Raw genomic sequence first — 41,727 nt, 5'->3', positions numbered from 1 at the left:
CTGCCGCCGGCAGGCGGGGCTGGCGGGCGCAGGGCGTGAAAAAGGGGGGCATGGCCCCCGGGGTGGCGCGGGCGGGACTATATCCGCGCTCGTGAATGCTGCTGGTCCTGCCAGCCGGCCTCCCAGGCTCGCACCTTCGTCAGCCATTGGGTCAGCGGTTCGCGGGTCCAGGTCGGCATCAGCTCAAGCCTGAAATAGGGGCAGTCCAGTTTCACGGCGCCCTGTTCCGCGGCGCTAGAACCTTGCCTCCTGATGTCGTCATACATTGAGTCTCCCCAACGTTAGAGTGAGCCATCAGCTTGCGCGCAGTTCGCGGCGGCGTCGATGTTTATTACGTAACGACACATTGTTGCGCAAGCCGATGGCCGACCCGCCTCAGTACTGATAGCGCAGCGTCAGCATCACGCTACGCGGCTGGCCGTAATAGTTCTGCCGCGCGGCGCCGCCGAGTTTCTCGTAGTACTTGCGATCGAACAGGTTGTCGACCGTGAGCGTGCCCTCGAGGTGGCGGTTGTAGCGATAGCCGATCTGGGCCGAGACGAGGGCATAGCTGCCCTGGTCCCAACGCACCTTGCCGCTCTGCAGGTAGTTGCCGCTGTTCCAGCGCACGCCCGTGCCGACGCTGAACCCTTCCAGCGCCGGCTGGGTGAAGCGGTAGCGCGTCCAGAGGTTGATGGCGTGGCGCGGCGTGATGGTGCTGTACGAGAGCCCTTCGGTGCCCGGGGCCGCCTCCAGGTACTTGGTCTGCGTGTAGGCGTAGCCCGCCACGATGTCCCAGTTCGACAGCAGCGAACCGCTGACCTCGGTCTCGAAGCCCTGGCTGCGCACCTTGCCCGCCGCCACCGAATACATCGGATTGTTCAGGTCGCTCATCGCCCGGTTGCGGTCCAGGATCTGGAACAGCGCGGCATGCGCGTTGAGCCTGCCGTCCATGAACGCGCCCTTCAGGCCGGTCTCGATCTGGCGTCCGACGCGCGGCGCCAGCGTGTTGCCCTGCGCGTCGATATCGGTCTGCGGCTGGAAGATGCTGGTGTAGCTCGCATAGGCCGACAGCTGCGGGGTGAGGTCATACACCACGCCGGCATACGGCGTGGTGCGCGCGGCGATGCGCGTCTCGGCCTGGCTGAAGTCGCCGAAGTACTGGTTGGCGTTGCGCGCGTCGTTCTTCCACCAGGCCAGGCGGGCGCCCGCGATGATCTTCAGATGGTCGGTCGCCTGGAAATTGGCGCGGGTATACAGGCCGAACTCGCTGGTGCGCCCGTCGTTGCCGTTGACCTGCTCCATGTCGGGCCGCGCCATGTCGGTGACCGGCTCGTACACGTTGGTCGGGAACACCGTGCCGCCGCCATAGGTGAAGCGCTTGCGCGTGTAGCTGTAGTCGGCGCCCAGCAGCAGGCTGTGCTCGCGGCCGAAGGCCTCGATCGGCAGGTTCAGGTTGGCGTCCGCGCCCGTGGTCTTCCAGTGGTTGCGGTACGACCAGGCGATGAGGTTGGAATCGCCGTTGAGCGGATTGACGGCCCGGTTGGGCCAGGTGGTCAGGCGCGTGGGCGTATCGGTATCGCGGTGGAACACGCTCGCCTTGACGACGCCGCCGCCCGCGAGCCGGTGCTCCAGGTCCGCGAAGATCTCGGTGGTGTCCTCTTCGATCTGGTTCCAGGCCGCGCTGAGGTTGGTGCCGCGGCGCACGTCGAGCAGCGAGCCGTCGGCATAGGCCGGCAGGCCGAACGCGGGGGTGGTGCGGGCGCGTTGATACGCCACGCCGGCCGCCAGCGTGGTGTGCGGCGTGAGATCGGCCTCGACGATGCCGTAGAGCGTCGGCCGCGTCGAATTCACCCGGTCCACGAACGAGCCGCGATCTTCGTAGGCGGCGATGAAGCGCCCGCGCACCTTGCCCTGGCTGTCGAAAGGCGTGCTCAGGTCGGCCACTGCCCGGTAGTAGTCCCACGATCCCGCGCTGGCCTGCGCGCCAAAGGCGAATTCCTGCAGGGGGCGCTTGCGCACGAGGTTCACGCTGCCGCCCGGCTCGCCGGTGCCTTGATACAGGCCGGACGGGCCGCGCAGCACTTCGATGCGATCGTAGATGGCGAGGTCGAAGCCCGCCGACAGGTTGCCCGCGCCCGCGGGCGAGCGCATGCCATCGACCTGGATCGAGTCGAGCGTATAGCCGCGGGAGATGAATCCCGAGATATTGCCGCCGCTCGCCAGCGTCTCGACGGTGATGCCGGTCACGTTGCGCATCGCGTCCGACAGGCTGTTGAGGTTCTGGTCATCGAGCTGCTGGCGGGTCACGACCGACACCGACTGCGGGATCTCCCTGAGCGTCTGCGCGCCCTTGCCGAGCGTGACCGCGTGGCTGGCGTACGAACCCGTTCCCTCGCTGGTGGCGCGCTCGGCCGCGCCCATGACGGTCACGGCCTCCAGCTGCGTGACCCCGCCTGGCGACGCGGCCTGCAAGGCATAGGTGCCCGCCCCGCTGGGCGCGGCGCGATAGCCGGTGCCCGCCAGCAGGCGGTCAAAGCCCTGCTGCACGCTCATCTCGCCCGAGAGGCCCGGACTCTGGCGGCCCGCCAGCCACGCGGGGTCATAGACGATCTGTACGCCCGCCGCGGCGGCGTAGCGCGCCAGCACCGTATCGAGCGGGCCCGCGCCGATCGCCACGGCTCGCATCTGCGAGGCCGGCGCCGCGCCGGCCTGCGCCGCGGACTGCGCACCCGCCGTCGCGCTCGCCATGGCCGTGCACCACAGCGCCGACCAGATCATTGCCTTGCGGGATCGCTTGCCCCGCGCTGCGCGTACACGTGCCATCACTCTTTCATCCTTTCATTGTCAAGCTGGAAGCGCCCGCATCCCCTCGATGCGGTCTCACTTCCTACTCCGCACGACAACGAAAAAGTGATCACCTCGATACGAATTTTTTCTGCGCGGCCTGCCTTGGCGGCCGATCAGGCGTCCGCCGGCCCGACCGACACCCAGTAGCGCGTCAGGCGCCGCACCGCGATCGGCAGGCGGTCGGCCAGGGCGCGCAGGGCCGCATCGGTATCGCGCAGCGACAGCGCGCCCGACACGCGCAGCCCGGCGACCTCGGCCGAGCAGCGCAGCACGCCCGGACGATGCCGCGCGAGCTCGGCCACGACATCGGCCAGGCGCTGGTCGCGCACGACCAGCATGCCTTGCTCCCAGAGCGCCGCGCTGTCGTCCACGGGCGCGAGCGCGCCGGCCTGGCCGCGCGTGAAGCTGCCACGCTGGCCGGCGTCGATGCGCACCGGCGCGCCATGCGCCGGCCGCGCCAGCACCGCGTGCTCGAATACCATGACCTCGGTGCGATCGTCGATCAACCGCACCGAGAAGCGCGTGCCCAAGGCCTGCGCCTCGCCCTGCGGCGTCTGCACCACGAATGGCCGGTAGGCGCGCTGCGTCTCCTGGCCGGTGGTCACCAGCACCTCGCCCGCCACCAGCACCAGGCGGCGCTCGGCGGCGCCGTAGCGCAGGTCGACGGCGCTGCCGCTGTTCAAGACCAATCGCGTGCCATCGTCGAGGCTGCGGGTCAGCTGTTCCCCCGCGGCGGTGCGCAGGTCCGCGCGCCAGGCGGGCGCCTCACGCCATGCCAGCCAGCCGGACGGCGCCGCCACGCCCAGCCCCAGCATCGCGCGCAGCACGGCGCGGCGGCCCCGCCGCTTGCCGGTGGCGCGCAGCACGTCATGCCCGATCCGCGCCGGCAGCCCGTCGAACGCGCCCAGCACCTGTTCGGCGCGGCCCCAGGCCTGCGCATGGGCCTCGCCCTGCGCCAGCCAGCGCTCGAACGCCCGGCGCGTGTTCGCATCGGCGGGCTCGTAGCGCAGCCGGATCACCCAGCTGGCCGCTTCCTCGAGCAGCGCCTCGTTCATGCGGCGGCGCTCATGCAGGCCATCAGGGCCTTGTGCAGATGGCGCCGTACCGTGATGACGGGCTTGCCGGTCCGCTCGGCAATCTCCCGCAGCGTGAGCCCGTCGAGCTGGGCCAGCAGGAACATGTCGCGCGTCGCGGCCGGCAGGCGTTGCAGCATGGCGTCGATCGCCACCAGCGTCTGCACGATCATGAGACCGGCTTCCGGCGACGGCACCTGCGGCTCGGGCAGGTGCGCGATCGTTTCCAGATAGGCCTGTTGCACCGCGCGGCGGCGCCAATGGTCGATCAGCAGCCCCTTGGCGATATGCGTGATCAGCGCGCGCGGCTCCTCGCGCAAGACCGGCGGCCGGCGCGCGGCCATCAGCCGCACGAACGTGTCGTGCGCCAGATCGGCCGCGTCGCCGCTGTCACCCAGCTTGCGATGGAGCCAGCCTTGCAGCCAGCCATGGTGATGGCGATAAAGCTGCTCGACCGCGGGGAGGGAAAGGGGGTCGGGAGATTGCAAGATGGCCGCTAGTGTAGCGAATGCGAATAAGAAATACTATTAATTGGAACCGACGAACCGTGGCGGGAATAAAGTTCGTCTTTATTGACGGATGGCGTTACAAGGGTCCCGTGGATACCCGATTCAGATAGCCGATCCGAGAAAACCGACATGACATCGCTGCAACAACGCTTCCTGGATCATCTTGCCGCTCGCGGCTGGACGGTGCGGCGGACGACGCCCGACCCGACCGCCGCGGCCGCGCCGGGCGACGCGCACGGCTATGGCGCATTCCTGGCGACCTTCACCGAATTGCACAACGCGACCCAGACACGCTGGTTCCTGAGCGCGGCCGACCATGACGGCACGGGGGACAGCGCTTTTCCTTGGCACGCCCTGCGCGATATCAGCCTGGAGGCGGCGCTGGACGATGGCGGCCGGCAGGCGGTCCTGGACTTCTGGAGCCAGCACACGCCGATCTACATGAGCGTTGCCGGCGACTACGAATTCCTGGCGATAGAACGCGACTCGGGCCGCATCGTGCACGGCATCGAGCCGGAATTCGAGGACACGCGCGACGTCGCCCCGAGCATCACGGCCCTGTTCGAAGACATGATCGCGGGCCGCGCCATGGTCATCGGTTTTTCGTGACGTCGGGATCTGCGGGATCCATGTCCGAAACTTCACTTTCGTGCACCGTTGCACAGAGGCTATAAAGCTTGCGGCGCGAAGGAAAACTCCGTGGTCCAGATAATTCCTCGCGTCGCATTCGACCGTATCGCCGTGGCCATTCATAGATCCGACAGGCCCACGCGTTAGCCCACGAGCGGCGCGATCACGGTTATTCCTGTCATCAAGCCTGTTCGGCTGCTTCCTGTTCGCGCCCACATCGGTGCGGCGCAATTTCATGTATCGAACCTATCTCGAATTGGTCAAGCCAGGCATTGTGGCCGGTAATCTGATATCTCTCGCCGGAGGCTACTTGCTCGCATCGCAGGGCGTCGTGGATGCAAGTCACCTTGCACTGGTGATATCCGGCGCAGCGCTCGTGATCGGCTCCGGCTGCGCCGCCAACAACGTGATTGACCGTGATATCGATCGGCTCATGGAACGCACCTATGCGCGTCCGATGGCTACCGGGAGCATTTCGATCAGGTCGGCGCTCGTCTTCACCTGTATTCTGGCTCTCATCGGGCTCTCGCTGTTGTATGCCGCGACGCATCGAATTGCGCCGCTGTTCCTGATGCTCATCGGATACGTTGTCTATGTCGGCCTGTACTCGCTTATCCTGAAGCGCAGATCGGTCCACGCCACGCTGGTCGGCAGCATATCGGGGGCGATCCCTCCCGTGGTGGGCTATTGCTCGGTGCGTGGAACCCTCGACACCGCGGCTGTCGCGCTCTTCGTGATCTTCGGGATATGGCAGATGCCTCATTCGTATGCCATCGCCATGTTCAGGTGGAAGGACTACGAAGCGGCGTCCATCCCCGTCCTGCCCCTGGTGAAGGGGCGACATCATGCGAAGCGGCGTATCGTCCTGTACATCACCGCCTTTCTCGTGGCCGCGCTTGCGCTTCCTGCGTTGGGATACGTGGGAAATCTCTACCTCTCAACGGTTCTCCTGAGCGGCGTCTACTGGCTGAAAACCGCGCTCGCGGGGTTCTCGGCCAGCGATGATGCGCGCTGGGCGCGGCGGGTGTTCGCGGCTTCCATCGCGGCGGTGGTACTGATCAGCGTTGCCATGTCCATCGATGCGGCTCGAGGAATTCAGCATTCCTGAAGATTGGGACGAATGAAATCCAGAAACGCCCTGACTCTCGCCGGCGCCTGGCGCGTGGGGAGCAGGGCGACCAGGGGAACCTGGGGCAGTGACCATCGCTCCAGGACATGGACAATCCTGTCGCCGCTGGCTTCTCCGGCCTCGAACTTCAAGAGGGGCCCGACTCCGACTCCCGCGCGGACCAGGGATCGGATCATGCCGGAATCGCTGGCCGCCACCTTGCCCGATACCTGGACCCTCTCTTCCCGCGTGTCTGAGCGCAATACCCATTGGAACTCGCCTGTCGGCGCGCCGACCAGGCATTGATGCCGGGCCAGGTCGGCCGGCGTCCGCGGCGCGCCGTGTCTGTCGAGATAGGCGGCGGATGCATACAGGCGCGGCGTCATTGCGCTGATGACGTGGGCGATCAGGCTGGAACTCGGCTGCGGGCCGAAGCGCAGCGCGATGTCGCAAGTGCTGCTGATCGGGTCGACGCGCTGATTGCCCAGTTCGAAATGGCAATGGATGTCCGGATACCGGCGGTGGAAGGCGTCGATCACCGTCGGCATGAATACCTGGGCCAGCGAGGCCGGCAGCGACACGCTCAGTTGCCCGCCGGGACAGGCGATGCCGGCCTGCAACTGCTCATGCGCGACGCGCGCTTCATCGATGAGGTCCCGGCAACGCTCGAAGTAGAGCGCGCCGGCCTCGGTCAAGCCGATTTTCCGGGTGCTGCGCTTGAGCAGCGGCATCCCCAGATCGCGCTCCAGTCCGCTCACTCGCCGCGACAGCGTCGAGGGAGGCACGCCGAGCGCGGCGGCGGACAGGCTGAAGCTGCCTCGCCGCGCGACCTCGACGAACAGGGCGATGTCGTTCAGCTGTATGGTCGCCCGGGGCGCATCGGCCGATGCGCGGGCCACGGCGGGTTTCGCGGCCCGGCGTTCTGTTTTCATGCCTTACGCCCTCCGTCCAGAAACAAGCCGCCTCGAACCCATCCGGAAGACCGCGGGCTACCTGGCAACCACACGGTCGGCGCTGACAGACTCCCAGCCCCCGCCGAGCGCCTTGAACAGGTCCACCTGAGCATTTACGACCCGCGCTTCACCCTCGGCAAGCTGCGCCTGCGCGTCGGCGTAGGTGCGCTCCGCGTCCAGCAAGGCCAGGCTGTCGGCGCGCCCCTCCCGCGCCTGCGCCCGGACGATGCGCGCCACCTTCTCCGCCTGGTCCCGGGCCGCGGCCAGGGACACGCGCCGGTCCAGGCTCCGGGCGTAGTTCGAGAGCGCGGTTTCCGTCTCGCTCAAGGCCTGTATCACCGTCCCGTCGAACGCCGCCAGCGCGGCTTGGGCGTCGGCGGTGGCGCCATCGATACGGGCGCGGATCGCTTCCTGGTTCGGGAACGACCAGGACAGGAGCGGACCGGCCAGCCAGCGTAGCGGGCCGCTGCCGAAGAAGTCGTTCAGGCCCAGCCCGGCGGAGCCGACCGACGCGCCGATGGAGACGCGCGGGTAAAGCGCTGCCGTCGCCACGCCGATCCGGGCCGTTTCCGCCGCCAGTCGTCGCTCCGCGGCGCGCACGTCGGGACGCCGGGCGAGCAGAGCCATGCCGTTGCCGACAGGGATGGGCTGCAGGACCGTGGGCGGCGCCGCGAGCGCGGCGGCTTCGGGCGGGAGGTCCCTGGGCGATCGGCCGGTCAGCAGCGAGAGCCGGAACAGCTCGGCCTGGCGCTCGGCGACGATCCTGGGGATGTCAGCTCGTCGCTGGTCCCGAAGCGCCGCGATACGCGCGGTGTCCAGGGAAGTCGTCAGGCCCGCGTCCTCCCTGCTGGTCGTCGCGCTGACCGAGCGGTCCAGCAGTTCCACGATCTGTCTTGCCACGGCCAGGCGATGCGCGGCGCTGGCGGCGCCCAGGTAGGCGCGGGTCGTCGCCGCCACGGTCGATACCCGCACGGCGTCCAGCTCGGCCTGCGCCGCCTGGTAATCGCCCCGTGACGCTTCGATGTTCCGTCTCACGCGGCCGAACAGGTCGACCTCATACGCCACGGATAGACCCGCATCGACAACGGTATTCTCGCGATCGACGCCGGGCGCGGCCTGGATGGCGGATTGCCGCTGCCGGTTCGCGCTTGCGCCAAGTTCGGTGCCCGGCAGCCGATCGGCGGAGGTTTGGCGAAGTTGGGCGCGCGCGCGGGCCAGCCGCGCGATCGCCACGCGCACGTCGGTGTTCGAGGCCAGGGCATCCTGCACCAGCCTGTCCAGCACCGGGTCCTCGTATAGCCTCCACCAGTCCGGGGAAACGGGAACGGCGTCGGGCGCGGTCGCATCGCTTCGGGACAGGAACGGCCCCGCCGCCGAAACCGGGATCGGCGGCTTTTCGTAGTCCGGGCCGACCGCGCACGCGCTCAGGAGCAGCGGTGCAACCAACATGGATAGGATGTGCAATCGAGTCACGTGAGGGCTCCTGGTTGGTCGTGTCGCGGTTCCAGCGAGCGGGCGCCCGCCCGTCGGGACAGCCGATCTCCGAGCGTGCGGCAAACGACGTAGAACGTGGGGGTATAGAGCAGGCCGAAGACGGTGACGCCGACCATGCCAAAGAAAACGGAGGTGCCCAACGCCTGCCTCAGCTCGGCGCCCGCGCCCGAGGCCACGAGCATGGGCACGGCGCCCAGAATGAAGGCAAAGCTCGTCATCAGGATCGGGCGCAAGCGGGTCTGCGCGGCGCGCACCGCCGCGGCGGCCGGGCTCAGGCCGTCTTCCTCTTCCGCCTGTTTCGCGAACTCGACCACCAGGATCGCGTTCTTGGCGGCAAGGGCGATCAGCACCACGAGACCGATCTGCGTCAGGACGTTGTTGTCCATCCCGCGCAGATTGACGCCGACCATGGCCGCAAGCAGGCACATGGGGACGATGAGGATGATGGCCAGGGGCAGGGTGAGGCTTTCATATTGGGCGGCCAACACCAGGAACACGAACACCACCGCCAGCGCGAAGACGAGGCCGGCGGTGTTGCCCGCGATCTTCTGCTGGAACGCGATGCCCGTCCATTCGTAGCCGTATCCCGAGGGCAGCGTCTCACCGGCGAGCCTTTCCATCGTGGCGAGCGACCTGCCCGTGGAGGTGCCCGGCGCGGTGTCTCCGTCCACCTCGACCGCGGGGAACAGGTTGTAGCGCACCACCCGGAACGGCCCGGTTTCGCTCTTGAACGTGGCCACCGAGCCGATGGGCACCATTGCCCCGCTGTCGGAGCGCGTCTTCAGATTGGCGATGTCGGATTCGCTGTTGCGCTGGCCTTGTTCGGCCTGCGCGATCACCCGGAACGTGCGTCCCAGCAGGTTGAAGTCATTCACATAGGCCGATCCCAGATAGACTTGCAGCGCTTCGAAGACGCGATCCGGCGGGACGCCCAGCGCCTCGGCCTTGCGCCGGTCGATGTCGGCGAAGATGCGGGGCGTGGCTGTGTTGAAGAACGAGTAGACCTGCGATAGCCCCTCGGTGCCGTTCGCCTTGGCCATGAGCTGATCGGCAGCCGAACCGAGCGGCTTGTAGCCGTGGCCGCCACGATCCTGCACCATCATCCGGTAGCCGCCCGCCGAGCCGATGCCGTCGATCAGCGGAGGGGGAATGATGAGCACCCGCGCCTGATCAATGTCCGCGACGGCCTTGCGGGCTTCATCCAGGATGGCGCTGGCGGGGCGGGACCGTTCTTCGAATGGCTTGAGCGGGATGAAGGCGGTGGCGGTGTTCGGCGAATTCGTATTCGACGCGGCGTCGTAGCCGGGCAGCATGATCGTGCCGCGAATCCCGTCGATCTTCAGCAGCCGCTTGGATACCTCCTGCACGACGGCATCGGTGCGCGCCAGCGAGGCGCCCGGCGGCAGTTGCGTGATCGATATCAGATAGCTCTGGTCCTGCGCGGGAATGAAACCGGTGGGCGTGACCCAGAATATGCCTATGGTTGCCAGCACGAGTCCGCCATAGCTGACCAGGGCGCGCTTCGGACGCGCCACCAGCCACTGCGTCAATCGGCCATAGCGGGCGCTGAACCGGTCGAATCGCTCATTGAACCCGTCGCCGGCAAGCTGCAGGCGACGGACGAGAGGATGCCGGCTTTTCTCCTTTTTGTGTGGCCGCAGCAGCACCGCGGCCAAGGCAGGCGACAGCGTCAGCGACAAGACGAGGGAAATGACGGTGGCGCCGGAAATGGTGAGCGCGAACTGCTTGTAGAACGCCCCGGAAAGGCCGGTCAGAAAGAACGTGGGAATGAATACCGCGCAAAGCACCAGCACGATGGCCACCAGGGCCGCCGACACTTCGTCCATCGAGACGCGCGCGGCTTCCAGCGGGCTCAGGCCCCGCGCCAGGTTTCGTTCCACGTTTTCCACGACGACGATGGCGTCGTCCACGACGATGCCGATCGCCAGGACCAGGCCGAACAGCGACAGACTGTTCAAGCTGTAGCCAAACACGGCCAGCAAGGCGAAGGTGCCCACCAGCGAGATGGGAATCGCCACGACGGGGATGATTGCGGCGCGCCAGTTCTGAAGGAAAACGAAGATGACCAGAACAACGAGCGCCGCGGCTTCGAAAAGCGTCTCCCGGACCGCTTCGGTGGATTGCGCAATGAAGCGCGTCGAGTTCCACATGATCCGGTACTCAAGACCAGGTGGAAACGCCTTTGCCGCCTCCTGCATCTCGCGTTCGAGGGTGATGCCGGTCTCAAGCGCGTTCGTGCCAGGCCGCTGGAAAATGGCGATCATGACCGATGGCTTGCCCGAAAGATAGGAATTGGTTCCGTAGTCGTCGGCGCCCAGTTCGACGCGCGCGACGTCGCGAACGCGCGTCTGGCGGCCAGCGGAATCCGTGCGGATCACAATGTTGGCGAACTGCTCCGGCTCGCTCAGCCTCCCCTGCGTTCGGACGTTCAGCTGGAAGGCCTGGGCGCCCGGGTTGGGCGGCTGGCCCAGCGCCCCGGAGGCGACCTGCACGTTCTGGGCGCGCATGGCGGCGACAATCTCCCCGGCCGTCAGCTCAAGCGCGGCGGCGCGCCGCGGATCGATCCAGACCCGCATGGCCACTTCGCGGCTACCGAAAATTCGGGCCTCGCCGACACCGTCGATGCGGCTCAGCTTGTCGCGCAGCTGGGTGAGCGCGTAGTTCGACAGATAGGCTTGATCCAGCGAGCCATCCGGAGAGACCAGGTTGATCGCCATCAGGGCGCTTGGCGAGGTCTTGCGGGTGGTGACTCCCAGCCGCTGCACCTCTTGCGGCAGGCGCGGCACGGCCGCCGCAACCCGGTTCTGCACGAGCATCTGGGCGGCGTCGAGATCGGTCCCGACCTTGAACGTAATCGATATGGCCACCTTTCCGTCCGCCGTGGACTGGCTGGACTGGTAAAGCATGTTCTCCACGCCATTGATTTCCTGCTCGATGGGCGCGGCAACGGTTTCCGCGACGGTTTCCGCCGAAGCGCCGGGGTAGGTGGCGGAAACGACGACGGTGGGCGGAATGATGTCCGGGTGTTGCGCAACGGGAAGCGCGAAATAGGAGATCGCACCCACAATCGTGATGACGATCGCCAGCACCGCGGCGAATATCGGGCGCGTAATGAAGAAGCGCGACAGGCGCATGAGATTTTTTCCTTTATGGCAGCCGCCGGGGCCTCGTTACGACGCGAACGCCGATGGTTCCGGTTTCGTCTGCACCTTCGCGCCCGGAATGGCGTGTTGCAGTCCGCCGACGATCACTCTGTCGTCGGCGGCCAGGCCGGCACGCACGATCCGGAGCCCGTCGACGAGCGGGCCGAGTTCGACGGTCCTGACAAGTACCGTGTCCTCGGCGGAAACGGTGAGAACCGTCTTGCGCGTCTGATCGATCTGGACCGCGGAGTCGGGAATCAGCAAGGCAGGCGCGCCGGATCCGCTTGCCAGCCTCATGTTTCCGAACAACCCCGGCGTCAGGAACAATTTCGGATTCGCGACCACGGCGCGCATTCGTATGGTCCCCGAGCGAGGGTCGATCCCGTTATCCGTGAAGTCGAGCTTTCCGCGCCAGGTGTAGTCGGGTTCATCCTGAAGCCGCACCTCGACCTGGGTTTGCGCCGCGCTCGGTTCCCCGGCACGCATGGCTTTCAGGTACAAGGCTTCGGATGCGTCGAATGTGAAATAGATCGGGTCCAGCGCATTGATGGTGGTCAGGCGGGTGCCGTTTCCCGCTTCTCCACTCATGACCAGGTTGCCGGGGTCGACACGGCGGTCGGAAACCCTGCCCGTTATCGGCGAGCGCACCTCCGTGAATTCCAACTCGAGCGACTTCAGCGCAACGCGAGCTTGCGCGCCGGCAACGTCTGCCGTGCCGGCCCGCACCCGCGCCTGCAACTGATCGATGTCGCTCTTTGAAATCGCGCTGTCGCCCACCAGCCGCTGCGCTCGAGCGAGGTCGGCGCGCGCGAGCTCGAGTTCGCTGGTCGCGCTGGCGAGGCCGGCCTGCGCTTCCGCGCAGGCCGCCTTGTAGGGGCGCGGGTCGATGGAAAAGAGCAATTGGCCCTGCTGGACGATTTCGCCGTCCTTGAAATGCACCCCCACGATCTGGCCAGACACCCGGGGCCGGACTTCCACCCGGCGACTGGCCTCGAAACGGCCGACATAGTCGTCCCATTCGATGACGGTGCGCTGTACCGGCAATGCGACGGAGACCGTGGGAAGCGCGACCGCGCTGACTGCCAACGACTTTTTGGGGGGCAGAAGAAACAAGGCGCAGGCCGTCGCCGTGGCGAGTCCCGCGGCCAGCAAAGCCGTGCGCGGGAAGACCGGCTTTTTACCCGTGCGGGAGGAAAGGCGTGGATGGGTCATGCGGCCGCTCTCCGCGCAAGGTAGGACTTTCTATGGTTCATGTTGGATGTCGCTCTGTAAGAGAACTCGGATGCGCCATGCGTGCTGGCGCCGGCCGTCATCAAACGGCCCGCCGCCGGCATGGGCGTTGTCGTTGACCCGGAACGCTCCGCGCAGCGGTGGGGAGGCGCCCGGCGATGGGCGCCTGGCGTCTTCCGGGCCTTCAACGTGTGAGGATTCTCCCGCTGGCGCGCCGATGCCAAAAGGACTTAGTTCCCTCCTTTTTCGCCACGACGGGTCTGGAGGAACGCCAGCATGCATCGATGCATGGGCAATGCCATCCGGCTTGCCTGCGCGCCGCGCCACATGTCTTTTTTTGAGGGATATATGTCTTACTGGCCACCGCGCGGGCTGGGTAACATCAATCCCGGGCCACGCGCCGGCCACGGCCAGGATGCGGTGGAACCGACTTCCGAACGTGGTGCAAGAGTGTCATGAACCCAATCTCATCCAGCGCGAGCCGCACGCGGCGGGACATTGCGTTCCTCGTATTCCACGATTTCCAGATCCAGGACTTGACGGGGCCACTGGCGGCGTTCGAGGTAGCCGGCGGGCTGCTGGGCGACGATTCCTACCGATACCAGGTCATATCGCTGGCTGGAGGGCCCGTTCGAAGCTCGGCAGGCCTGGAAGTCACCACGCAAAGGGCTGGGTTTTCCGCCTGCGACACCGTGATCGTGGCGGGCGCCGGCCTTGGCGCCTACCCCGACGCGGCATTGCCGGAAACCTGCGACTATCTGAATCACGTCGTCGCCAAAGGCGCCCGCCGCATCGCAAGCGTCTGCACGGGCGCCTTCATATTGGCGGCAAGCGGCCTTCTTGACGGCCTGTGCGCGACGACGCACTGGAAATACGCCGCGCGCCTGCAACGCGAGTACCCCCGAGTGAAGGTGGATGGCGATCGGATCTTCACCCGAGAGGGCGGCATCTGGACGTCGGCGGGTGTCACCACCGGCATCGACATGGCGTTGGCCATGATCGAAGAGGATCATGGCGCGGGCCTGTCTCACGCCGTTGCCCAGATGCTGGTCGTCTACCATCGCCGGCCCGGCGGGCAATCCCAATTCTCGGCCATTGCCGATATGGAACCCGAGTCGGACAGAATTCGCACGGTGCTGACTTATATTCGCGAACACCTGCATGAATCATTGTCGACCGAGCTTCTGGCCTCCGTTGCCTGCTTGAGTCCGCGGCAGTTCGGACGCGCATTTCTGGCCGAAACGGGGGAGACGCCGGCCAAGGCCGTCGAACGCCTGCGCGTCGAGGTGGCCAGGCAACGCGTCGAGCGCGGCGCGGAGCCGATCGAGATCATCGCTCACAGAATCGGCTTCACCGATCCCGAAAGAATGCGCAGGGCATTCATTCGCGTGCTGGGGCATCCCCCGCAGAGCATCCGGCGCATGGCCTCGCGGCAGGCGCCGCTGCTGGCCTGACGCTGTTTCGGGAGGCATCGTGGCGACTGGCGCGGAGCAACGTAAAATGGCAGGTCTTCAGCCTCCACATGCCTGCCTTATGAACCTTGACCGACTGCGCCGCGAATTTCCCGACTTCGACATCACAACCCTGCCGCCCCTGCCCGAAGGGTACGTCGATGCGTCGAGCTACATCGATGCCGCGCCGTCATTCGAGAACCGGGAACGCGGCTTGAAGGTGTATGTCGACTACGCCGACTATGCCGACCGCGAATCCGGCAGAAGCCAGCGCTTCTGTGTTTCGCGCTACGACGAGGAAGAGGGCGACTTCGACGATGTCGCCCTGTCGACCAATGATTGGGCCGAAGTCGTGCGCTTCCTGACCGCCTGAATGCCCTCTTCCGGGGGGATCGGCTTCGGCTCCGATCGTCGGATGATCCCCCCCCGCGACCGCTTGCGCTCACTGGGTCTTTATTGATTTGGACGGCTGCTGCCCAACCTGGACCGCGCGATAGAAAAGCAGGCTCAACATAAGCCCTGATGGCGGTACTCACCCGGTGCGCCCAGCACGGCGCAGAACTTGTGGTTTTCGCCGGAATAGGCGTGCTTGGCGTGGATGGTCAGCGTGCCTCCGGCCAACCCGACCTTCTTCGGATTGCAAGACCAGAAGCCGCTGGAGATTTCGTTGTACGACGCCCTGGCGACCAGGCGCGGCGGTTGCCCGGGCTGCTGCTTTCCGGATGTCGTAGTGGCCAGCCACTCGATCCAGACACGGCAGCTCACATGCTCGAAGCCCACGTTCTCCAAGATCACCCGGTAGGAGCCCTGGCCGTCGCGGGAATGCCAACTTCCGCCAGTCAGCGTCCCCAGGATCTCCGCTTGATCCGCGTCAGTCTCCGCGATGCAGGGAGCCGCCACCAGGAACGAAAGGCTTAGCAACGCTGCTGCAAGAATTTTCATGGTTCGGATGGCCTGTCGAGAATCGGCGTGAAAGGAGTGATGGACGACGCGGCGGCGTTTTATGGACTGGATGACAAGCATAACCGGCAGGTATTGGAGCAAATCGGCCGGCTTGGACTGCCGCGCTAACAACGCCAACAAAAAAGCGAACCTTACTCCCGCCCCTCAGGGATTCCCCCAATCACATTTCCCTTGCGGAAAATCAATGCTCTATAGGACACTTTGTGTCATAGCCGCAATCAAGCGGCGGACACAAGGGGAATCCCATGAAGCGCATCATCATGGCCGCCGCGTTGGCGCTGGCCGCAAGCGGCGGCGCGCAGGCCGCGTTTCCGGATCATCCGATCCGGCTGGTGGTGCCGTTCGGCGCCGGCGGCATCACCGATATCGTGGCGCGCCAGGTCGGCAAGGGCATGGGCGATGCGCTCGGGCAGAGCGTGGTGGTGGAGAACCGGCCCGGCGCCGGCGGGGTGATCGCGGCCCAGGTGGCGGCCACGGCGCCGGCCGACGGCTATACGATCTTCATGGGCACGGTGGGCACGCAGGTGGTGAACCCGCTGATCTACGCCAAGCTCAGCTACGACCCCGACAAGTTCGCGCCGGTCGGGCTGGTGTCCGGCTCGCCCTATCTGCTGGCGGTGCGCGGCGACCTGCCGGCGGCGAATTTCGCGGACTTCGTGGCGTACGCCAAGGCGCATCCGGCCAAGCTGAATTTCGGCTCGGCGGGCACGGCCAGTTCGCCGCACCTGGGGCTGGAGCTGCTGAAGCTGACGGCGGGCGTGGATATTGTGCACGTGCCGTTCAAGAGCGGCAGCGAGGCGGTCAACGCGGCCATCGGCGGCCAGGTGGACGTGGTGATGGATGCCAGTCCGGTGATCATGCCGCACGTGGCCTCGGGCAAGCTGCGCGCGCTGGCGGTGGCGGCGGACCAGCGCCTGCCGTCGGCGCCGCAGGTGCCGGCCGCGGGCGAGGCCGGCGACGCGGGGCTGCAGATCAGTTCCTGGAATGCGTTCTTCGCGCCGGCCGGCACGCCGCCGGCGGTGCTGGAAAAGCTCAACGCGGCGCTGCGCCAGACGCTGGCCTCGCCCGATTTGAAGACGCGGCTGGCGGCGCAGGGCACGCAGCTCTACACCGGCGCGCCGGACGAATACCAGCGCTTCATCGCGGCCGAAAAGAAGAAGTGGGCCGAGATCGTCAAGCGCGCCGACATCAGGATGGATTGACCATGACGACGCACCCCCTGGCGGGACAGCCGCTGGAACTGGCCGACACGCTGCGCTCGGGCAATGCCTGGAAGATCCGGCTGGCCTGCGGCTACATGGGGCTGGCGCTGACGCGCCGCACCTTCGACATCGTGCAGGGCGACCTGGAGACCGAGGCGTTCGGCCGCATCAATCCGTGGCGCCAGGTGCCGGCGCTGCGCACGCCGGAGGGCGCGTGGCTGGCGGAGTCGCAGGCCATCCTGTGGTATCTGGGCCAGGGCACGCCCTGGCTGCCGGACGGGCGCCTGGCGCAGGCGCAGGTGGCCAGCTGGCTGAGTTTCGAGCAGACCCAGCACATGCATGCCTTCGCGCAGCCGCGGCTGCTGATCCACCTGCGCGGCACGGCGCGGGCGGATGACGCGGCGATGGTCGAATGGCGGCGCATCGGCATGCGCGCGGCGGCCTGGATGGAGGAGCATCTGGCGGGCCGCGCTTTCCTGGTGGGCGAGGCGCCGACCATCGCCGACATCGCGCTCTATCCCTACACCAGCATGGCGGAGCAGGGCGGTTACGACCTGTCCGCCTTTACCCACATCAACGCCTGGCTGGCGCGCATGCGCGCCCTGCCGGGCTTTACGCCGTTGTTGGAAACGGCATAGCGAGGAGTCACAGATGGCCGATACGATGCACTTGGGAAAGGATGAACTGATCGCGCGGGCCAAGGCCGAGATGCAGCGCCAGTTCGACACGCCCGACTGGACGCTGCGCGAACGCCTGGCGCTGACCTGCCGCATCCTGTTCGACGGCGGGCACGATTCGGGCCTGGCGGGCCAGATCACGGCGCGCGCGCCGGAGCCCGACCGCTACTACACGCAGCGGTTGGGCCTGGGCTTTGACGAGATCACGGCCGGCAATCTGCTGCTGGTGGACGAGGACCTGCGGGTGCAGGAGGGCGGCGGCATGCCCAACCCGGCCAACCGCTTCCACTCGTGGATCTACCGGGCGCGGCCGGACGTCAACTGCATCATCCATACGCACCCGCTGCACGCGGCCTCGCTGTCGATGCTGGAGGTGCCGCTGGAGGTCTCGCACATGGACAACTGCCCGCTGTACGGCGACGTGGCGTTCCTGAAGGACTGGCCGGGCGTGCCGGTGGGCAACGAGGAAGGCGAGATCATCTCGGCGGCGCTGGGCGACAAGCGCGCCATCCTGCTGTCGCACCGCGGCATGCTGGTGGCCGCGGGCACGGTGGAAGAGGCCTGCGTGCTGGCGCTGCAGTTCGAGCGCGCCGCCCGCATGCAGCTGCTGGCGATGGCGGCCGGCAAGATCCAGCCGATTCCGCCGGCGCTGGGGCACGAGGCGCACGACTGGATCCTGACGCCCAAGCGCTCGCAGGTGGGCTTTTCGTATTACGCGCGGCGGGCGCTGCGCCAGCATCCGGACGTGCTGGGCTAGGGGCTGCCGGGGCGGCCCGGCCTGCGCAGGGGGCCTGCCGCGCGGGCGGGCCCAGGGACGCGGCGGGCGGGCCGGCTCGACGCGGGGGCGGCTTTCGGGCATGCTTATTGGTCGTTATCGCGACTTTTCCCGCCCATGATCGACCTGCCTCACCGCCTGCGCGCGCTGCGCCGCCAGCAATCCTTGTCCCTGGAACAGCTGGGCGAGCGCACGGGCCTGACCAAAAGCTACCTCTCCAAACTGGAGCGGGGCCTGAGCGAGCCTTCGATATCGACCGTGCTGCGGCTGGCCGAGGCCTACGGCGTGGGCGTGTCGCAACTGGTGGGCGGCGACGGCGCGGCGCAGGATGAGGTCGTCAGCCTGGTGCGGGTGGCCGATCGCGAGGTGCTGCAGCGCCGCGGCCTGGGCAACGAATACCACTACGAATCGCTGGCCGGGCGCCGCAAGGTCAAGGCGATGGAACCCTTCATCGTGCACCCGCCGCGTGAATTTCCCGACGCCGCCGCGGTTTTTCCGCATCCGGGCGAGGAATTCCTGCTGGTGCTCAAGGGCGCCATCGAGGTTCAGGTCGGCGAACGCGAGTTCCGCCTGGACGCCGGCGATTCCCTCTATTTCGATTCCGAACTGCCGCATCGCATGCGCACGGTCAGCCGCGGCGCGGCCGAGGTGCTGGTGGTGGCGGCGCATTGATTCCAAGGAAAGCGCAGTGAAGCATGATCAATCGCGGCTGGTCAGCATCGATGCCGGCCCCATGAAGAACCCGGTGCCGGGCAAGCCCAAGCGCCCGCTCTCGGGCGACGCGGCGTTCCGCACCGTGACCGCCTTCGAGGGCCACGGCGGTCGCGCCGAGGCCGGCGTGTGGGAAAGCACCGCCGGCAGTTTCCAGTCCAACACCACCGGCTACATCGAGTTCGGCTACATCGTCGAAGGCGCGGCGCGCCTGGTCGATCCGGACGGCACGGTGCATCAGCTGACCGTGGGCGAGGCCTTCGTGATGCCGGAGGGCTATACCGGCCGCTGGGAAGTGGACCAGTTCGTCAAGAAGATCTATTTCATCAGCCGCACCGCCTGAGGCCCGCAGGACAATCGCCGCCACGGCTCGAACAGCGCCGTGGCATGCACGCGTGACGGCGCGCGCCCGTTACGGCGCGGGCCGCTGCGGGTAGGCCGAGGTGCCGAAGGTGTTGCCCATGCGGTTGCCGATGGTGGCGGGCGTGGGCAGGCCCATCTGGTTGGGCGGCCGCTGAGTGATCGCTTCCGAGCCGAGCGTGGGCGGCGGCTTGGGCGCGGCGTCGGGCGCCATTTTCTGGTTCAGGCAGTCATACGACAGGGCATGGTAGCCGTTGACTTCGGTGTCGATGCAGGCCCGGGCGGCGGGCTTGGCCGCCGGCTGGGCGGCCGGGGGAGCCGGCGTGGGCGTCGCCTGGGCGCCCGCCAGCAGGGGCGTTGCCGCCAGCGCCGCCAGCAACAGCAGGCCGGCGCGGCGCGAAGAGGGGCTATGTGTGCGCATGCGGGCTCCTTTGAAAAGGCCCGGCGGCCCGGGGCCGCCATGCCGTCAGTATAGGGACGGATGACGCCGCGCAGGTGACGATTGCGTGGCGGCTCGCCGTGGCGCGGATGTGGCGTGTCACGATTGCGTCATTCGCGCGTCCTAGCATGGCGCCTTTCCTACGAGACGGGTGCGCGGGCGCCCGTGGCAACGGCCATGCCTGGCATTTTTCCTCCATGTTGGCGTCGATGACCTTCGCCTGTCCGTCGGGCAGGGGCTGGATGCGGCATGCCTGCCTGGCGTTGGGGGTGTGGGCGTTGGCCGGCGCGAGCCGCGCCGAGGCGCCGCCGCGCGAGATGGCGTTCGCGATTGCCGCGCAGCCGCTGGATCAGGCATTGGCGCAATACAGCCTGGACAGCGGCCTGACGGTGCTGGTCGACAGCGCCCTGACCGCCGGCCGCCATGCGCCCGCGGTGGTCGGCACCTATACCCCCGGGGATGCCTTGCGCAAGCTGCTGGCGGGATCGCCTTTGGCGATCCGCTACGCCAGCGCGCATTCGTTCACGCTGGTGGCGGCGCCGCGCGAGCCGGCGGCCGCGCGGTCGGCCGCCGCGGCGCGGCTGCGCGACACGCCGTACGCGGCCGCGCTGCAAGGCGCGCTCAAGCGGGCGCTGTGCAAAGGACAGGGTGCCGAGCCGGGCCGCTATCGCGCCCTGGTCAAGCTGTGGTTCGACAAGGCCTGGCGCGTCGACCGGGTGGATTGGGTATCGGATACCGGATCGGCGCCGCTGAATCGGCGGCTGGAGGCCGCGTTGCGCGGCGTGACGGCCGGACCGCTGCCGGGCGGCATGGCGCAGCCGGTGACGATCCTGCTGCAGGCGAGCGATGCGGATGATTGCGCCGCGCTGCGAGGGGCAAGCCATGCGGGATGACAAGCCGGCGGGTTCCCTGCGCGCCTTGTTCCTGGAGCGCTACAACGATTTTCGCAGCCAGCTCAAGCGCCGCCTGGGATCGGACGACCTGGCGCACGACGCCATGCAGGAAGCCTTCCTGAAGGTGAACGACATGCCATCGAGCTCGTCGATCCAGCAGCCGGCGGCCTATCTGTTCCGGGTGGCGGTGAACATCGCCGAGGATCAGCGCCGCCGCGATTCGCGCCTGTTGACGGGGGTGGAGATCATCGAGCTGGTCGGCGCGACGGACGAGACGGAGGACCCCGCGCGCATCGCGCAGGGCCGCAGCCAGATCGATGCGTTTCGCCGCGCCCTGCGGCAGCTGCCGGAGCGGACCCAGCAGATGCTGCTGGCCGCCCGGGTGCACGATGTGCCGCATGCCGAGATCGCCCGGCGCTACGGCGTGTCCGAGCGCATCGTATCCAAGGAGCTCAAGCGCGCCTTGGCCCATTGCGGCAAGGCGCTGCAAGCGCAGGAAGGACCCGCGCGGGACGCGGGCGAGGAAGACGAATCATGGCGCTGATGATGCTGCCGGGAAGGCGCGGGGGCGGACGGGCGTCGCACGATCGCGATGCGCGCCATTGGTTGCTGACGCTGACCTCGGGCGCCGCCACCGAAGCGGATGCGGAGGCGTTCCGCGCCTGGCTGCGGGCGGACCCGGGGCACGAGGCCGCCTTCGCCGAACAGAAGCGGCTGTGGCAGGCGCTGGGGCCGGCGGTGCGCGAAGAAGCGGCGGCGCGGGCCTCGACGCGGCGTCCGTCGCGGTCGGGCCGGCGCGCGTTCCTGGGCGGCGCGGTGGCGGCATCGGCCGCCTATCTGGCGTGGCGGCCGCCGTTGGGGCTGTGGCCGGGACTGGACCAGCTGGGCGCCGATTACCGCACGGCGACCGGCGAGCAGCGCCGGGTGGCGCTGGGGGATGCGCTGGAACTGGAACTGAACACGCAGACGCGCATCAATGTGCGCTCGGCGGCGGGGGCTTCGGCGGGCGCGGTGATCGAGCTGGCCGCGGGCGAGGCCGAGGTCCGCGTCGGCCGGCAGGCCGATGCGAGTCCCACCCTGCCGGCGCCGGTGGCGCAGGTGGTGGCGGGGGCGGGACGGGTCTCGGCGCGCGAGGCGCTGTTCAACCTGCGCTATCTGGGCGGCGAGGCCAGCCTGTGTTGCCTGGCCGGCAGCGTGCGGCTGACGCACACGCAGGGCACCTACGAGGTCGGCGCCGGCCAGGAGCTGCGCTACGACGACCGCCGGGTGATGCCGCCAGCAAAGGTGAACACCGAAGCCGTGACCGCCTGGCGGCGCGGCTGGCTGGTGTTCGACCGGGTGCCGCTGGCGGACGTCGTGGACGAGTTGAACCGCTATCGGCGCGGCCGGCTGGTGCTGCTCAACAGGCAGCTTGGCCAACGCCGGGTGCAGGCGCGCTTCGCGCTGGCGCAGGTGGCTGACGCCGAGCAGCTGATCCGCGACGCCTATGGCGCCGAGGTGACCCGGCTGCCGGGCGGCGTGGTGCTGCTGTCCTGAGCTGGCCGGCGTCGCGGCCCGGCGGGGTTCATGAATTATTTATGACAGGGTTCTGGTCGGCATTTTTCCATCCGTCTGTCTTGTTCTAGGTGGCGAACACCGCGATTGGAATAAGGAAAGACGATCATGCAGGCACGGTTGGCGCAACGCGGCGGTAAGGCATTCATGGCGCGCAAGACGGGGCGCCGCCGTCCAGACTGGCGCCCGACGCCGCTGCGCCAGGCGCTGGCGGTGCTGCTGATCGCCGGCGGCTGGAGCGGCACGGCGCAGGCCCAGGCGCGGGCCTTCAGCCCCGGCTGGTTCGCCGACAAGAACGCGGTGCAGTCCACCGCGCAGCGCACCGGCCGCATGCCGGATGGCTCGCTGGCCGGCATCGGCAACAGCGCCCGCCAGCAGGCGCAATCGCGCCAGCAGCTGCAGCGCTCGCTGGACAACCTGAACCGCACCGCGGCGGCGGTGGCCGCGCAGCAGGCGGCGCAGGCGGCGGCGCGCGCGGCCGCGGCCGCCAACGGCACCGACGTGCCGGATGGCCTGGCGCCCGGCGGCTTGTGGGTGGCCGAGGGCGCGCTGGCCAAATGGGAAGGGGCCAAGGCGCCCAAGCCCGGCGTCGAGGGCGGACGCCAGCTGGTGACCATCGAGCAGACGCAATCGCGCGCCATCCTGAACTGGGACAGCTTCAACATCGGCCGCAACACCACGCTGCGGTTCAAGCAGGGTGCCGACGACGCGGTGCTGAACCGGGTGGTGGGCGCGTCGGCCCGACCCAGCCAGATCCTGGGCGCGATCCAGGCCGACGGCACGGTGATGGTGGTCAACCAGAACGGGGTGATCTTCAGCGGCACCAGCCAGGTCAACGCCCGCAACCTGGTGGTCGCGGCCGCCACCATCACGGATGCGCAGTTCCGCGACAAGGGCCTGTATGCCGACAACGGCGCCCAGCCGACGTTCCAGGGCGCCCTGGGCCGCGTCGAGGTGCAGGCCGGCGCGCGCATTGCGACCGCCGCGTCCACCACCTCGACCTCGGGCGGCGGCTACGTGCTGCTGCTGGGCAAGGAGGCGGCCAATGCCGGCACGATCGACACGCCGGGCGGACAGGCGCTGCTGGCGGCCGGCGACAGTTTCGTCATCAAGCGCGGCCAGGGCACGGCGGGCAACCTGCTGTCGACCACCAAGGGCAATGAGGTCACGCCAGCGGGCGTGCCCGGACGGGTCGAGAACAGCGGCCTGATCCAGGCCGCCATGGGCGACGTGACCTTGACCGGCGGCGACGTGACGCAGCGCGGGGTGCTGCTGTCGAGCACGTCGGTGGACACGCGCGGCACCCTGCACCTGACCGCCGCCGGCGCGGACGGCAGGATCACCCTGGCCGAAGACAGCGTCGCCGCGATTCTGCTGGACCACAGCGGCGCCCTGGCGCTGGACAGCCAGCGCGACGGCCTGCGCGCGCCGCCGGCGGCGTCGACGTCTTCGCCGTGGCTGTCGGCCGGCGCCGACCGGCGCGAGCTGTCGCGGGTGGAGATCAGCAGCAGCGGCACGGTGGATTTCGCGTCGGGTTCCATCACGCTGGCCACCGGCGGCCAGATCGCCGTGCAGGCGGTGCGGCGCAGCCTGCTGCGCGACGGCGCCATCCTGGACGTGGCGGGCGCGGTGGGCGTGCCGGTCGCCATGGAAAACAACAACCTCAAGATCAACGTACAGGGCAACGAGCAGCGCGACGCGCCGGTCAACCGTGAAAGCGGCAAGCTCAACAGCAATGACCTGTGGGTGGATATCCGCGACCTGGTGCTGGTGCCGGCCGGCACCAATGGCTACGCCACCGACCGCTGGTACACGGCTGGCGGGTTGCTGGAGGTCAGCGGCTATCTGGGCACGCAGGGGCATGCGGTCAACGAATGGATGGCGCAGGGCGGCACTGTCGAATTCACCGGCGGCGACGTGGTGACGCGCGCCGGCTCGCAGATCAACCTGTCCGGCGGCACGCTCGACGTGCAGGACGGCATGATCCGCCAGAGCTGGCTGCGCGGCGTGGACGGCAAGCTGTACGAGGCCTCGCGCGCGCCGGGCGACCTGGCCTACACCGGGCTGTACCAGGGCTACGAGGCGCGCAGCGAGCGCTGGGGCCAGACGCGCCGTTTCTACAACCCGCTGATCGCGCCGCTCGAACGCTTCGAGACCGGCTATACCGTGGGCCGTGATGCGGGCCGACTGCTGATCGGCACCCGCGCCGCGGTGCTGGAAGGGGAGCTGATCGGCACGACTTTCCAGGGGGATCGCCAGAATGCGGCCCCGCAGGCCGGCCTGGACGGCTACCAGCAATCGCAGCGGGCCGCGGCGCGTGGCGCGCAACTGGTGGTCGGCACCTATACGCCGTACTACAACAAGACGACCGGCGCGGTGCAGTACGCGCTGGGCCGCAGCGAGGACACGGTGCGGCAGGTGGTGTTGTCGGAGCGCGTGGCGGCCATTGCCGCCGGCCTGGAGCTGGGCGACGCGCTGCCCGCCGATCGAGGCGGCGCGCTGTTGCTGGATACCGCCCGCTTGAACGGCTTCGGGTTGGGCGCCGTTCGCATCGCCGCCCAGGACATCGTCGCGCAGTCCGATCTGGCGGTGGCGCCGGGCGGCGAGATCACGCTGTACGCGAACCGCGTGACGGTGGACGGCGCGCTGAGCGCGCGCGGCGGCAGTATCCGCCTGGGCAATGTGCTCAATCAGGTGACCTCGTCGGGCATGCTCGATACCTCCATCGGCGCCACGGCGTCCGACCGCCTGACGCTGGGCGCGGGCGGGCGGCTGGATACGTCGGGCCTGTGGACCAACCTGGCGCTGGCGCCGGGTCTGACCGGCGCCATGCCCTACCTGAATGGCGGCAGCGTGTCGCTGCGCGGCAGCGGCGACATCCTGCTGGAGCGTGGCGGCGTGATCGACGTCGGCTCGGGCGCGGCGTTGCGCGCCAAGGGCAAGCTGACCGGCGGCAAGGGCGGCAATGTCACCATCGAAACGGTGATGAGCGGCGCCGCCATGGGACGCCTGGACCTGGGCGCCGAACTGCGCGGCTACGGCGTGGACGGCGGCGGCACCTTGGCGGTGACGGCGGGCAAGGTGGCGCTGGGCGCGACGCCGGCGCAGGCCGGCGCCGACGTGCTGGCGCTGGCGGCGCCGTTCTTCCAGCGCGGCTTCGCGCGCTACGAGATCATCGGCAGCCGTGGCGTGACCGTGGCCGACGGCGCCCGCATCGAGGTGTCGATGCCGGTATACCGGCCGGTCGCGCAGGCGGGCGGCGTGCCCACCGGCGCCGAGGCCGCCACGGCGCTGCAAGCCTGGCTGCCGCCTGTCTATCTGCATGACGCGGTGGCGGGGACGGTGACGCGGCGGCGCGGCGCCAGTCTGTCGCTGCAGAGCGGGCGCACCCTCGGCCCGGTCGGCGCGGACAGCGATACGACGCTGCTGATCGGCCAGGGGGCCCAGGTGACGGTGGACCCGGGCCAGACCATCAAGTTGCGCGGCGCCGGCCAGATCACGGTGCTGGGCGGGCTGACGGCCGCGGGCGGCAAGATCGACATCCGGCAATTGCGCCTGGGCGACATCGATGTCGCCGAGTCGGTCGAGACCGCGGATGGCCAGCTGCACAACCGCTCGATCTGGATCGGCGAGCGGGCGGTGCTGGACGTGGCCGGCCGGGCGCAGTCCGGCATCGATGCGCAGGGCCGCCGGTACGGCGTGGCGGACGCGGGCGGCGTGATCGTGATCGGCGGCGAAATCGACCATGCGCGCGCCACCGCGACCTCGTCGGACGCCTACGTGATCGTGCGGCCGGGCGCGGTGCTGGATGCCTCGGGCGCCGGCGTGGACGTGGACATCAACGGGGTCGGCCCGCTGCGGCTGGAGCGTGACGGCGGCCGCATTTCGCTCAGCTCGTATAACGGCCTGCACCTGGACGGCGCCTTCATCGCGCGCGCCGGCGGCGCCAGCGCCATGGGCGGCACGCTCGATGTCGCGCTGGAAACGCCGCTCTACCGCATCTGGGGCGAGGGCGTCGCCGGCATGCCGGTGCAGGTGCCGCGCGAGCTGGTGCTGGCGCCGGGCGCGGGCGGCCTGCTGGATGCCGCCCTGACGCCGGGCGCGGCGGCCGATGGCCTGCGCTACGGGCAGACAAGGCTGGACGCCGCGCGCCTGACGGCCGCGGGCGGCTTCGATCACCTGGGGCTGCTGGCCAACGGCCTGATGTCGTTCGACGGCGCGGTCGATGTGGCGGTGGCGGGCAGCATGCGGCTGTACGCCAGCGCCTATTCGCTGGCGCCGGACGCCGCTGCGCGGACCCGGGTCAACCTGGCGGCGCCCTATGTGCGGCTGTCCGGCCCGGGCACGTACTTCGCCACCAATGGCATGCTGCGGCCGCGGGTGCTGTTCGGCGATGCGCCCGATGTGGGGGCGGGGGTGTTCACGGTGCGCGCCGGCAGTCTGCTGGAGGTGGGCAACAGCCTGTCGTTCGGCACCCAGGGCAGCATCAACCGCAGCGTGGGCGGCCTGTTGACCGTGGCGCGCAGCGGCTTTGACCGGGTGGCGCTGAACAGCGGCGGCGACCTGCGCTTCCTGCGGCACAACGACGACCAGCCGCGCACGCGCCTGTGGACCCGGGGCGACCTCGACCTGACCGCCGCGCAGCTGTATCCGGTCACGGGGGCCGAGGCCGAACTGCTGGCCGGCTATACCCGCAATCCGCAGTCTGGCGTCAACGTTTTCGATCCGACCCGCACGCTGCGGGTGGGCCGCGCGGGCGACGCGGGCGCCGCGCTGCCGGCCGTGCCGTATTCGGCCTTCGGCACCTTGCGCCTGGCCGCGGCCAGCGTGGAGCAGGGCGGCGTGCTGCGCGCGCCGCTGGGCACGATCGTGCTGGGCGACCTGAGTTCAGCGGTCGGCACGCAGCGCCTGACCTTGCTGCCCGGCAGCGTCACGTCCGTCAGCGGCGCCGGCCTGTGGATGCCGTATGGCGGCACCACCGATGGCGTGTCGTACAAATTCCAGGGCGCCGAGGTGGCCTTGCCGGGCGCCGGCGGCGCGGTCGGCCAGGGCCAGGGCGCGTCGCTGCGCACCGGCATCACGCTGGGGTTCCGCGACGTGGACGCGCTGCCGGGATCCTTGCTGGACCTGTCGGGCGGCGGCGAGCTGACCGGCGCGGGGTTCGTGTCCGGCCGTGGCGGTTCGACCGACGCGCGCTACTTCCCGCTGGTCCGCAACGATCCCAAGGGCGGCTTCACGCTGCCGGGGCTGGCCACCAATCCGGTGTACGCCATCGTGCCCGGCGCACAGCCGGGCTATGCGCCGGCGGGCGGCGAGGCCGGCGCGTCGACGCCGGGCGTGGGGCGGCAGATCACGCTGGGCGACGGCGTTCCCGGCCTGCCGGCCGGCACCTATACCTTGATGCCCTCCACCTACGCCTTGCTGCCCGGCGCCTTCCGGGTCGAGATCAACGGCCAGGCGGCGGCCGGCGCGGCCATCGCGCCGCTGCAGATGCGCAACCTGTCGTGGGCCGCCAGCGGCGTGCTGTCCACCGCCGGGGTCGGCGCGGCGGAGCGCCTGGCGAGCCAGGTGATCCTGACGCCCGCGAACGTGCTGCGCACCTATTCGCAGTACAACGAAATGAGCTATGCCAGTTTCGTGCGGGCCGACGCGGCGACGCGCGGCGTGCCGCGCGCCATGCTGCCGGCCGACGCACGCACCCTGCGCCTGGCGATCCATGCCGGTTCGCAGGACGGGCAGGCGTTGCGCTTCGAGGGGCTGGCCAATTTCAACGGGGCGCCGGGCGGTTTCGGTGGCACCGCGGCGCTCAATGGCGGCAGTTCAAGTATCGAAATCCTGGCGGCGGGCCAGGCGCCGACCGCCGGCTTTGGCGGCGCGTCGGTGCATGCCGACGCCTTGGCCGCGCTGGGCGCCAGCCGCCTGGTGATCGGCGCGCTGCCGGTGGTGCTGTACGGGCAGGGCGGGCGCTTCTATACCTTCCAGGGCGGCGCCAACGAGGTGGTGATGCGGTCCGGCGCCCAGTTGGCGGTGCCGGAGGTGCTGATCTCGTCACGGGTGATCGAGATCGAGGCGGGCGCGGGCATTTCCACGCTCGGACGCGGCGCGCCGTCGGTGGATTCGACCGGCGGCTATGCCTTCCAGCCCGGCAGCGCCGGCCTGCTGGCGCTGTCCAATGGCCGCCTGGATGTGCTGGCGCCCGACAGCACGGTCACGGGCGCGATCCGCATCGGCACCTGCGCGACCGGCGCCTGCGAGGCGGTGACGCGGCTGTATTCCGAGGGCACCATCGCCGTCGCCACCAATGGCGTGTTCGATCTGGGTGAACAGGTGCGCTACGGCACCCGCAACCTGGCGCTGGCCGTCGGCACCGTCAATGTCGGCACCACTGAAGCGCTGCAGCAGGCCGCCGCGCGCGGCGTGCTGCCCAGCGGCTTGACGCTGAACCAGGCCATCCTGGCGCGCCTGTTGCGCGGCGATGCCAGCGCCGGGGCCCCGGCGCTCGAGATGCTGACGCTGACGGCGCGCGAAGCCGTGAATTTCTACGGCACCGTGGCGCTGGACACGCGCGACCCGGCCACCGGCAACTACCGCATGGCGACGCTGGCGCTGGGCACGCCGGCCCTCTATGGCTATGGCGAGGCCGGCGACGTGGCGTCGATCTACGCCCGCAACCTGGTCTGGAACGGCGCGGTGCAGGCGCCTGGCGCGGTCGCGGCGGGCGGGGCCGGCACCGGCCGGGGGGGCGTTGCGGATCGAGGCCGAGCGCATCGAGTTCGGCTACGGCCAGGGCGCGCAACCGAATGGCCTGGATGACAACGCCCGCCTGGCGCTGGGCTTTGCCGGCGTCACGCTGAACGCCAGCGACCGCATCACCGCGAACCATCGCGGCAGTCTGGCGGTGTACCAATCGCAAGGCGCTTACACCAGCGGCAGCGGCTATGCCTACAGCGGCGGCAATCTCACGCTCAACACCCCCTTGCTGACCGGCGCGGCGGGCTCCGTCAACTGCATCACGGCGGGCGGCGACGTGCGTGTGCTGGCCGCCGTGGGGGCGCCCGCGGCGCAGGACACGGTGCAGGCGCTGGGCGCGGAGTTGAGCCTGGCCGGCGCCAATGTCCGGGTCGACGGCGTGATCGCGTTGCCCAGCGGCAAGCTGACGCTGCAGGGCCGCGACAGCGTGCTGCTGGCGGACGGATCGAAGCTCGACCTGGCCGGTCGCGCCATCGCGTTCAATGACGTGCTGCGCTACAGCTGGGGCGGCGACCTGGTGCTGGAAAGCAGCCAGGGCGGCATCCGCCAGGAGGCCGGGTCGCTGATCGACCTGTCGGCGCGCGACAACGACGCGGGCAACCTGCGCGCGGTGGCGCTGGCGGCCGCCGATGGCGAGGTGGCCTTGCTGGGCCGCATCCTGGGCGGCAGCTCGGGCCGTTACGACGCGGGCGGCACCGAGGTGCCGTATCGGGCGGGCAGTGTCGAGGTCCGCGCGCAGCGCCTCGGCGCGCCCGGCAGTCTGAACGCCGACTTCGAGGCCCTGAACCGCCGCCTGAACGAGGGCGGCGTGACGGGCGCGCGCAGCTTCCAGGTCAAGCAGGGCAGCCTGACGCTGGGCGACGCGCTGCGGGCCAACGATATCAACCTGTCGATCGACGGCGGCAGCCTGACCGTGGTCGGCCGGGTCGATGCCAGCGGCGAACGGGTCGGGCGCATCCGGCTGGCGGCGCGCGACGGCCTGACGCTGGCCTCCAGCGCGGTGCTGGACGCGCACGGCACGGTGTTGCGGGTGGACAGCTACGGCAGGATCATTGACGCGCCCAACCGCGCGGTGGTCGAGTTGAGCTCGGGCCAGGGCCTGCTGACGCTGGCGGGCGGCGCCCGCATCGACCTGCGCCACGGCACCGCGGCTGCGCGCGGCGCCGCCGCCGGGCAGCACGATGGCGCGGCGCGCGGCACGCTGGATCTCATGGCGCCGCGCATCGACGCCGCGGGCAATGCCGGGCTCAATGGCGCCGGGGCGCCGGGGTCGGCCGCGACCTACGGCGACATCGCCATCGACGCGCGCGGCCCGCTCACGATCGACGGCGCCAAGGCCATCAACCTGACCGCCATGCAGCGCTATGACGACGCCCGTCCCGGCGATCCGGCCGACCGCGCCGGCGGCCGTGAATACCAGATCATCGACCAGGCCTACCTGGAGGCCAAGCACGCGGACAGCCGGGAATTCATCCGCCTTGCCCTGCTCAACGGCAATCTGCTGGACGTCAAGCTGGCGGGCCTGAACAACGCAACCTACCGCGACGTGTTCCATCTGCGTCCCGGCGTGGAAATCGTCAGCCGCACCGCCGACGGCGACCTGGTGGTGCAGGGCGACCTGGACCTGTCGCGCTATCGCTACGCCAGCTTGAACCCGCGCTCGCCGGTGACCTCGGCCTACGGCTCGGGCGAGGCGGGCGCGCTGATCCTGCGGGCCAAGGGCAACCTGGACGTCTACGGCAGCATCAACGACGGCTTCGCGCCGCCGCCGGCATCGCCGGACGATGAGAGTGGCTGGGTCCTGACCCCCGGCGCGCAGCCCTTCGGCGGCGACGTGGTGCTGCCGCGCGGCGGGGTGCAACTGGCCGACGGCACCGAGTTCCCCGGCGGCAAGACCTTGAACTATCCCTTGCCGCTGCAGGCCACCACGCTGGCGGCCGGCACCCGGCTGCCCGTGGAAGCGGTGCTGGACCAGCCGCTGTCGCTGGCCGCCGGCACGGTGCTGTCGGGCGACGTGCGCGACGCCGGCGGGCAACTGCTGTACGCCGCGGGCACGGTCCTGGAGCACGCGCTCGACCTGCCGGCGCAGACCCGCCTGGGCGCTGGCACCTTGCTGACCCGTGGCACGGCCCTGAAGGCATTCACCTGGCCGGCCAACGTGGCCCTGCCCAATCGGTACACCACCCAGGCCTACGAGCCCAACGTGTTGCTGATGGCGGGCACCATCACGCTGCAGCAGGGGGCGTTGATTCCCTCGCAGACCAAGCTGGTGTTCCCGGAGGGCACGGATTACGTGGAGCTGCGGCCGGGCACCGCGGCGGACCAGCGGCGCAACTGGGCGCTGGCCAGGATGCTGCCCGCCGGCAGCCAGTCGTGGTCGGTGCAACTGACGGCGGGCGCGGACCTGGACGCGGCCGACCGGCGCCAGGTGCTGCCCGGGCCGGGCGCGGGCAAGCTGACGCTGGCCGACACGCACTACAACGCCACCCTGGTGAAGGGGGCCGGCCTGGTGTGGGGGCCGGACGGCGAGGCGTCCGGCTTCGAGCCCGGCAAGCCGGTGCCGGACGACATGTTGTGGCTGTGCGACGTGGTGGAGGGCCTGTGCCTGCCGCCGCCGCGCTGGGTCTGGGCCAAGGACAACTGGTGGGGCCAGCCCGAAGGTTCGCCGGTGGCCGACGCGGACCTGGGGGTCTGCGAGGGGTTTCCGGACCAGTGCGTCGAGAACAAGCAGACCACCACCGTCGCCACGCATACGCAGAACTTCAGCGTGCTGCGCACCGGCACCGGCGACCTGGACCTGGTGGCCGGCGGCGATATCAGCCTGATGTCGGCCTATGGTGTCTACACGGCCGGCACGCAATCGGCCAACGTGGCGCCGGCCTACCAATTGCCGCGCGGCCGCTACGGCAGCACGGTGCTGGGCGACGCTTACGCCAGCAACTACGAACCCTTCGTTGCCGCCGGCGCCGGCTATCAGGCCTGGTATCCCGAAGCGGGCGGCAACTTCAGCCTGTACGCCGGGGGCGCGCTGCGCGGGGACGTCTGGGGCAAGACCGTGGCCGGCAACTACGACGGGCGCGTGATCGACCCCAGTGTCGGCATCGGCAACTGGCTGTGGCGCCAGGGCAGCGGCAGCGCCAATGGCGGCGACACGCCCACGGCATGGTGGATCAACTTCGGCAGCTATGCGCCGGCGCGGCCCGAGTTCAAGGATTCGACGCCCGTGCTGGTGGGCTTCACCGGTTTCGGCGCGCTGGGCGGCGGCAACGTCAGCGTGCGCACGGACGGCGATGCCGGCAATATCGAATCGCGCGGATCGATCGCCTATCCGCGCGGCCAGGGGCTGGTCGTCGCCGTGGGCGGCACCGGCCGCGTCGCGGCCGATGGCAGCGTGGTGCTGACGGGCGGCGGCGATATCGACATGCGCATCGGCGGGGCCCTCAATCCGACGCAGAGCGCGCGCGGACGGGTGTCGTCCACCGGGGGGGGCGACGCCGTACTACGGCGATCCCGCGATCGACCTGCAGGGCGCCCTGATCAACCTGCGCGGCAACGTCAGGCTGACGGGCGGCGCGGTCGGCGGCCTGGATCTGCAATACGGCAACAATGCTTCGCTGCAGGATGCCAAGGACAGCCGCGGCTACGATCCCTACACCGCCACCCTGGCCAGCGCCACGGGCGGCCTGGCGCTGATCCCTGGCGACGCGGTGATCCGCCTGGATACGCGCGGCGATCTGGTGGTCGGCGGGGCCAGCGATCCGGGCCGCGTGGCCGTGCCGAACAGCACGCCGTTCCGGCTGCGCGACGGCACGCCGATGACGGGAGGCGGCACCACCTGGTTCTCGCTCTGGACCGACAACACCGCGATCACCCTGTCGAGCGCGGGCGGCAACCTGACGCCCAGCCGGCAGACGTCGCACAGCGCCAAGGGCATGGCGTTGCAGACCGGGCTCAATACCTCGGCGTCGGACGCGCGCTATCTCTATCCGTCGATCCTGCGCGCGACGGCCTACGATGGCAGTATCTATGCGGGGGTGTCGGCGGGCTATCTGAACACGGAAGACACCGGCCGGCCGTATTCGTTGACGTTGGTGCCGGGCGCGCGCGGGCAGCTGGAATTGCTGGCGGGCGACTCGATCTACGCGGGCGGTTACGCCATCAATCGCTCGGGCGCCGATCCCGCCAGCGTGGCCAGTGTCCGCACGCCCGCCTTTGCCGGCTATGCCTCGCAGGCCAGCCAGGCGCCTGTCCTGAGCAACCGGGGCTCGATCGGCGGCCTCCTGGAGCGCGATCTGCATTTCCCGCTGTTCTATTTCGGCACGCCGACCGCAAGCGCGGCAGGCTCGGGCGCGGTGACCCGGCTGTATGCCCGCGATGGCGACATCGTCGGGTTGCGCAGCGGTGAAACGCTGACCGTGCTCAAGGGCGACAGCCAGGGCCAGACCTGGTTTGAGGCGGCGGGGCCGGTCTGGATGATGGCCGGGCGCGATATCGTCGCGTCGGGCACCGGGCCGGGCGCGCAGCTCGACGTGCCGTCGAGCAACGGCTACAACCTGGGCAGCGGCGGGGGCGCGTGGGTGGGATCGAGCGGCAACCTGTTCCTGCACCGCGATGCGGGCGAGGTTTCCCGGGTGTCCGCCGGCCGCGACATTCTCTACAGCTCGTTCCAGGTGGCCGGCCCCGGCGCGCTGGAAGTGTCGGCGGGCCGGCAGGTGCTCATGGCCGACCAGGCCTCGATCACCAGCCTGGGCGCGGTGATGCCCGGCGACCGCCGTCCCGGCGCATCGATCGCCGTGCTGGCGGGCGTCGGCGCGGCCGGGCCGGACTATGCGGGATTCCTGGCGCGTTACCTGGATACGCGGGCCGCGGATCCGGGCCGGCCGCTGACGGACCAGGGCTTGGCGTTCAAGACCTATCAGGCGGAACTGCTGCTGTGGCTGACGCAACACCATGATTTCGCCGGCAGCGTGGACGACGCGCGCGCCTATTTCAACGCGCTGCCCGCCGAGCAGCGCAACCTCTTCGCGCGCCAGGTGTACTTTGCCGAGCTGCGCGCCGGCGGCCGCGAATACAACGACAAGTCCAGCGCCCGCTACGGCAGCTACCTGCGCGGCCGCCAGGCCATTGCCGCGCTGTTCCCGGACACCGCGCCCGGGGCCTACCAGGGCGATATCACGCTGTATGGCGGCGCCGGCATCCGCAGCACCTTCGGCGGCGACATTCAGTTGCTGACGCCGGGCGGGCAGCAGGTGTTCGGCCTGGAAGGGGCCGCGCCGCCCGCCACCGCCGGCATCATCACCCAGGGCGAGGGCAGCATCCAGCTCTACGCGCTGGGCAGCATCCTGCTGGGGCAGAGCCGGGTCATGACCACTTTCGGCGGCGGCATCACCGCCTGGTCGGCGCAAGGCGACATCAACGCCGGCCGTGGCGCCAAGACGACCGTGCTGTACGCCCCGCCCAAGCGCGTCTACGACACGGTCGGCAATGTGACGCTGTCGCCCAATGCGCCCGGCACCGGCGCGGGCATCGCGACGCTGGCGCCGCTGCCGGAGGTGCCGGCCGGCGACGTCGACCTGTATGCGCCGCTGGGCACCATCGACGCGGGCGAAGCCGGCATCCGGGTGTCGGGCAACGTCAACATCGCGGCGCTGCAGGTGGTGAACGCCGCCAACATCCAGGCCCAGGGCGAGAGCAAGGGCGTGCCGGTGACGGCGTCGGTCAATACCGGCGCGATGTCGTCGGCCAGCGCCGCGGCGGCCTCGGCGGTGGGGGCGGCGCAGGAGTCGGCGCAGCGCGCCCAGAGCCAGGCGCGGCAGAACCAGCCGTCGGTGATCAGCGTGCAGATCCTGGGGTATGGCGAGGAGCCGGTGGCCGGCGCCAGCATGGCGCCGCCGCCCGGGCCGACCGCGGCCGCGAACCGCTATGACGCGGCCAGCGCCGTGCAGGTGCTGGGCGCCGGCGCGCTGGACGACAGCGAGATGCGGCAACTGAGCGCGCAGGAGCGGGGCAAGCTGGCGATGTGAGCCGCGCCGGGGGGGGGGCGTGACGCGCGCGTGACGGTTGCCTGCCCGATGGCCGGCAACTGTCACGAGCGCGTCACCCGACCGTCATATCCGCTCGCTACCATGCCGCTTCCGCCCTGCCTCCGGCCACCACCGGGGCGCAGTCGCCACGCCATCTTAGAGACATCGGGGTGTTATGACAGTCACGCAGGCGCCTGGGGCCGCTTGGGCGTTCGCCTGCTGGTTCGCGCTCGGACTGGCGGTGCTGCCGCCGGCCGCGCAGGCCCAGCAGCGGACGGCGGACACGGCGTTGATCCCGTTCGACATCGCCGCGCAGCCGCTGGACGCGGCCCTGGCCGCGTACACCCAGGCCACCGGCATGGCGGTGCTGGTGACCAGCCGCCTGACGGCCGGCCGCCAGGGCAGCGCGGTGCGCGGCCGGCTGGCGCCGCGCGAGGCCTTGCGCCTGCTGCTGGCGGGCACCGGCCTGCAGGCCCGCTACAGCAGCGCGTCGGCCTTCACGCTGGTGGAAGCGGCCGCCAGCGCGCCCGCGCCGCGCGCGCCGGCCACGGCGCCGTCGCCGGCGGCGGTGACGCGCTATGCCGGCGTCCTGCAGAACACCGTGACGCGCGCGTTGTGCCAGTGGACCGGCGCGCAGTTCGGCCGCTACCGCGCCTCGCTGCAGCTGTGGATCGGCCGCAATGGCGTGGTGCGCCAGGCGCGGGTGCTGTCGGGCACCGGCGACGCGCGCCGCGACGAGGCGCTGGCCGGCGTGCTGTCCGGACTCATCATGGATGCGCCGCCGCCGGCCGACCTGCCGCAGCCGGTGACCATCGTGCTGGCGCCGCGGCCCGATCCGCGGACCGATTGCCGGCTGGCCGGCGCCGCGGGCTGAACCGCATGTCCATGACCGGCGACGCCCTGCGCAACCTGTTCCTGTCCAAGTACCAGGAATTCCGCAAGCGCCTGCGCATCCGGCTGGGGTCGGAAGACCTGGCCAACGACGCCATGCAGGAGGCCTGGCTGCGGGTCGACAGCCTGGCCGAGACCGCGCCGGTCGAGTATCCGGCCGCCTATCTCTTCAAGATCGCCTCGAACATCGCCGAGGACCAGCGCCGCGCCAATGCCCGCATCCTGTCCATGGCCGAGATCGAGGAGCTGTACGACATGGCCGACGAGGCCGCTGGCCCGGCCCAGGTGGCCGAGGGCCGCGAGCAACTGGCGGCGCTGGAGGCGGCGCTGGCCGAGCTGCCGCGCCGGCGCCAGGCGATCGTGATCGCGGCGCGGGTCGACGAGGTGCCGCACCGCGAGATCGCCGAGCGTTTCGGCATTTCGGTGCGGACCGTGGAAAAGGAATTGCGCGCGGGGCTGGAGCACTGTTGCGGGAAATTGGAAAAAAAGTATGTCCAGCGCTACGGTCCCCAGGCCCGGGAAACGTCTTAGACCCATGACGACCCTCTTCAGACGCTCCCGCCCCGGCGGCGACCCCGCGGCCGCGCTCCAGCGCGAGGCCCAGGCGTGGGTCGTGCGGCTGGCCTCGGGCCAGGCCAGCGTGGCCGATGGCGAGGCCTTCCGCCGCTGGTGCGCGCAGAGCGCCGAGCACGCGCGCGTCTTCAAGGAAACGCGCGGCGCCTGGCAGCAGCTGGCGCCGGCGGCGCGCCAGTTGCAGGCCGCGCAGGCGCGCCGCGCCCGCGTCGCGCGGCCGGCGCGGCGCGCGTTCCTGGGCGGCGCGGTGGCGGCCTGCGGCGCGTGGCTGGCGTTCAAGCCGCCGCTGGGCCTGTGGCCGGCGGTGGACGAATTGACCGCGGATGTGCGCAGCGGCACCGGCGAACAGCGCCGCGTGGCGCTGGCGGGCGACGCCAGCGTGCAGCTCAATACCCAGACCCGCATCAACCTGTCGCGCAGCGGCCCGGCGCAGCAGATCGATCTGCTGGCCGGCGAGGTCGAGCTGCTGACGTCCGGCCAGCTGGTCAGTCTGACGGCGGGCGCGGGTCGCGTCAGCGCCACCTCGGGGTGCGTCAACGTGCGCTACACCGATGGCCAGGTGCGCGTGACCTGCCTGGAGGGCAGCGCTCGCGTCGCGCTGCGCAAGGACTCCATTGAATTGACGGCCGCGCAGCAGGTGGTGCTGGGCGCCGGCGGCGCCAGCGGGCCGCAAAGGGTGGACCCCGACCAGGTCACGGCGTGGCGCCGCGGCGTGCTGGAATTCAACAATGTGCCGCTGGCGCAGGTGGTCGACGAGATCAACCGCTATCGCCCCGGCCGCATCGTGCTGGTGAGCGACCGGCTGGCGGGCAGCCTGGTGCAGGCGCGCTTTTCGCTGGACCAGCTGGCCGACGCCGCGCAACTGATCCGCGATGCCTATGGCGCCCAGGTCACGTCGCTGCCGGGCGGGATCGTGCTGCTGAGCTGAGCGCCGTCGCGCGCATTGTCCCAAACGTGAAATATGAATTTTTTGTGAAAAGGCGCAGTCGATGACGCTTGAAGCGGTCTAGGCACCCATGCGCAGAACTGCCCGGTCCGCGTCGCCGTTTTTTCCGGCGTGCCGGTCCTGGCGCTGCAGATGCCAGATCCGATTCCACGAAGGAAAAGCCGTCATGCCCAGCCGTAATCACGCCCTCGTTTCCCGCAATCCCCAGCGGCGTCCGCGCCGTCCGGCCTGGCGCCTGGCGCCGCTGACCCAGGCGTTGGCGGTGTTGCTGGTGGCGGGGGGGCGGGCATGGCGCGGCGCAGGCCCAGGCGCGGGCGTTCAGCCCGGGCTGGTTCGCCGACAAGGGGGCGGTGCAATCGACGGCGCAGCGCACCGGCCGCATGCCCGACGGCAGCCTGGCCGGCATCGGCAACACGGCCCGCCAGCAGGCGCAATCGCGCCAGCAGCTGCAGCGCTCGCTGGACAACCTGAACCGCACCGCGGCGGCGGTGGCCGCGCAGCAGGCGGCGCAGGCGGCGGCGCGCGCGGCCGCCAATGGCGCGGGGGTGCCGGACGGCCTGGCGCAGGGCGGCCTGTGGATCGCCGAAGGCGCGCAGGCCAAGTGGGAAGGCGCCAAGAAGCCGACCACCGGCACCGAGGGCGGACGCCAGCTGGTGACGATCGAGCAGACGCAATCGCGCGCCATCCTGAACTGGGACACGTTCAACATCGGCCGCAACACCACGCTGCAGTTCAAGCAGGGCGCCGACGACGCGGTGCTGAACCGGGTAGTGGGCGCGTCGGCCCGGCCCAGCCAGATCCAGGGCGCGATCAAGGCCGACGGCACGGTGCTGGTGGTCAACCAGAACGGCGTGATCTTCAGCGGTACCAGCCAGGTCAACGCGCGCAACCTGGTGGTCGCGGCCGCGACCATGACGGATGCGCAGTTCCGCGAGCGCGGCATCTACGCCGACGCCGACGGCACCATCCCGACCTTCAAGGACGCGCTCGGCAACATCGAGGTGCAGGCCGGCGCGCGCCTGTCCACGGCCACGCCCGGCAGCGCCACGCGCGGCGGCGGCTATGTGCTGCTGGCCGGCAAGGAAGTCCGCAACGCCGGCGAGATCAGCACGCCGCAGGGCCAGGCGCTGCTGGCGGCGGGCGACAGTTTCATCATCCGCCGCGGCCAGGGATCGGACAGCAACATCGCCTCCACCACGCGCGGCAACGAGGCGCAGACGACCGGCGCCGGGCTGGTGCGCAACACCGGCCTGATCCAGGCGCCGCAGGGCGACATCACCCTGACCGCGCAGCGCGTGGAGCAGGCCGGCGTGCTGGTGTCGACGACGTCGGTGGACGCGCGCGGCACCATCCACCTGGACGCGCGCGGCGCTGGCGCGGCCGTGACGCTGAGCGAATCCGCCATCAGCGCCATCCTGGTGGACGCCAGCCTGACGACGGCGCTGGACGGCCAGCGCGGCAGCCTGCTGCAGCCGGCCGTGGGCGGCAACACCGCGCTCATCCCCGGCGACGAATTCCGCCGCGACCTGTCGCTGCTGCGCATCAGCAGCCAGGGCACGGTGGACTTCCAGGGCGGTTCGCTGTCGCTGGCCACCGGCGGGCAGGTGGCGGTCAAGGCCGATGGCCGCGCGCTGGTGCGCGACGGCGCGCGCATCGACGTGGGCGGCGCGGTCGGCGTGATCGTGTCGATGGAGTCCAACAACCTCAAGATCAACCTGCAGGGCAACGAACAGCGCGACGCCCCGATCAACCGCGACAGCAAGCTGCTGAACAACAGCGACGTCTGGCTCGATCGCCGCGACCTGGTGCGCCTGGCGGCGGGCAGCGGCGGCAACGATGCCGACCGCTGGTACACGGCCGGCGGGCTGCTGGAAGTGGGCGGTTACCTGGGCACGCTGGGCGTGCCGGTGAGCCACTGGCTGGCGCAGGGCGGCGTGGTGCGCTTCGATGGCGCCGAGGTGGTGACGCAGGCCGGCTCGGCCATCAACCTGTCGGGCGGCACGCTCGACGTGCAGAGCGGCGAGATCCGCCAGAGCTGGCTGCGCGGCGAGGACGGCCGCCTGTACCTGGCCGATCGCGCGCCGGGCGACCTGCTCTATACCGGCCTGTACCAGGGCTACGAGGCGGTGTCGCGACGTTGGGGCGAGAACGCCACGCGGCGCTTCTACAACCCGCTGATCGCGCCGCCGACCCGCTACGAGTCGGGCTACACCGTGGGCCGCGATGCCGGCACGCTGGTGGTCTCGACTCGCAACGCGGTGCTGGACGGCGACCTGATCAGCGACACCTACCAGGGCGACCGCCAGACGCGCGCGCCGGTGACCGGCCAGGACGGCTACAGCCAGTCGCATCGCAACGCGGCGCGCGCGGCGCAGTTCGTGGTGGGCGCCTACAAGCCGTTCTACGACACCGCCGGCAACTTCCTGCGCTACCAGCTGGGCGCGACCGGCACGGCCGCCGATGTGGCGGTGGGCAAGGGCCTGGCGGGCCGTTCGGCCGGCCTGGAACTGGCCGATGCGCTGCCGGCGGACCTGCGGGGCAAGCTGTTCCTGGACGCCGACCGCCTGAACGGCTTCGGCCTGGGCGCGGTGCGCATCGCCGCCGGCCGCAGCCTGAGCGTGGACGCCACCCTGCGCAGCGCCGATGGCGGCGAGATCACGCTGTATGCGCCCACCATCGACATCAACGCCGACCTGGTCAGCCGCGGCGGCCTGATCCAGGCCGGCAATACGCTGCGCCAGCCCGGCGCGGCGGGCCGCGTCGACGAGGTCGCGCTGGAGCCGGCCGCCGGCGCCCGCGCCGCGCTGCGCGTGGCGGGCGGCGTGGCGCTCGATGCCCGCGGCGTGTGGAGCAACCTGAAGCAAGACCCGGCCGCGCAGCGCGGCCTGGCGCTGGTCGATGGCGGCCGCGTGCTGCTGCGCGGCACCGGCGACGTGACCCTGGCGGCGGGCAGCGCGATCGATGTGTCCTCGGGCGGGGCGTTGCTGACGACCGGCGCGGTGCAGGGCGGCCGCGGCGGCAGCGTGACGCTGGAGGCCAACGCGCTCGGCGGCCAGACCGCATCGGGCGGCAGGCTGTCGCTGGACGCCGCGGTGCGCGCCTACGGCATGAGCGGCAGCGGCGCCCTGAGCGTCGCCAGCGGCGGCGTCATCGTCCTGGGCGGCCCGGCCGATGGCCTGCCTGCCGGCGCCTTGCGGCTGGACCCGGCGCTGTTCCAGTCCGGCTTCGCCAGCTATGACGTCAATGGCCATGCCGGGCTGCGCGTGGCCGACGGCGCGGCGATCGAGGTGGCGATGCCGGCCTGGCGCATGCGGCGTGAAAGCGGCCCGCTGCCGCCGACGGGCGCCGACCCGGCCGAGGCGCTGCAGTTGTGGACGCCGCCGCTCTACGCGGAAGACCCCAAGCGCGGCAAGCTGACCCAGCGCGGCGGCGCCAGCCTGGCGCTGCGCTCGGACCGCGCGACCGTCGGCGGCGTGCTCGAGATCGGCGAGGCCGCGCGGGTCGCGGTGGATCCGGGCCAGTCGATCCGCCTTGTCGGCGGCGACCAGATCACCGTGCTGGGGCGCCTGGTGGCGCCCGGCGGCCTGATCTCGATCCTGGATACGCGCGTGGATTCGCAGCAGAACTACACCCCCAAGGCCAACGGCCGTTCGGTGTGGATCGGCGAGCGCGCGGTGCTGGACGTGGCCGGCGACAGCCATGTCGCGCTGGCCACCGACGGCCGCCGCTACGGCGTGGCGCGCGCCGGCGGCAACATCGAGATCGGCGGCATGCTGGACTGGGAAGTGGACGCCTACGCCCCGCGCCGTCCGATGGACCGGCACCTGATCCTGCGTCCCGGCTCGCTGCTGGACGCATCCGGGGCGCAGGCGCTGGTGGACCTGCCCGGGCGCGGCGCCACGCTGCTGGCCTACAACGGCGGCAGCATCGTGCTGGCGTCGGCCAACAGCCTGTACCTGGACGGCGACCTGCGCGCCGCGGCGGGCGGAGCGGGCGCGGTGGGCGGCACCCTGGGCGTGGCGCTGTCGCCCGCCTTCTATCTGAGAAGCCTGGCCGAGGCCGAGGTGCTGACGCCACGGGTACTGACGCTGGCGCAGCGCCAGGGCGCCCCGTTGCTGTCCGCCGATCTGCGTCCGGGCGAACTCGGCGGCAACCTGCGCTATGGCGTCGGCGGCCTGGGCGTGGACCAGGTGCAGGCCGGCGGTTTTGGCAACCTGGCGTTGTTCGCGTCGATGCGGGCCGAGAACAGCCTGACGCTCGCCATGCCGCAGAGCCTGCGCCTGTCGGGCCCGCTGATGCTGGGCCAGAACGCGCCCGCGGGCAGCCTGGTGCAGCTGTCGGCCCCGTACATGTTCCTGAATCACGCGGCCTATGCGCCGCCGGTGGGATCCGACAGCGTGGTGCAAGTCGGCGTGGTGGCGCCGGAGTGGCTCAAGCGCGGGCATCGCCTGGTGCTGGACGCCGGCATGATGGATCTGCGCGGCATGCGCGACTTGCTCAGCTTCGATGATGTCCAGGTCAACCTGACC

General features: G+C 70.1%; 29 protein-coding genes. 19 read left to right on the top strand and 10 right to left on the bottom strand.

Annotation, left to right across the window (positions count from 1 at the left end; translation table 11 throughout):
* Positions 1–77 precede the first annotated feature (77 nt).
* The 4 genes from AOZ49_RS21705 to AOZ49_RS21690 form a co-directional block, all read right to left on the bottom strand.
* Complete coding sequence (locus AOZ49_RS21705; protein WP_054477710.1) at positions 78–266, bottom strand: CrpP-related protein; 189 nt, start codon at positions 264–266, stop codon at positions 78–80.
* A gap of 109 nt (positions 267–375) precedes the next feature.
* A complete protein-coding gene (locus AOZ49_RS21700; RefSeq protein WP_156333186.1) occupies positions 376–2,730 on the bottom strand; it encodes a TonB-dependent siderophore receptor in 2,355 nt (784 codons plus the stop codon).
* Positions 2,731–2,942: 212 nt separating this feature from the next.
* Complete coding sequence (locus AOZ49_RS21695; protein ID WP_054477708.1) at positions 2,943–3,884, bottom strand: FecR domain-containing protein; 942 nt, start codon at positions 3,882–3,884, stop codon at positions 2,943–2,945.
* Positions 3,881–4,390 (bottom strand): sigma-70 family RNA polymerase sigma factor, encoded by a 510-nt coding sequence (locus AOZ49_RS21690; RefSeq protein WP_054477706.1) that lies wholly within the window; start codon positions 4,388–4,390, stop codon positions 3,881–3,883. Before AOZ49_RS21690 ends, AOZ49_RS21695 begins: the two co-directional genes overlap by 4 nt.
* 150 nt (positions 4,391–4,540) lie before the next feature.
* Here AOZ49_RS21690 and AOZ49_RS21685 point away from each other — a divergent pair, with 150 nt between their 5' ends.
* A complete protein-coding gene (locus AOZ49_RS21685) occupies positions 4,541–5,020 on the top strand; it encodes a hypothetical protein (RefSeq protein ID WP_054431832.1) in 480 nt (159 codons plus the stop codon).
* Between the two features lie 256 nt (positions 5,021–5,276).
* Positions 5,277–6,149: a heme o synthase gene (gene cyoE / locus AOZ49_RS21680; protein WP_054477704.1), complete on the top strand. Its 873-nt coding sequence runs from the start codon at positions 5,277–5,279 to the stop codon at positions 6,147–6,149.
* Here the strand turns inward: cyoE and AOZ49_RS21675 are convergent.
* From AOZ49_RS21675 to AOZ49_RS21660, 4 genes are read right to left on the bottom strand one after another with little or no spacing between them, the layout of a single operon-like run.
* The gene (locus AOZ49_RS21675) at positions 6,137–7,081 is read right to left on the bottom strand and encodes a LysR family transcriptional regulator (protein ID WP_082380536.1); all 945 of its coding nucleotides are present in this window, start codon (positions 7,079–7,081) and stop codon (positions 6,137–6,139) included. The two genes, cyoE and AOZ49_RS21675, sit on opposite strands and share 13 nt — an antisense overlap.
* Before the next feature lie 57 nt (positions 7,082–7,138).
* Complete coding sequence (locus AOZ49_RS21670) at positions 7,139–8,575, bottom strand: efflux transporter outer membrane subunit (RefSeq protein ID WP_054477701.1); 1,437 nt, start codon at positions 8,573–8,575, stop codon at positions 7,139–7,141.
* The gene (locus AOZ49_RS21665; RefSeq protein ID WP_054477700.1) at positions 8,572–11,751 is read right to left on the bottom strand and encodes an efflux RND transporter permease subunit; all 3,180 of its coding nucleotides are present in this window, start codon (positions 11,749–11,751) and stop codon (positions 8,572–8,574) included. Before AOZ49_RS21665 ends, AOZ49_RS21670 begins: the two co-directional genes overlap by 4 nt.
* A 36-nt stretch (positions 11,752–11,787) precedes the next feature.
* Entirely contained in the window at positions 11,788–12,972 is a 1,185-nt protein-coding gene (locus tag AOZ49_RS21660; RefSeq protein WP_054477698.1) for an efflux RND transporter periplasmic adaptor subunit, read from the bottom strand.
* A 473-nt stretch (positions 12,973–13,445) separates the two neighbouring features.
* On the opposite strand from AOZ49_RS21660, the gene AOZ49_RS21655 reads away from it, so the two are divergent.
* Positions 13,446–14,444, top strand: a complete 999-nt coding sequence (locus AOZ49_RS21655; RefSeq protein WP_054431827.1) for a GlxA family transcriptional regulator — start codon at positions 13,446–13,448, stop codon at positions 14,442–14,444.
* Between the two features lie 79 nt (positions 14,445–14,523).
* The gene (locus AOZ49_RS21650) at positions 14,524–14,814 is read left to right on the top strand and encodes a hypothetical protein (protein ID WP_054431826.1); all 291 of its coding nucleotides are present in this window, start codon (positions 14,524–14,526) and stop codon (positions 14,812–14,814) included.
* A gap of 134 nt (positions 14,815–14,948) precedes the next feature.
* Here the strand turns inward: AOZ49_RS21650 and AOZ49_RS21645 are convergent, their stop codons facing one another.
* Positions 14,949–15,383 (bottom strand): hypothetical protein, encoded by a 435-nt coding sequence (locus tag AOZ49_RS21645; protein WP_197286762.1) that lies wholly within the window; start codon positions 15,381–15,383, stop codon positions 14,949–14,951.
* A gap of 266 nt (positions 15,384–15,649) precedes the next feature.
* Here AOZ49_RS21645 and AOZ49_RS21640 point away from each other — a divergent pair, with 266 nt between their 5' ends.
* The 5 genes from AOZ49_RS21640 (at position 15,650) to AOZ49_RS21620 (ending at position 19,112) form a co-directional block, all read left to right on the top strand.
* Positions 15,650–16,606, top strand: coding sequence for a Bug family tripartite tricarboxylate transporter substrate binding protein (locus tag AOZ49_RS21640; protein WP_054477694.1), 957 nt, complete (start codon positions 15,650–15,652; stop codon positions 16,604–16,606).
* Between the two features lie 2 nt (positions 16,607–16,608).
* On the top strand, positions 16,609–17,244 hold the full coding sequence (locus AOZ49_RS21635) for a glutathione S-transferase family protein (protein WP_054477692.1): 636 nt from the start codon (positions 16,609–16,611) through the stop codon (positions 17,242–17,244).
* Positions 17,245–17,257: 13 nt separating this feature from the next.
* Entirely contained in the window at positions 17,258–18,040 is a 783-nt protein-coding gene (locus AOZ49_RS21630) for an aldolase (protein WP_054477690.1), read from the top strand.
* A gap of 135 nt (positions 18,041–18,175) precedes the next feature.
* Positions 18,176–18,730, top strand: coding sequence for a helix-turn-helix domain-containing protein (locus AOZ49_RS21625; protein ID WP_006390110.1), 555 nt, complete (start codon positions 18,176–18,178; stop codon positions 18,728–18,730).
* A gap of 16 nt (positions 18,731–18,746) precedes the next feature.
* On the top strand, positions 18,747–19,112 hold the full coding sequence (locus tag AOZ49_RS21620; protein WP_054477688.1) for a cupin domain-containing protein: 366 nt from the start codon (positions 18,747–18,749) through the stop codon (positions 19,110–19,112).
* 69 nt (positions 19,113–19,181) lie between these two features.
* On the opposite strand, the gene AOZ49_RS21615 is transcribed toward AOZ49_RS21620, so the two are convergent.
* Positions 19,182–19,550, bottom strand: a complete 369-nt coding sequence (locus AOZ49_RS21615) for a hypothetical protein (protein ID WP_054477686.1) — start codon at positions 19,548–19,550, stop codon at positions 19,182–19,184.
* A gap of 215 nt (positions 19,551–19,765) precedes the next feature.
* Between AOZ49_RS21615 and AOZ49_RS21610 the strand changes: the two genes are divergently transcribed.
* The 10 genes from AOZ49_RS21610 to AOZ49_RS21575 all read left to right on the top strand — a co-directional run.
* Complete coding sequence (locus tag AOZ49_RS21610; protein WP_231689786.1) at positions 19,766–20,461, top strand: STN domain-containing protein; 696 nt, start codon at positions 19,766–19,768, stop codon at positions 20,459–20,461.
* Positions 20,451–21,005 carry an RNA polymerase sigma factor gene (locus AOZ49_RS21605; protein WP_054477684.1) on the top strand — a complete coding sequence of 185 codons (555 nt, stop codon included), beginning with the start codon at positions 20,451–20,453 and terminating at the stop codon, positions 21,003–21,005. Before AOZ49_RS21610 ends, AOZ49_RS21605 begins: the two co-directional genes overlap by 11 nt.
* Positions 20,996–21,997, top strand: coding sequence for a FecR family protein (locus tag AOZ49_RS21600; protein WP_054477682.1), 1,002 nt, complete (start codon positions 20,996–20,998; stop codon positions 21,995–21,997). Before AOZ49_RS21605 ends, AOZ49_RS21600 begins: the two co-directional genes overlap by 10 nt.
* Before the next feature lie 126 nt (positions 21,998–22,123).
* Positions 22,124–28,828, top strand: coding sequence for a two-partner secretion domain-containing protein (locus AOZ49_RS33660; protein WP_231690413.1), 6,705 nt, complete (start codon positions 22,124–22,126; stop codon positions 28,826–28,828).
* Positions 28,761–33,170 (top strand): translocation/assembly module TamB domain-containing protein, encoded by a 4,410-nt coding sequence (locus AOZ49_RS33655; protein WP_231690412.1) that lies wholly within the window; start codon positions 28,761–28,763, stop codon positions 33,168–33,170. The genes AOZ49_RS33660 and AOZ49_RS33655 overlap by 68 nt, the downstream gene beginning before the upstream one ends.
* On the top strand, positions 33,118–34,788 hold the full coding sequence (locus tag AOZ49_RS33650; RefSeq protein WP_231690411.1) for a filamentous haemagglutinin family protein: 1,671 nt from the start codon (positions 33,118–33,120) through the stop codon (positions 34,786–34,788). Before AOZ49_RS33655 ends, AOZ49_RS33650 begins: the two co-directional genes overlap by 53 nt.
* Positions 34,789–34,963: 175 nt before the next feature.
* Positions 34,964–35,662, top strand: a complete 699-nt coding sequence (locus AOZ49_RS21590) for an STN domain-containing protein (RefSeq protein WP_054477679.1) — start codon at positions 34,964–34,966, stop codon at positions 35,660–35,662.
* 11 nt (positions 35,663–35,673) lie between these two features.
* A complete protein-coding gene (locus tag AOZ49_RS21585; RefSeq protein ID WP_231690410.1) occupies positions 35,674–36,210 on the top strand; it encodes an RNA polymerase sigma factor in 537 nt (178 codons plus the stop codon).
* Positions 36,211–36,214: 4 nt separating this feature from the next.
* On the top strand, positions 36,215–37,180 hold the full coding sequence (locus AOZ49_RS21580; RefSeq protein ID WP_054477677.1) for a FecR family protein: 966 nt from the start codon (positions 36,215–36,217) through the stop codon (positions 37,178–37,180).
* Positions 37,181–37,548: 368 nt separating this feature from the next.
* A partial coding sequence (locus tag AOZ49_RS21575) for a two-partner secretion domain-containing protein (protein ID WP_197286761.1) occupies positions 37,549–41,727 on the top strand: 4,179 nt, incomplete at its 3' end.

Origin of the sequence: Achromobacter sp. 2789STDY5608615 (assembly GCF_001298995.1) — a bacterium.
GTDB lineage: Bacteria > Pseudomonadota > Gammaproteobacteria > Burkholderiales > Burkholderiaceae_B > Achromobacter > Achromobacter insuavis.
Note: the sequence above shows the minus strand (reverse complement) of the source record. Positions and strands in the feature narration are given on the sequence as shown.

Excerpts from the sequence above, each read along its gene's own strand:
- AOZ49_RS21705 (WP_054477710.1), bottom strand. The coding sequence starts at position 266 with ATGTATGACGACATCAGGAGGCAAGGTTCTAGCGCCGCGGAACAGGGC.
- AOZ49_RS21700 (WP_156333186.1), bottom strand. The coding sequence starts at position 2,730 with ATGGCGAGCGCGACGGCGGGTGCGCAGTCCGCGGCGCAGGCCGGCGCG.
- AOZ49_RS21695 (WP_054477708.1), bottom strand. The coding sequence starts at position 3,884 with ATGAACGAGGCGCTGCTCGAGGAAGCGGCCAGCTGGGTGATCCGGCTG.
- AOZ49_RS21685 (WP_054431832.1), top strand. The coding sequence starts at position 4,541 with ATGACATCGCTGCAACAACGCTTCCTGGATCATCTTGCCGCTCGCGGC.
- cyoE (WP_054477704.1), top strand. The coding sequence starts at position 5,277 with ATGTATCGAACCTATCTCGAATTGGTCAAGCCAGGCATTGTGGCCGGT.
- AOZ49_RS21675 (WP_082380536.1), bottom strand. The coding sequence starts at position 7,081 with ATGAAAACAGAACGCCGGGCCGCGAAACCCGCCGTGGCCCGCGCATCG.
- AOZ49_RS21665 (WP_054477700.1), bottom strand. The coding sequence starts at position 11,751 with ATGCGCCTGTCGCGCTTCTTCATTACGCGCCCGATATTCGCCGCGGTG.
- AOZ49_RS21660 (WP_054477698.1), bottom strand. The coding sequence starts at position 12,972 with ATGACCCATCCACGCCTTTCCTCCCGCACGGGTAAAAAGCCGGTCTTC.
- AOZ49_RS21655 (WP_054431827.1), top strand. The coding sequence starts at position 13,446 with ATGAACCCAATCTCATCCAGCGCGAGCCGCACGCGGCGGGACATTGCG.
- AOZ49_RS21650 (WP_054431826.1), top strand. The coding sequence starts at position 14,524 with ATGAACCTTGACCGACTGCGCCGCGAATTTCCCGACTTCGACATCACA.
- AOZ49_RS21645 (WP_197286762.1), bottom strand. The coding sequence starts at position 15,383 with ATGAAAATTCTTGCAGCAGCGTTGCTAAGCCTTTCGTTCCTGGTGGCG.
- AOZ49_RS21640 (WP_054477694.1), top strand. The coding sequence starts at position 15,650 with ATGAAGCGCATCATCATGGCCGCCGCGTTGGCGCTGGCCGCAAGCGGC.
- AOZ49_RS21635 (WP_054477692.1), top strand. The coding sequence starts at position 16,609 with ATGACGACGCACCCCCTGGCGGGACAGCCGCTGGAACTGGCCGACACG.
- AOZ49_RS21630 (WP_054477690.1), top strand. The coding sequence starts at position 17,258 with ATGGCCGATACGATGCACTTGGGAAAGGATGAACTGATCGCGCGGGCC.
- AOZ49_RS21625 (WP_006390110.1), top strand. The coding sequence starts at position 18,176 with ATGATCGACCTGCCTCACCGCCTGCGCGCGCTGCGCCGCCAGCAATCC.
- AOZ49_RS21615 (WP_054477686.1), bottom strand. The coding sequence starts at position 19,550 with ATGCGCACACATAGCCCCTCTTCGCGCCGCGCCGGCCTGCTGTTGCTG.
- AOZ49_RS21610 (WP_231689786.1), top strand. The coding sequence starts at position 19,766 with ATGTTGGCGTCGATGACCTTCGCCTGTCCGTCGGGCAGGGGCTGGATG.
- AOZ49_RS21605 (WP_054477684.1), top strand. The coding sequence starts at position 20,451 with ATGCGGGATGACAAGCCGGCGGGTTCCCTGCGCGCCTTGTTCCTGGAG.
- AOZ49_RS21600 (WP_054477682.1), top strand. The coding sequence starts at position 20,996 with ATGGCGCTGATGATGCTGCCGGGAAGGCGCGGGGGCGGACGGGCGTCG.
- AOZ49_RS33660 (WP_231690413.1), top strand. The coding sequence starts at position 22,124 with ATGCAGGCACGGTTGGCGCAACGCGGCGGTAAGGCATTCATGGCGCGC.
- AOZ49_RS21590 (WP_054477679.1), top strand. The coding sequence starts at position 34,964 with ATGACAGTCACGCAGGCGCCTGGGGCCGCTTGGGCGTTCGCCTGCTGG.
- AOZ49_RS21585 (WP_231690410.1), top strand. The coding sequence starts at position 35,674 with ATGACCGGCGACGCCCTGCGCAACCTGTTCCTGTCCAAGTACCAGGAA.
- AOZ49_RS21580 (WP_054477677.1), top strand. The coding sequence starts at position 36,215 with ATGACGACCCTCTTCAGACGCTCCCGCCCCGGCGGCGACCCCGCGGCC.